Source organism: Streptomyces sp. NPDC001093 (assembly GCF_040298985.1).
Taxonomy (GTDB): domain Bacteria; phylum Actinomycetota; class Actinomycetes; order Streptomycetales; family Streptomycetaceae; genus Streptomyces.
Window position 1 is genome coordinate 1 of the sequence record NZ_JBEPBF010000058.1, and the last position, 57,671, is coordinate 57,671.

The 57,671-nt window shown below is 72.2% G+C and carries 42 protein-coding genes (1 of these 42 running past the window's edge); 10 read left to right on the plus strand and 32 right to left on the minus strand.

Features of this window, described 5'->3' with window-relative positions; all coding sequences use genetic code 11:
* From ABT288_RS26375 to ABT288_RS26395, 5 genes are all read right to left on the minus strand, one after another.
* The coding region (locus ABT288_RS26375) for a FadR/GntR family transcriptional regulator (RefSeq protein ID WP_351612391.1) at nt 1-880 on the minus strand (880 nt) is incomplete at its 3' end.
* Nucleotides 881-1,042: 162 nt separating this feature from the next.
* The gene (locus ABT288_RS26380) at nt 1,043-3,643 is read right to left on the minus strand and encodes an ATP-binding cassette domain-containing protein (RefSeq protein WP_351612394.1); all 2,601 of its coding nucleotides are present in this window, start codon (nt 3,641-3,643) and stop codon (nt 1,043-1,045) included.
* Between the two features lie 163 nt (nt 3,644-3,806).
* Nucleotides 3,807-4,565 (minus strand): NUDIX hydrolase, encoded by a 759-nt coding sequence (locus ABT288_RS26385; RefSeq protein WP_351612397.1) that lies wholly within the window; start codon nt 4,563-4,565, stop codon nt 3,807-3,809.
* Between the two features lie 130 nt (nt 4,566-4,695).
* Nucleotides 4,696-7,032, minus strand: a complete 2,337-nt coding sequence (locus tag ABT288_RS26390; protein WP_351612400.1) for a glycogen debranching N-terminal domain-containing protein — start codon at nt 7,030-7,032, stop codon at nt 4,696-4,698.
* A gap of 386 nt (nt 7,033-7,418) precedes the next feature.
* Complete coding sequence (locus tag ABT288_RS26395) at nt 7,419-9,005, minus strand: DUF4192 domain-containing protein (RefSeq protein ID WP_351612403.1); 1,587 nt, start codon at nt 9,003-9,005, stop codon at nt 7,419-7,421.
* Between the two features lie 143 nt (nt 9,006-9,148).
* Here ABT288_RS26395 and ABT288_RS26400 point away from each other — a divergent pair, with 143 nt between their 5' ends.
* Nucleotides 9,149-11,314 (plus strand): RecQ family ATP-dependent DNA helicase, encoded by a 2,166-nt coding sequence (locus ABT288_RS26400; protein ID WP_351612406.1) that lies wholly within the window; start codon nt 9,149-9,151, stop codon nt 11,312-11,314.
* A 265-nt stretch (nt 11,315-11,579) separates the two neighbouring features.
* Nucleotides 11,580-12,200: a hypothetical protein gene (locus ABT288_RS26405; RefSeq protein WP_351612409.1), complete on the plus strand. Its 621-nt coding sequence runs from the start codon at nt 11,580-11,582 to the stop codon at nt 12,198-12,200.
* A 604-nt stretch (nt 12,201-12,804) separates the two neighbouring features.
* Here the strand turns inward: ABT288_RS26405 and ABT288_RS26410 are convergent.
* From ABT288_RS26410 to ABT288_RS26425, 4 genes are all read right to left on the minus strand, one after another.
* On the minus strand, nt 12,805-13,437 hold the full coding sequence (locus tag ABT288_RS26410; protein ID WP_351612412.1) for a hypothetical protein: 633 nt from the start codon (nt 13,435-13,437) through the stop codon (nt 12,805-12,807).
* Nucleotides 13,438-13,505: 68 nt separating this feature from the next.
* Nucleotides 13,506-14,207, minus strand: a complete 702-nt coding sequence (gene rnhB / locus ABT288_RS26415; RefSeq protein ID WP_351612415.1) for a ribonuclease HII — start codon at nt 14,205-14,207, stop codon at nt 13,506-13,508.
* An 81-nt stretch (nt 14,208-14,288) separates the two neighbouring features.
* Entirely contained in the window at nt 14,289-14,912 is a 624-nt protein-coding gene (locus ABT288_RS26420; protein ID WP_351612417.1) for a TetR/AcrR family transcriptional regulator, read from the minus strand.
* Nucleotides 14,913-15,035: 123 nt separating this feature from the next.
* A complete protein-coding gene (locus tag ABT288_RS26425) occupies nt 15,036-15,584 on the minus strand; it encodes a hypothetical protein (RefSeq protein WP_351612420.1) in 549 nt (182 codons plus the stop codon).
* 194 nt (nt 15,585-15,778) lie between these two features.
* Here ABT288_RS26425 and ABT288_RS26430 point away from each other — a divergent pair, with 194 nt between their 5' ends.
* The 3 genes from ABT288_RS26430 to ABT288_RS26440 all read left to right on the plus strand — a co-directional run bounded on the left by ABT288_RS26430 (nt 15,779) and on the right by ABT288_RS26440 (nt 21,031).
* A complete protein-coding gene (locus ABT288_RS26430) occupies nt 15,779-17,251 on the plus strand; it encodes an MFS transporter (protein ID WP_351612423.1) in 1,473 nt (490 codons plus the stop codon).
* Nucleotides 17,252-17,589: 338 nt separating this feature from the next.
* Nucleotides 17,590-18,375 (plus strand): DUF8017 domain-containing protein, encoded by a 786-nt coding sequence (locus ABT288_RS26435; RefSeq protein WP_351612426.1) that lies wholly within the window; start codon nt 17,590-17,592, stop codon nt 18,373-18,375.
* A gap of 67 nt (nt 18,376-18,442) precedes the next feature.
* Nucleotides 18,443-21,031, plus strand: a complete 2,589-nt coding sequence (locus ABT288_RS26440; protein ID WP_351612429.1) for an NACHT domain-containing protein — start codon at nt 18,443-18,445, stop codon at nt 21,029-21,031.
* A gap of 22 nt (nt 21,032-21,053) precedes the next feature.
* Here the strand turns inward: ABT288_RS26440 and ABT288_RS26445 are convergent, their stop codons facing one another.
* The 10 genes from ABT288_RS26445 to ABT288_RS26490 all read right to left on the minus strand — a co-directional run bounded on the left by ABT288_RS26445 (nt 21,054) and on the right by ABT288_RS26490 (nt 33,847).
* On the minus strand, nt 21,054-23,297 hold the full coding sequence (locus tag ABT288_RS26445; RefSeq protein WP_351612432.1) for a discoidin domain-containing protein: 2,244 nt from the start codon (nt 23,295-23,297) through the stop codon (nt 21,054-21,056).
* A gap of 3 nt (nt 23,298-23,300) precedes the next feature.
* Nucleotides 23,301-24,764, minus strand: a complete 1,464-nt coding sequence (locus ABT288_RS26450; RefSeq protein WP_351612435.1) for a GAP1-N2 domain-containing protein — start codon at nt 24,762-24,764, stop codon at nt 23,301-23,303.
* Between the two features lie 5 nt (nt 24,765-24,769).
* Entirely contained in the window at nt 24,770-25,861 is a 1,092-nt protein-coding gene (locus ABT288_RS26455) for a TRAFAC clade GTPase domain-containing protein (RefSeq protein WP_351612438.1), read from the minus strand.
* 11 nt (nt 25,862-25,872) lie between these two features.
* Complete coding sequence (locus tag ABT288_RS26460) at nt 25,873-28,500, minus strand: hypothetical protein (RefSeq protein WP_351612440.1); 2,628 nt, start codon at nt 28,498-28,500, stop codon at nt 25,873-25,875.
* Between the two features lie 28 nt (nt 28,501-28,528).
* Nucleotides 28,529-30,103 carry an Hsp70 family protein gene (locus tag ABT288_RS26465; RefSeq protein WP_351612442.1) on the minus strand — a complete coding sequence of 525 codons (1,575 nt, stop codon included), beginning with the start codon at nt 30,101-30,103 and terminating at the stop codon, nt 28,529-28,531.
* A gap of 105 nt (nt 30,104-30,208) precedes the next feature.
* Nucleotides 30,209-30,703, minus strand: a complete 495-nt coding sequence (locus ABT288_RS26470; protein WP_351612445.1) for a nucleotide exchange factor GrpE — start codon at nt 30,701-30,703, stop codon at nt 30,209-30,211.
* 64 nt (nt 30,704-30,767) lie between these two features.
* On the minus strand, nt 30,768-31,151 hold the full coding sequence (locus ABT288_RS26475; protein ID WP_351612448.1) for a hypothetical protein: 384 nt from the start codon (nt 31,149-31,151) through the stop codon (nt 30,768-30,770).
* A gap of 359 nt (nt 31,152-31,510) precedes the next feature.
* A complete protein-coding gene (locus tag ABT288_RS26480) occupies nt 31,511-32,416 on the minus strand; it encodes an ADP-ribosylglycohydrolase family protein (RefSeq protein ID WP_351612450.1) in 906 nt (301 codons plus the stop codon).
* 12 nt (nt 32,417-32,428) lie between these two features.
* A complete protein-coding gene (locus tag ABT288_RS26485) occupies nt 32,429-33,088 on the minus strand; it encodes a histidine phosphatase family protein (protein WP_351612451.1) in 660 nt (219 codons plus the stop codon).
* A gap of 153 nt (nt 33,089-33,241) precedes the next feature.
* Nucleotides 33,242-33,847 carry a YdbC family protein gene (locus tag ABT288_RS26490; RefSeq protein WP_351612454.1) on the minus strand — a complete coding sequence of 202 codons (606 nt, stop codon included), beginning with the start codon at nt 33,845-33,847 and terminating at the stop codon, nt 33,242-33,244.
* A gap of 153 nt (nt 33,848-34,000) precedes the next feature.
* Here ABT288_RS26490 and ABT288_RS26495 point away from each other — a divergent pair, with 153 nt between their 5' ends.
* Nucleotides 34,001-34,531 carry a TerD family protein gene (locus tag ABT288_RS26495; RefSeq protein WP_351612456.1) on the plus strand — a complete coding sequence of 177 codons (531 nt, stop codon included), beginning with the start codon at nt 34,001-34,003 and terminating at the stop codon, nt 34,529-34,531.
* 60 nt (nt 34,532-34,591) lie between these two features.
* Here ABT288_RS26495 and ABT288_RS26500 read toward each other — a convergent pair whose 3' ends face one another.
* Both ABT288_RS26500 and nrdR read right to left on the minus strand, forming a co-directional pair.
* Nucleotides 34,592-37,492 carry a vitamin B12-dependent ribonucleotide reductase gene (locus ABT288_RS26500; RefSeq protein WP_351612458.1) on the minus strand — a complete coding sequence of 967 codons (2,901 nt, stop codon included), beginning with the start codon at nt 37,490-37,492 and terminating at the stop codon, nt 34,592-34,594.
* A gap of 164 nt (nt 37,493-37,656) precedes the next feature.
* Entirely contained in the window at nt 37,657-38,208 is a 552-nt protein-coding gene (gene nrdR / locus ABT288_RS26505; RefSeq protein WP_351612461.1) for a transcriptional regulator NrdR, read from the minus strand.
* A 565-nt stretch (nt 38,209-38,773) separates the two neighbouring features.
* On the opposite strand from nrdR, the gene lexA reads away from it, so the two are divergent.
* Nucleotides 38,774-39,553, plus strand: a complete 780-nt coding sequence (gene lexA / locus ABT288_RS26510) for a transcriptional repressor LexA (RefSeq protein ID WP_055710152.1) — start codon at nt 38,774-38,776, stop codon at nt 39,551-39,553.
* Nucleotides 39,554-39,707: 154 nt separating this feature from the next.
* Here the strand turns inward: lexA and ABT288_RS26515 are convergent, their stop codons facing one another.
* The 4 genes from ABT288_RS26515 to ABT288_RS26530 form a co-directional block, all read right to left on the minus strand.
* The gene (locus tag ABT288_RS26515; RefSeq protein ID WP_351612464.1) at nt 39,708-41,699 is read right to left on the minus strand and encodes an ATP-dependent DNA helicase; all 1,992 of its coding nucleotides are present in this window, start codon (nt 41,697-41,699) and stop codon (nt 39,708-39,710) included.
* Between the two features lie 169 nt (nt 41,700-41,868).
* A complete protein-coding gene (locus ABT288_RS26520) occupies nt 41,869-42,711 on the minus strand; it encodes a GNAT family N-acetyltransferase (RefSeq protein ID WP_451335634.1) in 843 nt (280 codons plus the stop codon).
* Nucleotides 42,712-42,779: 68 nt separating this feature from the next.
* Entirely contained in the window at nt 42,780-44,735 is a 1,956-nt protein-coding gene (locus tag ABT288_RS26525; protein WP_351612467.1) for an IucA/IucC family protein, read from the minus strand.
* Nucleotides 44,736-45,016: 281 nt separating this feature from the next.
* A complete protein-coding gene (locus tag ABT288_RS26530; protein WP_351612470.1) occupies nt 45,017-46,453 on the minus strand; it encodes a diaminobutyrate--2-oxoglutarate transaminase family protein in 1,437 nt (478 codons plus the stop codon).
* Nucleotides 46,454-46,859: 406 nt separating this feature from the next.
* Here ABT288_RS26530 and ABT288_RS26535 point away from each other — a divergent pair, with 406 nt between their 5' ends.
* Entirely contained in the window at nt 46,860-48,083 is a 1,224-nt protein-coding gene (locus tag ABT288_RS26535) for a trypsin-like serine peptidase (protein WP_351612472.1), read from the plus strand.
* 92 nt (nt 48,084-48,175) lie between these two features.
* Here the strand turns inward: ABT288_RS26535 and hflX are convergent, their stop codons facing one another.
* The 6 genes from hflX to miaA form a co-directional block, all read right to left on the minus strand.
* On the minus strand, nt 48,176-49,666 hold the full coding sequence (gene hflX, locus ABT288_RS26540; RefSeq protein WP_351612475.1) for a GTPase HflX: 1,491 nt from the start codon (nt 49,664-49,666) through the stop codon (nt 48,176-48,178).
* A gap of 160 nt (nt 49,667-49,826) precedes the next feature.
* The gene (locus tag ABT288_RS26545; protein ID WP_351612477.1) at nt 49,827-51,392 is read right to left on the minus strand and encodes a M1 family metallopeptidase; all 1,566 of its coding nucleotides are present in this window, start codon (nt 51,390-51,392) and stop codon (nt 49,827-49,829) included.
* Between the two features lie 177 nt (nt 51,393-51,569).
* The gene (locus tag ABT288_RS26550) at nt 51,570-53,810 is read right to left on the minus strand and encodes a RelA/SpoT family protein (protein ID WP_351612480.1); all 2,241 of its coding nucleotides are present in this window, start codon (nt 53,808-53,810) and stop codon (nt 51,570-51,572) included.
* Between the two features lie 281 nt (nt 53,811-54,091).
* The gene (dapF, locus tag ABT288_RS26555; RefSeq protein ID WP_351612482.1) at nt 54,092-54,967 is read right to left on the minus strand and encodes a diaminopimelate epimerase; all 876 of its coding nucleotides are present in this window, start codon (nt 54,965-54,967) and stop codon (nt 54,092-54,094) included.
* A gap of 46 nt (nt 54,968-55,013) precedes the next feature.
* The gene (locus ABT288_RS26560) at nt 55,014-55,604 is read right to left on the minus strand and encodes a hypothetical protein (protein WP_351612499.1); all 591 of its coding nucleotides are present in this window, start codon (nt 55,602-55,604) and stop codon (nt 55,014-55,016) included.
* 107 nt (nt 55,605-55,711) lie between these two features.
* Nucleotides 55,712-56,650 (minus strand): tRNA (adenosine(37)-N6)-dimethylallyltransferase MiaA, encoded by a 939-nt coding sequence (miaA, locus tag ABT288_RS26565; protein WP_351612485.1) that lies wholly within the window; start codon nt 56,648-56,650, stop codon nt 55,712-55,714.
* Nucleotides 56,651-56,832: 182 nt separating this feature from the next.
* Here miaA and ABT288_RS26570 point away from each other — a divergent pair, with 182 nt between their 5' ends.
* Both ABT288_RS26570 and ABT288_RS26575 read left to right on the plus strand, forming a co-directional pair.
* Entirely contained in the window at nt 56,833-57,126 is a 294-nt protein-coding gene (locus tag ABT288_RS26570) for a hypothetical protein (protein WP_351612488.1), read from the plus strand.
* Nucleotides 57,127-57,150: 24 nt separating this feature from the next.
* The gene (locus ABT288_RS26575; RefSeq protein ID WP_351612491.1) at nt 57,151-57,435 is read left to right on the plus strand and encodes an antitoxin; all 285 of its coding nucleotides are present in this window, start codon (nt 57,151-57,153) and stop codon (nt 57,433-57,435) included.
* 114 nt (nt 57,436-57,549) lie between these two features.
* On the opposite strand, the gene ABT288_RS26580 is transcribed toward ABT288_RS26575, so the two are convergent.
* On the minus strand, nt 57,550-57,671 hold the 3' end of the coding sequence (locus tag ABT288_RS26580) for a class III extradiol dioxygenase subunit B-like domain-containing protein (RefSeq protein WP_351612493.1). It continues 592 nt past the right edge of the window; the window shows 122 of its 714 coding nt (coding positions 593-714); its start codon lies off the right edge, out of view; it ends in the stop codon at nt 57,550-57,552.

Sequence of the window (57,671 nt, forward strand, 5' to 3'; positions counted from 1 at the left end):
CGTCCTCGCCGACGCCCTCTTCCGCCACGACACCGGGCTCGCCCTGCTCCTCGCCCCCGGCGAGGGCGAACGCGGCGAGGAGGTCACCGACCGCGTCGTCGACGATCCGCGCGTGCTGCCCGAGCGACGCCTCGTTCGGCCGGTCGCAGCCCGTGACCGGACCGCCCGACACCTGGAGGGCCGCCGAGACGATCCCGGAGAGGTGCTCCAGCATGCGGTTGCCGGCGATCTGGATGAGCAGTCCGTGGAACTCGTTGTCGGCGCGCGAGTACGTCAGCGCGTCGCCCTGCGCCATGGCGTGACTCATGATCTCGACCATGTCACAGAGGCGCTGCTGCACGTCCTCCCGCCCGTGCCCGGCGGCGAGGCGGGCGGCGAGCGGCTCGATCGTCCAGCGCAGCTCGCTCAGCTCGCGGCGCTGGTCGTCGCGCTGGGGCCCGAAGGCCCGCCACTCGATGATGTCCGGGTCGAGCAGGTTCCAGTCGCTGACGGGACGCACGCGCGTGCCGACGTTCGGGCGGGCGCTGACCAGGCCCTTGGCCTCGAGGACACGGAGGGACTCGCGGACGACGGTGCGGGAGACCTCGAAGCGCTGGCCGATCTCCTCGGGCACCAGCGGGCGGTCCGCGCCCAGGTCGCCGGAGACGATCATCTGTCCCAGCTGCTGAACGAGTTGGCCGTGCAGTCCGCGTCCGCGGCTGCCCGCGGCGCGCCGGCCGACGCGGCCCAGGTCGGGGTCCGCGCCCTCCCAGGAGGGTGCTCCGACGCGGTCGGCCACCTGGGGCTCTGCGTAGGGGTAGCGGTCGAGTTCGCCCGGGCCGGCCAGACCGGAGTCGGTGGAGCGGGCGGCGGTCATCATGGTGTGCGCAAGGGTACTCACGGATCCTTTGTCGGCGCCGCCTCCAACTCCCTTGAGGTCTTTGGTGAAAAGCACACGAAAGGGTGATCGCTCACCCCGTCGCAATTGACGCCTTATCGGAAAGAAATGGGCTTTCCTCGGGGAGTTGTGTACACGGCGAGATCGGAAGTGGACGCACGTCCATCACCGGAGCCGGGTGCGCAGTGTCGTGTACAGATACGCGCACAGCAGCGCCGACAGCGACAACGCCAGTGCGCTGCCCACGGGTTGGGCGAGCACCCGCGCCATCCCGAGCAGGTAGCGCTCCCCGCCGAAGGGCCACTGCAGCAGGAGGACCTCCCGCATCCGCACCGGGAAACCGGCGGCCACGCGCGGGGCGGGCCCCCGCAGTGCCTTGTGCACGACGGGGACGACGACAACGGGTACGGCGAGAACGGCGGCCATCCCGCCCGCGGTGGACCGGAACACGCCGGCCGCCAGCACACCGGCCCAGGCGCAGCCGACGACCAGACCGAACCAACTCGCGCCCAGCGAGAGCCAGTCCGCGGGAACTTGCGTCAGCTCCCGTCCGTAGAGAACGTAGAGCGCTTCGGCATCGCAGCCCACGGTGAGGAAGGCCAGCATGGCCGCGGTGGCCCCGGAGACGAGCAGTTTCGCGGTGAGCAGCCCCAGCCGGCGGGGCACGGTGCCGCGGTCCGCCGCGAGGGCGGGGTGGCGGAACTCGTCTCCGAAGGCCAGTGCACCGAGCAGCCCCGCCGCGAGCGCCGCGGGCGGCAGCGGCAGCTCCCGCGGCCACGCGGCGAACAGCCGCGCCTGCGGGGTGTGCCCGGTCCTGGCCAGCAGTACGGCCGTGAGCGCGGACACCACGAGCACGGCACCGCAGGTCAGGAATCCGACGCCGATGCCGGCGGCGCGCCGGATCTCGTAGCGAAGAGGGCGCAGGGGGCTGGGGGCGGGGCGGGGGGAGATGGGGGGCGGGAGAGAGGAAAGGGAATCAAGGAAACCTACACCGTCGGGGCGGCCGGCGCTCGTGGCCTGCGCCTGGCGGGTGCCGGGGTTCCTGGCGCCGGGGAGGCGGGTGCGCAGGATGGAGATGACCGCTGCCGCAGTGCTCGCGCCGCCGGTCTGCGGTTGCCGGGCAGCCGAGGCCGCATCGCGCCCGGCCTCCGTGTCGGCCGCAGCCTCGGTGATCCGGCCGCCGGCTTCCGCGAGGACTTCGGCGGGCACGAGTCCAGCGCTTCCGTCGCGCGTGTCCTCGCCCGCGGGCCCGGCATCGCCGTCTGCCGTGCGGCCGGTTCCCGGGGCCGCGTCGTCCGGCGCCTCTCTCTCGGCCGGTACGCCCCGGGCGGGTTCCGTGTGCTCCGTCCCTGGCCGGGCCTCGGACGTCTCCCCGAGCGACGGCTGCTCGCCGCTTGGGGCCTGCGCCCGCCCGTCCGCCAGTGGTTCCTCGCACGAGGAGACACCGGACACATCCCGCTGCGGCGCCGGAGTGTCCGCCGGGCGGTCCTCCCGCTGCGGCGCCGGAGTGTCCGCCGGGCAGTCCTCCCGCTCCCCCACCGAGAAGCCGAACGGCATGACGCCCCGGTCTCTCCCCGAGGCACCCGACGCCGTGACGCCCGGCTCCCCCGACGAAAGTCCGGACGCCACAGGGACCTGCTCCGAGACGGACGCGTCCAACACCGACCCGCCGCACTCGGCCGCCGGCGAACCGGGCACCGGGACGCCTGACACGGACGCGGCCAGGCCGACCTCCGAGGCACACGTCTCCACCGTCGCCAAGCCGTGGACCGTCGGCTCGGGCTCCACGGGCGAAGAACCGGGCCCGGCGTCTTCCCGCTCCGCAAGCGGCTCGTTCGCCGCCTCCGTGACCGCCTCCCCGGACGAGACTGCGGCCCCGCCGCCGGATCCCGGCCCCATGTCACCGACCTCGTCGGCGAGTTGGTGCACGAGGATGCCGTGGCGGAACGCCGTCTCGCCCACATCGGCGGTCGTGGAGCCGTACACCGAGAGGCGATTGCCTCCCTCCCGTACGACCTCGACGGACCGGCGCCCGGTGCGGGCCTCCTTGGCGAGCAGGGCCGCGAGGCGTGGTGCGTGCGGGCTGCGGACGGCCACGCGCGGACGCAGCCGGGTGCGGGCGAACTCCCTGGCCTCCTGATCGGCCACGAGCCTGCCGCCGTCGAGGGTCACGACCCTGTCGGCCGTGCGGGCGGCCTCCTTGGGGTCGGCCGTGGTGAAGAGCACCGTGCCCCCCTGGCCGGCGTGCGCTCGCAGCATGCCGTGCAGCCATTGCGCCTCACGGACGGAGAGGCCGTCGGTGGGCTCGTCCAGGACGAGTGTGTGCGGATCGGGCAGCAGAGCGCACGCCAGGCCGAGCCTGCGGTCCATCCCGCGCGAGAGCGTGCCGAGGCGTTCCTCGCGGAAACTGACGAGGCCGACCACTTCGAGGACCTCGTCGGCCCGTCGCGCCGGAACGCCCGAGGCCGCGCACAGCATGCGCAGATGTCCGCGGACCGAGCGGGCCGGATGCCCCGGCACATCGCCGAGGAGCACGCCGACCTCCCACGAGGGATGGGCGATCCGGTGCAGGGGCCGCCCCCTGAAGTAGGTGACACCGCGCCCATGCTGAAGCTCGAGCATCAGTCTGAGCGCCGTCGTCTTACCCGCGCCGATGCCTCCGAGGAGCACGGTGACATGTCCCGCGCGCGCTTCGAAGGAGAGGTCGTCGACGACGGGCGGGTACGCCTTGCGGGGATTGCTGGTCAGTCCGAAGGCCTGGATCACCTGCAGCAAGATAGCGCGTGATGTCGGTTTTTTCGGGTATCAGTCGATCTGCTACCACACATACTGCCGATAGACCCGGTTCACGTCCGCCGTTCGGATGAATCGACGCCCCGCCCGAGTGGTCGGCCCACCTGATCGCCGGGCGGGCACTCCCGAGTGCGCCTCAGACCTCGGGGCGCAGCATCGGCGGATTGAGCAGGGTGGCGCCGCCCGCCCGGAAGAGCTGTGCCGGCCGACCGCCCTGGCGCGTGGTCGTTCCTCCGGTGGGGACGAGGAATCCGGGGGTTCCGGTGACCTTGCGGTGGAAGTTGCGCGGGTCCAGGGCCACTCCCCACACGGCCTCGTACACCCGGCGCAACTCGCCGACGGTGAACTCGCTCGGGCAGAACGCGGTGGCCAGCGACGAGTACTCGATCTTGGAGCGGGCCCGCTCCACCCCGTCGGCGAGGATCTGGGCGTGATCGAAGGCGAGCGGTGCCACGGGCTCGCCGTCACGGCCGTAACCGCCCTGCTGGAGCAGTTCCTCGACCGGCGCCCAGCGCGCGTTGCTGGCGTCGCCTCCCGCACGCGGGGCGGGCAGGTCGGGCGCCAGCGCGAGATGCGCGACGCTCACCACGCGCATGCGCGGGTCCCGCTCGGGGTCCCCGTAGGTGGCGAGCTGCTCGAGATGAGCCCCGTTGTCCTGGGCCGGGGCCGAGGGGTCGTGTGCACACAGCCCGGTCTCCTCGGCGAGCTCGCGCGCCGCCGCCTGGGAGAGGTCCTCGTCGGCCCGTACGAAACCTCCGGGCAGTGCCCAGCGCCCTTGGAACGGTGGCTCGCCCCTGCGGACCGCCAGCGCGCACAGGGCATGGCGGCGCACGGTCAGCACGACCAGGTCCACGGTGACGGCGAAGGGCGGAAAGGCTGACGGGTCGTAGGGCATGCCGCGATCATAGTCGTCTGCCTGACGATAAACACTCCCTTCCCCGGCCGCATCGGTCGTGGTTCCGCTTCGTTCTGGTATGGGGCGCAGAACCGGCTCCTGTTGTTCGTCTCGGTGGCGTCGTACGAGGTCACACTCCCAGTTGCAGGCCGTCCGCCGCCTCCTCGACCATGGCGAGCCCCAGCCGGCTGATGCGCACGGCGAACGGGGCGCCGGCGACGCGCAGCCCGGTGAGGCCGAGTTCACCGAGCGGCGCGCTGCGCACGGGGCAGAGGGTGACCGTCCGGGCGGGGGTGTCGGGGCGGATGCCCGCGAGCGTGGTGAGAACCATGATCGCGGACGCCGCCGCGGTGGCCGCCGGCCGGCAGGCCGCGGGATGCGGGAGGGGAGCGCTCGCGGCGGAGCGCTGTTCTCCGGCGAACATCTCGGGCAGCCGGTGGCCGAAGTGTTCCGCTGCGTCCAGCAGTCCCTTCAGCAGGCCGCCGGCTTCCTTCTCGTAGCCGGCGGCGGCCAGTCCGGCGATGGCGACTGCGGTGTCGTGGACCCGGACGGCTCCGGTCCGGTGGCCGAACGGGTTGTGTCCCGCCTCCTTGGCACCGAGACCCCGCAGTCCCCAGCCCGCGTCCATGGCGGGGGCCCCGAGCAGCCGGGCGAGGTGTTGGGTCTGTGCGGGGTCGAGCAGGCCCGGTGCGAGCCGGCCGGAACCGAGCAGGCCGGTGTCGAGGAGGTGGACTGCGGCGGAGCCCAGGTGCGGTACGGGTCGGCCGTCCGGTGCCAGGGCCGCGGCCGGATGTCCGCCGCCGAGGTCCTCGATCCAGAAATCGGCCCGGAATGCCGCCTGGAGGGCCTGGGCCCACTGGCGTAACTCGGTGGCGCCGGGCCGGTCGTAGGTGTCGAGGAGATCGGCGCCGAGCAGGGCCGCCCGATGCGCGTGGGCCTGTGTCTCGCAGCGGGCCGGACCCCCGGGCTGGGGGTCGCGGAGGTAGGTGCCCTCGCCGATGGTCGTCCGCAGCCAGGTGAGGCAGCGTTCTGCCGCGGGCAACAGCTCCCTTGTCTCCTGCTCGGGCAGTCCCCAGCGGCGGGCCTCGGCGAGCAGTGCGGGAAAGAGCAGTGTGGCCTCCGTGCCCGTGCAGCCGGGTGGTAGGAGCGGGCCGGCATCGCGTCGTGGCCCGGGAATCAGGCCGGCCTGTGGGCTCCGGTCCGCCAGCTGGGTGCGGGCCAGGGTACGCAGTGTGCCCGCGGCGAGCCGGGTGCCGAGCGGCAGGGCCATCCGGGCCGCGGCCAGGGCCTCGGCGGGAGACATTCCGCAGCGCCAGGGCGCGCCTGCCGCGAGATGGGTGTCGGCGGGGTGGGCGGGGTCTCGCAGGAGCAGCGCCTGGAGATCGACGACCGCCCAGTCCAGCAGCGGGGCCACCCGGGAGTCGTCGCCTGTCGCCCGTGCGGGGGCGAGCGGGCTGGTCGTGGCCTGTGCCGCCGCCCGCAGGGGGCCCGCGCCGTCGAGCCGCACCCTCAGTTCCACGGCTGCCGTACCGCCCGGCGGGAGTTCCAGCTCCCAGCGCAGCAGCCCGGCGGACGCGAGGGCGTCGGAGGGCGGCGGGTCGGCGGTGACGGAGGCGGCGACACCGGCCGTGGCCCAGCGCAGGCCGGAGTCGTGGACAGTGGCCGGGAGTTCGGGGCCTGCCTTGCCGGAGGCGATGGCGCCGAGGTCGGCGAGGTCCGTGCCGAGGGCGAGCTCGACGGGCAGCCTCAGCGGTCGTGCGGCGGCATTGCGGAGCGTGATCCGCTCGGTTCCGTCGGCACGACGGGTCCGCTCGACCACGACATCGGGATCGGGACCGGCGGTCGGGGAGGCACGCAGAGTCCCCACGAAGCGGGCGCTGTCGGCGCCGGTCATCCTGGCAAGCACGGCGAGCGGTTCGCGCCCGGCCACGCGCATCTGGCACCGCGAGAGCAGGCGCCTGCCGGCACGGTAGAACCCGTCCAGTCCCCGGCCGGTCAGTTGTCCGCCACCGGAGATGGCGAGACCGGGCAGGGCGACACAGATCAAGGCGGTGTGCGTGGGCGGCAGCTCGGGTGCCGGCCGACTGCCCTGCGGTGTGCGCACCGACGGGGCGGCGGACCGGCGGCGGCTTGGGGCAGGGGTGGGCGCGGGTGAGTCGCCCCGGCCCCGGACCGGAGCCGACACCGGTGACGTGCCCTGGCCTGGGACGGGGGTCGACGCCAGTGGCCTGCCATGACCGGGGGCGGGGGTCGACGCCAGTGGCCCGCCATGACCGGGGACGGGGGTCGACGCCAGTGGCATGTCCTGGCCTGTCGAGGAGTTCGCCCGAAACTCCTTGGGCAATGACAGGGGGCCGATGGTCTGCCGTTCGGTGACGCCGGCGCCGTCCGTCGGCGACCACTCGCCCCTGTCCCAGGGCAGGCGTTCGTCGTCGGCGGCGGAGGTCGGAGTCGGCGGTTGGTGCATGGGGTGGCTTCCTCTGCGCTCGCGGCGCCTCGAACATGCCGGGCGACCCGTGGGACGCCCCGGCGGACCAGGGTCGTACGGCGGCAGGGCCCGTCCAGGCGTTCCGCCACTCAGGTGAACGGAGAGGGACTCGTCCGGGTCACGGCTCGCCTCGGGAGAGCCGGCCGAACGGCAGCGCAAGGGACGAGTGGTGCCGCTCGAGCCGGCCAGGCGGCCCAGAAGTGTGCCGCCGCCACGGCAGCCGCACCGGCTCGTGCGGGATCGGTTCCGGAACAGGCTCCCGGGGGGGGCGCAGCGCCCCGTGGATACGGTTGACGCGCCACGCGTCCTCGCTGGGCAGACCTGCTGCTCGGCCAGGCACCCGCCCGTACTCCCCCGCATGGCGATCAACCCTCCTCTTCAGGCTTGCGGTGGTCGTTGTTCGACCGGACTGCTCCGGTCGTGGTGGCGTCCGGTTCCGTCGCACGCGTGCGCGCGCTGCCGAGGCTGCGACTGCGACCGCCGGAGCTCGGGGATTCGGCAGCCGACGGGCCGGGGTGGGAACCGGCCGGCCTCCGCCGTCCGGCCATGGGCCTGGCCGCGCGAGGGGCGTCGCCCCCGTCGGCCGATCGCACACGGCGCCGTCGGCGCGTGCCCGTCCCCCTGCCCGCTTCGGCGCCCCGGTCGTCCGCGCCGGCGCTCGGTCCGTGCGTCGGGTCTTCCGTTGCCGGGAGCTCGGCCCGAGCCGTGGGCTTCCCCGCTGTCTTCTCCGCGTGCGGTTGTGAGCCCGTCTCCGCCGGCGTGCGCCTCGCGCGATCCGCAGGGTCCGCGCGCAGGCAGCGGCGGATCGCTTCCGGGTCGAGGCCTTCGTTGCAGGCCTGGTGCAGGAGCCGGGCGAACAGATAGTCGGGGTCCGCGCCCAGCGCCATGGCCAGCGCTTCACGGGCCTCCAACTCGTCACCTGTCGACCAGGCGACCCAGCCGGCCAGGGTCAGCGGGGCCGCGGCGTGTTCGCCGTAGGGTCCGACGCAGCGGCGGGCCAGGGCGCGCCAGAGCCGGAGGGCCGGGCCCGCCTCGTCGCCCTCCATCCACGCGGCCGCCCGGTCGCGGGTCGTGCGGTCCTGGAGCCCGAGGATCAGAGTCGCCGCCTCGTCGTGGGCGAGCAGGCGGTCGTCGCGCAGGTCCGCCGGATGCGTGCCGGACACCGGTGCCGCGGCGGCGAAGCGGTGGATGATCCGCTCAGCGAGGTCCAGGGTCTCCCCCGCCACGTCCGCGCGGGACGCCTCGTCGAGAATTCGGGGCACCAGAGTCATACCGGCCGCGTCCAGGGCGGTCTCCTGCTCCAGAGCCGCGGTCGTCTCCCAGGGCTGCAGCCTGGCACGCAACTCCCTGAGCGTGCCGCGCACTTGGATGCCTGCGTAGGTGGCCGCGGCGGCCAGCACGGAGGTGCCGGGAAGTCCCATGGGCGAGCCGTCCTCGGGGCAGCAGCTCTCGATCGGGCAGCAGTACGACCAGAATCGGCCGTCGGAGATGCACAGTGCCTCGATGACCGGCACGTCGAGGTCGCCGCACTGGGTACGCAGCAGGTGGGCCAGCCGCTCGAGCCGCCGTTTTACATCGCGGCCGGACTCGCCCGGGGCCGGTTCCTGGCAGACGTAGGCCACCATCTGTTCGGGCCGGGCGCCCCGCCGTTCGCTGCCGGTGACCAGCCCGTGGGCCAGCTGGCGTACGGCCGCCTCCCAGTCCTCCTCGTTCGCCGGGATGCCGAGCCGGGCCCGGCCGCCGAACCTGCCCCGGCCTTCACGGTCGTGCAGGGCCACCAGCACCATGCTGTCCTCCGGCCGGTAGCCGAGGAGATAGGGGAGGGCGTCGGCCAGCTCGGCCGGGGTGCGCAGGGTGACCTGCGTGTCGTGCGCGGACGGGCCGCTGAACGGCTCCTGTCCCGAGATGTCGCTGTTTTCGAAAGGTCCGGTGGTTTCGCTGTGATTCGCCATGCGCAGACGATCTCGCGGATCCTGCGATTCCGGTTGAGCCTGTGGACAAGTTGGATCAGGGACACGACAACGCTGGCCTGGCTGTCCACAGCCCGGGACAGTGGCCCGCCCGCTTGTCGGTCCCGTCCTGTTGTATGGGACGCATGGAGCACACGAGCAACGCGGATCTCCGGGCGCAGGCTGACGCCGTCCTCGCCCGGCTCGTCGGGGATGCCACGGGCGCGGCCCGGCTGCGCGAGGACCAGTGGCGGGCGATCGAGGCGCTGGTCGCCGAGCGGCGTCGGGCTCTGGTCGTGCAGCGCACGGGGTGGGGCAAGTCCGCGGTGTATTTCGTGGCGACCTCGTTGCTGCGGGCCAGAGGCAGCGGGCCCACGGTGATCGTCTCGCCCCTGCTCGCCCTCATGCGCAACCAGGTGGAGGCCGCGGCCCGGGCCGGCATCCACGCCCGCACCATCAATTCCTCCAACACCGAGGAGTGGGACGCCGTCCAGGCCGAGATCGCGGCCGGCCAGGTCGATGTCCTGCTCGTCAGCCCGGAGCGGCTGAACAACCCGGACTTCCGCGACCGGGTTCTGCCCAAGCTGTCCGCCGCGACCGGCCTGCTGGTCGTGGACGAGGCCCACTGCATCTCCGACTGGGGTCACGACTTCCGTCCGGACTACCGGCGGCTGCGCACCATGCTCGGCGACCTGCCGCCCGGTGTCCCCGTCCTGGCCACCACCGCCACGGCCAATGCCCGGGTGACCGCGGACGTCGCCGAGCAGCTGGGAACCGGCGGCACCTCGGACGCCCTGGTGCTGCGCGGGCCGCTGGACCGGGAGAGCCTCAGCCTCGGCGTACTGCGGCTGCCGGACGCCGCGCACCGGATGGCCTGGCTCGCCGACCACCTCGACGACCTGCCGGGCTCCGGCATCGTCTACACGCTCACCGTCGCCGCCGCCGAGGAGGTCACCGCGTTCCTGCGGCAGCGCGGGCACACCGTCGCCTCGTACACGGGAAAGACCGAGAACGCCGACCGTCAGCAGGCCGAGGACGATCTGCTCGCCAACCGGGTCAAGGCGCTGGTCGCCACCTCCGCGCTCGGTATGGGCTTCGACAAGCCGGATCTCGGTTTCGTGGTACACCTCGGTTCCCCTTCCTCCCCCATCGCCTACTACCAGCAGGTCGGCCGGGCGGGCCGCGGTGTCGAACACGCCGAGGTACTGCTGCTGCCGGGGAAGGAGGACGAGGCGATCTGGCAGTACTTCGCGTCGCTCGCCTTCCCCTCCGAGGAGCTTGTCCGGCGCACACTGGACGTCCTCGCCCGGGCGGACGGCCCCCTGTCGCTTCCCGCGCTGGAGCCCCTGGTCGAACTGCGCCGCTCCCGGCTGGAGACCATGCTGAAGGTCCTCGACGTGGACGGAGCGGTCCACCGCGTCAAGGGCGGCTGGATCGCCACCGGGCACCCCTGGTCGTACGACACCGAGCGCTACGCCTGGGTGGCCCGGCAGCGGGCGGCCGAGCAGGAGGCGATGCGCGCCTACGCGTCCACCACCGAGTGCCGGATGGAGTTCCTGCAGCGCCAGCTGGACGACGAGGGTGCCAAACCCTGCGGCCGCTGCGACAACTGCGCCGGCCCGCGCTTCACCGCCGACACGTCCACGGCGGCGGTGGACGCCGCGCGCAGCGACCTGGGCCGGGCCGGCGTCGAGGTGGAGCCCCGCCGCATGTGGCCGACGGGCCTGCCGGCCATCGGCATCGATCTCAAGGGGCGCATTCCGGCCGGTGAACAGGCCTCGTCGGGGCGGGCTCTGGGTCGACTGTCGGACATCGGCTGGGGCAACCGGCTGCGTCCGCTCCTCGCGCCGCAGGCACCGGACACCGCTGTGCCGGACGATGTGGCGCGGGCCGTGGTCGGCGTCCTGGCCGACTGGGCGAAGGGCCCCGGCGGCTGGACCTCCGGTGTGTCCGACGCCCAGGCGCGGCCGGTGGGCGTCGTCACCGTCGCCTCGCGCACACGGCCCTTGCTGATCCACTCCCTGGGCGCCCGGATCGCCGAGGTCGGCCGGCTGCCGCTGCTCGGGTCCGTGGAGTACGCCGAGGACGTACCGTGGGTGTCGCGCAGCAACAGCGCGCAGCGGCTCAAGGCCCTCGACGGTGCGCTGACGGTACCGCCCGCCCTCGCCTCGGCGCTGACCGCGGCCGACGGCCCGGTGCTGCTGGTCGACGACTTCACGGAGACGGGCTGGACGCTCGCGGTCGCGGCACGTCTGCTCAGAAAGTCCGGCGCGCGGACGGTGTTGCCGCTGGTCCTGGCCGTCCAGGGCTGAGCGCGCACCCGCGGCGGCAGCCGTACGGGACACGGCCGGGCACCTCAGGCGTCATCGGGCTGAGCTTTGGGTAGGGATATAAGCCACGCACCAGCAGATAACAGTCGGTGGCCCCAATTGCTCGTTGCCGCATCCAAGTTCGGCAGGAAGAATTGAGGTCCGCTCCCCGCGCGGCTCGTCCGTGATCGGTCGGGCTCTGCTGCGGTGCGCGGTCCCTCGAATCCGACCTCGCCCGCAGTGTGGGCGCGTAGCCGAAGGGAGGAACGTGACCTTCGGATTCGCCTCGTCCTCGGCGGCCTCGTTGTCGACCTCCGCGTCCGCCGCTTCCGCCAGTCGCCTGCTCGAGCCGGCCGAATGGGCCGCCGCCGGAATCCCTCTGCTGCGCAACCCCCGTGAGGTCATCAGCGGGCTGCACGCCCGCCATCGGCCGAGGCCCTCCACGGCGATCGTGGCAGTGCTCGATCCGGACGAGCGGCTGTGCGCCAGCGCGTCGTTCACACGTCGGCCGGCCCCGGCCGACGGCTGGATGTTCCGTAACGCGCTGCTCGCGCAGTTGCGCCGGGTGATTCCGCACGACCTGAGACGCCGGACGCCGGTGCGCACCGCCATCCTCGTCTACTGCCGTGAGGGGGACGCGCATTGGACGGAGGAGGACGGCGCCTGGATGTGGGGCCTGCGTGACGCCTGCACCCTGCACGGGCTGAGGTGCGGGGCGTACATCACGCTGACCCACGACGGCTGGCAGGTGCTCGGCGAAGGACGCAGCGGCCGCCACCCCAACGCGGACTCCGTACCCGAACCCTTCGCCACGTCCGAGACACCGCCGCTCGCGCCGCGCACCGGCGGCCCGGTCTCCGAGGTCCTGCGCCGCGTGGCGGCTCGCTGAAGGGCATGGCAGGAGGCCGGGGCTGCGCCCGACCGTCTTCCGGCCACCGCCCTGCCCGCACGGACGGACGGCGGGCCGGCCGGCCGCCCACCGCTCGGCCGCCCACCGCTCGGCCGCCCACCGCTCGGCCACCAGGACACCCACACCGCACCGTGCCGGGCCGGCCCGTGTTCCGAGGAACGCGAGGGCCGCCCGTCTGCGAAGCGAGGTGAGGGCCATGCGACGTGAGGCCGTACCGTGCCGGGGGCACACCGTGGTGCCGCACCGGGCAAGCCGGCGCCCGCCCCACATCCGGATCCGGCAGCCGTGCGAGCCGTACTCGTGGTACGAGAAATACGAGAGCCTCGCCCCGAGTGCCCGCGGCCATGGCTCTGCGGACGGCGGCGTCACGGTCCGGCCATGGCAGGGCAGGCAAGCCGCGCGAGCCAGGGTCCCGCCTCCGCGCTGCAACCACTGCTCCGCGTCTGGCGTCTCGGCATACTGCCGGGAAGCCGTCCACGAGCGGTGGTCCGCCGGTCATGCGGGCATGCCACAGGCCACGCCGTGCGGATTCCACCGGGACGGTTCTTTTGTCACTCCGGTGCCCCGAGGTGCCGGACGAGGCTCAGACGCCTGCGCCCAGCACCGAGTTGATCTGCTGCGGGTCGCCGCAGACGATCAGCAGGGCACCGGCCCGGGTGTGGGCCAGCGGAAGAGCCGAGGCAGCGGCGGAGGCGGGGCCTCCGTTGACGGCCACGACGACCACGGGACGGGTCGCGGCGCGGGAGGCCACGGCGGCGTCCGCATAGAAGACGTCGTCACCGGCGTCGTGCTGCGCCCAGTAGGAAGCTTCACCGAAGGACAGCTCGTGCTCCGCCCACGGATGCTGGGACCCGGTGGTGATCACGAGCACGTCGCCCGGGGCACGACCCGAGTCCAGCAGCAGGTCCACCGCCTCCTCGGCGGCGTCGAGCGCACCCTCGGCCGAGGCCGGGATCAGCTGGATCTGCGGGGTGGCCGCCGAGGCGGCGGGAGCGGCCGGGCCGGACGGGCCCGGCTTGGCCGGAGCCCCGTCACGCGGCGTGCGCTGCACCGGCGGCACCGGCCGCGGAGGACCGGGACGACCGGGGCGGGACGGAGCCGCGGGGCGGGGGCCGGGTACGGGACGGGGGGTCGGCGCGGTACGGCCGCTGGCCGGAGTGGCGCGGGGACCCTGGGCACTCTCGTGAATCTGAGGCTCCTCGGGAATGAGAGGCATGAGCTGATATTTATCAAACGTTGGTGCGGCGCGGGTGACCGGGTGGCACATCAGTGCGGGCGGAACCGTCAGAAATCGAATCCGAGCTGACCCTCGATTTCCGGAACACTTCCGTCCGCCCAGCTGCGGACCTTCTTGAGGTGCCGCCACTGAGGCAACGCATCAAGATACGCCCACGACAAGCGGTGGAGCGGGGTGGGCCCCCACTCCTCCAGTGCGGCCTTGTGCACGGGCGACGGATACCCGACGTTGTCCGCAAATCCGAAGTCTGCATGGTCGACACCCAGTTCGGCCATCATTTTGTCGCGCTGAACCTTGGCGATCACCGACGCCGCCGCGACGGCCACACACGACTGATCGCCCTTGATCACCGTGCGCACCCTCCAGGGGGTGCCGAGGTAGTCGTGCTTCCCGTCGAGGATCACGGCGTCGGGGCGGACCGGCAGGGCGTCCAGGGCGCGGACCGCGGCGAGCCGCAGCGCGGCCGTCATCCCCAGGTCGTCGATCTCCTCGGGGGAAGCATGCCCCAGCGCATAGGCCGTCACCCACGCCTGCAGGACCTCCGCCAGTACCGTGCGCCGCTTGATCGTCAGCAGCTTGGAGTCGGTCAGCCCCTCGGGCGGGCGGCGGAGTCCGGTGATCGCGGCACAGACGGTGACAGGCCCGGCCCAGGCGCCGCGCCCCACCTCGTCGACACCGGCAATGACCTTCGCTCCGGTCGTGGCGCGCAGGGAGCGCTCGACGGTGTGAGTAGGCGGTTCGTACGGCATGGCGCCCCTAGCGTACGCCGCCGGGGTCATCAGCCGACACCCCGGTCGCCCGACCGTCACACGGTTCCCGGGGGTGCGGGATCAGCTTCCGTGGGGCCGCAGCAGCGGGAGCATCAGCTGGTCGATCATCTCTTCGAGATCTCGATCGCACCATTCGCTGGCGCACATTTTCGAGCGGTACATCATCATGGCCGGGATGGCGTCGAAGACATAGCTGTTGGCCGCGTCCGGACGCACCTCACCCCGCTCAATCCCTCGGGTGATGACCTCGGCCAGGAGCTTGACGGTCGGCTCCACCACTCCCCCGACGATCACCTCCTGGAAACGCTCCGCCTGGATCTGGTCGCATTCGTGAATCACCGAGCGCAGCGCCACACCGGGGGGTGAGTACATGATCTGCCGCACCTGCCGGCACAGGGCGAGGAGGTCCTCGCGCACGCCGCCGAGGTCCGGGGCCGTCTCGACGCGGGGCAGTCCGGCCACCAGGGCGTCCGCGACAAGGTCCTCCTTGGAGGGCCAGCGGCGATACACCGCCGCCTTGCCGGTCTGGGCGCCGGCGGCGACTCCTTCCATGGTCAGGCCCTTCCAGCCGACCTCACCGAGTTGCTCCAGCGCGGCTTCGAGGATCGCGCGTTCCAGCACCACGCCGCGCCGACGAGGGGAAGCCGCCCGAGCGGGAGCGGCCGTCCAGCGCGAGGTAACCATCTGTTTCTCTCCAACTGCAAGGGAAGCGGGAATTCCGGGGAAGGGTGGGCCGCGCCGCAGCAACAGGGGGGACGCGAGGCGGCACCTTTACACAGGATCCATAGTTACGGCCTCTCAGCTCCTTCAGGAACCAAAACCGGGCACGGCCCGCCGGGAGGGGCATCCCGGCATCGCACTCACCGTCATCGCGGCCCGCCAACTCATGGTGGTCCTGGACGCGACCGTTCCATCGCGCGTTTCACCGTCCCTGTCTTCGTCGTCGTCCGTGAGGAACAAGTGGGGTTCGACCACGCCCTCGACCAGCATGTCAGGCAGCGGCGGCTCTTTCGATGGTTCGGGCACCGGAAGGACCGGAATCGCCCGGAACCCCGCCAGCACCTCGGCCGGCCCCCGACTCACTCCCCGGTGCCCGATGACGGGCAGGACGGTGGTGGGCAAGGGCGGCGTGCTGAACGTCACCGCCGTTGACATCGGCTCGGGCATCTCGTGGACCGTGCGGACGCCCGGGGCCTCTTCGGCGAGGGTCGCGATCAGGGCAGCCAGGTCGATGTCCGCTGATGACCGGCGCACAACGCCCACCCGCGGCACGTGCCGGGCGGCGTCCTGGGCCGTGGCCACCGCGGCGGTTGCCTGGGCGACCCGGCCGCCGATCTCGCCACCCCACGGCGCCACTTCAAGGTCAACCCCTTTAGAGAACGCTTGTGTTCACAAAGGTCGACTCGCTATCGTCCCGAGTAGTGAACGCATACGTTCACTAATTCGCCTCTGGGGGACATTCTGTGACGCACGATCAGATACAGACGCAGTCACCCGTACCCGCGCCACCGGGTCCGGCCTCACGCCCGTCACACCCAGGCATCGCGCTCATGGTCATCGCCGCGTGCCAGCTGATGGTGGTGCTCGATTCCACGATCGTCAACATTGCCCTGCCCCACATCCAGACCGCGCTGAACTTCTCCACGACCGACCTGACCTGGGTGGTCAGCGCCTACACCCTCACCTTCGGCGGCCTGCTGCTGCTCGGCGGGCGAGTCGGGGACATCCTCGGGCGCCGCAGGGTCTTCATCGCCGGCATCCTGCTCTTCACCTTCGCCTCCCTGCTCGGCGGACTCGCCCAGGAGCCCTGGCAGCTGCTGGCCGCACGAGTCCTGCAGGGAATGGGCGGAGCCATCGCATCACCCACCTCGCTCGCGCTCATCACCACCACGTTTCCCGAAGGCCCCGAGCGCAATAGGGCATTCGGCATCTTCGCCGCCGTCTCCGCGGGAGGCGGCGCCATCGGACTCCTGGCCGGCGGACTGCTCACCGACTGGCTCGACTGGCGCTGGGTGCTCTTCGTCAACGTACCCATCGGCATCCTCATCGCGGCACTCGCACCGCGCTACATCAACGAGTCCGAGCGCCACCCCGGCCGCTTCGACGTGACCGGCGCGCTCACCTCGACGCTCGGCATGGTCGCACTGGTCTACGGGTTCATCAGGGCCGCATCCGACGGCTGGCGGGACTCGCTGACGCTCGGCGCGTTCGGCGCGGCCGTGGTACTCCTCGCCGCCTTCATGTTCGTCGAAAGCCGCGCCAGGGAACCGATCACCCCCCTGCGGATGTTCGCCGACCGCAACCGCTCGGGCACATACGTGATCATGATCAGCCTCGCGGCAGCGATGTTCGGCATGTTCTTCTACATCGTGCTGTTCGTGCAGAACGTGCTGGGCTACTCCCCCACCCGCGCCGGCCTGGCCTTCCTGCCCGTCACCGTGGTCATCGCGGCGGGCGCGGGGGTATCACAGCGGCTGCTGCCGGTGCTCGGCCCCAAGCCGTTCCTGATGACCGGAACCATCCTCGTCGCCGTCGGCCTGGCCTGGCAGTCCATGGTCGACTCGGGCAGCTCGTACGTCGGCGGGGTGCTCGGCCCGATGCTGGTCTTCGGCTTCGGCATGGGACTCAACTTCGTCACCGTCACCGTCACCGCCGTATCCGGCGTCGCCCCCCACGAGGCGGGCGCTGCATCCGCGCTTCTCAACGCGACACAGCAGGTGGGTGGTTCGCTCGGGCTGTCCATCCTCACCACCGTCTTCGGCTCGGCCAGCCGCGACGAGGCGACCAGGCAAGCCGCGTCGTTCCTGGCCCGGGCCACGCCGGAGCAGAAGGCCGCGTTCGCCAAGTCCCATCAGCTTCCCGCCCCGTGGAGCCACGAAGTCCTCGCCCACGGGATCTCCACTGCCTTCGTCCCGGCCGCCGCCATGGCCGTCCTCGCGTTCGTCGTCGCCGCAGTCGTCATACGCGTCCGCAAGAGCGACTTGCAAGCCCTCAGCGGCGCGGGCGGCGGCCCGGCCGTGTGACCCCGCGCGTCCCCCGATCTCGGCGTCCGTAACCGATCGAACCGCCCGCCACGGGTACGTCGGCCTACGGACGCCGTGCGCCGCGCCCCTGACCGGCTCCCGCCGTCACATTGCGATCCCAATTGGCGCCCTGGCAAGGCCCGTTGGAACGCCACCGGTGACCTGGAGCCAGGGAAAGCCCGGGGCTATGGTTACTGGGCATGGGGTCAGGAGAGCCGCCCGAGGGCGAGAACCCTCACAGCCACAACCCCCGCCGGCAGCCGAGGTGGCCGCGGCCGTCGAGCGGCGGGGACGGTGGGAACCGGGCAAAGGCCGTTGCGATCGCTGCGGTCACGACCGTGGTCGTAGCCGCCTGCGTCACCGGCTCGCTGATCGTGGGCGGCTTCAAGGGCGACAACGCCGACGGCGGCAGCAGGAACACGAAGGCGCCCGCGAGTGCCCCGCGGAGCCCGACGGCCTCGGCTCCGACGTCCAAGAACCCACGCGGCAGCACGACCCAGAGACCCACCGTCCCGGGCTGGAAGGTCGTCATCAACCCCGAGTGGGGCACGGCCTTCGACGTGCCGCCGGACTGGGACGTCAAACCGTCGAACCTGTTGTTCGGCTTCGAGAACAGCAAGCTCGACTACAACGACCCGAAGAACGCGGGCGAGTTCGTCATCATGATGGGCGCACCGGCGGTCCTCCAGGAGGACTGGTGCCTGTCCGACGCCGACAAGGACGGACGCGTGGACGGCACAGCGCTGGCGGTGGCGGGCACCAAGGGCGCCGAGGGTGCCCGGAGCACCGCTGACGCCGCCCTGAGCCAGTCGGTCCAGTGGGTGTACGGCGGTTACACGCAGCCCGACAGGAAGAGCATCGTCTCCGACAGGACGGCGAGGCCTTACACGACCACGTCCGGTCTCAAGGGCAGCATCGCCTGGGCCCGGTCCAAGAACGCGCCCAGGAATGACAAGTGCACGAGCGACGGGAAGGCCATCACCTTCAGCTTCAAGGACTCCGCGGGTGGCCTCGTCGCATGGAGCCTCCTCGGCGCCACGGGCGTGCGGGGCGAGCTGCCGGACCGGACGATCATGAAGATCCTCAGCACGGTCCGCCTCCACGGGAAGCCGACGGAATCCTGAACCGTCACCGGCGACGGCCGGTCCCCGGTGAGTACAGTGGGAACGGCGACGACGGGGGCGGACGCACATGGAGAGGCAGACGGGGTCGGGCGGTGGGCCGCAGATCACCAACACCGCGGTCGACTGCACCGCCGATTACCTGATCCAGATCGGGATCCTGCACGGCGACATCATCGTCCACTCGCCGGTGGACACGCCCGTTGACGACACCCCGCTGGCCGCGGCCGAGCAGGAACTCGCGCGCAGCCTCCTGCGCCGCTGGCGGGCCGAGGCCGACGCCTGGGACATGACCGACCCGCAGCCGCTGCCCGTGCGCTGGACGCCCAGCCGCCGGGTGGTGTCCGCCGGAGAGTACATCCCGGCGGGTTCCGGGACGGACACCATCGCCGGGACGTTCCTGAGACTCAGCCCCCGGCGGCGGCTGGTCGTGCTCGGCACCGCGGGGTCCGGCAAGACCGTCCTGTCCGTCCTGCTCACCCTCGAACTGCTCGCCCGCCGGCTCACCCAGGGCGAGCACGAGGTACCGATCCCGCTCGTGCTGTCGCTGGAGTCCTGGGACACCCGGCGGCAGTCGCTGACCGAGTGGCTCGTGGACCGGCTGCACCGGGACCACCCGGGTCTGCCGCCCGTGGACGGCGTCCACCCGGGCCGCCGGCTGGTCCTTGACCGGCGGGTGCTGCCCGTCCTCGACGGCCTCGACGAACTCCCCGCGCACCGCCGCGCCGAGGTCCTCGACGCTCTCAACACGGGCCTCGGCGGCGACGGGGACGCCGTACTCGTCTCCCGCTCGGCCGAGTACGCCGACCTGGACGGGAAGGGCAAGGGCCTGCGGCACGCCACCGTCATCGAGTCGCTGCCGCTGCGCCCGGAGGAGGTGGCGGACTACCTCCGCAGAGCCCGGCCGCCGGCCCGCGCCGCCGCCTGGGCCGGCCTGCTGAGCACCCTGCGCAACCAACCCTCCGCACCGGTCTCGTGGGCCCTGACCAGTCCCCTGATGGTGTGGCTGGTGCGCCGCTCGTACGAGCAACCGACGGCCGATCCGGACGAGTTGACGGAGCGGGAGCGCTTCCCCACCCGGGAGGCCGTCGAGGCGCACCTGCTCGACCGGATCGTGCCCGCCGCTTTCCCGGCGCGGCCGCCGGACCCCGGCCGGCTGCACCCGCCCCGCGCCTGGGACGCCGAACGGGCCGGCGCCTGGCTGTCGTACCTGGCGCTGCTGCTCAGCCGCCGGGGGGAGTCCGAGCTCGCCTGGTGGCGGTTGTACGCGGCGCCGCTGCCCCGGCTGCTCGCGGTGCCCGCGCTGCTGTCGGCCGGCATCCTGCTGTCCTTGGTCATCAGGGCGGGCATGTCCGGCTATGCGGCGGACTCCCCGGTGGGCCAAGTCGGCGTGACGATGGACGTGTCGTTCGGGGCCATTCTGGCGGCGCTCGCGCGGTCCGTCACCGCGGGCTGGTTCGGCCAGCGGCTCGCCGAGCCGCGCCGCAGCGCCAACCCGCTGCTGTTCATCCACGCCCTGCGCTCCGTCGACCGGCACGCGCGGGTCGGCCCACGAGTCCGTCTCGCGGCGCTCACGGGCGGTCCCGCTCTCGTCGTCCTCCTCCTCGCGCTGTACCTGTCCGGGGCGCGGGACCCGGGCCTGGTCGCGCTGGCGATCGGAACCGTGCTGCCGATCCTGCTGATGATCGTGTACGCGGCACCCGCCGACACCGTGGACGCCGCCACCCCCGGGGAACTCCTGCGCGGCGAACAGACCGCGCTCGTCACGACGCTGACGCTGGTGGCTCCCCTCATCGGGGTCGGTGCCGGTTCGTTCTTCTGGCTCGACTCGCAGGGTTCGGGCAACTGGTGGCCCGCGTTTGCGGCCTGGGCCGGTGCCTCCGCGATGTTCGTGCTGCTCAGCCCGTGGAGCCGCTGGTTCCTCGCCAAGTGCTCCCTGGCGGCGACCGGGCGGGTGCCCTGGACGTTCATGACCTTCCTCGGGGACGCGCGGACGGCGGGCCTGCTGCAACTGTCGGGCGGCACGTACCGGTTCCGCAACCACAGGCTCCAGGAGCACTTGGCGGCGCGGCTCGCTCGGGAGCGGGGCTCGGCGGCCGCCCCCGAGCCGCCGCGCGTCCCCGCGCTCGCGGACCCCCGGCACTTCACGGTGGAGAGCACCACGGACCATTACCGCCTCCGCGGCCGCTCCCGCAGGGTGCCGCTGGCCCACTGGGCGGCGCTGGGCTCCATCATGGCCGTCTTCCTCGTGCGCTTCTCCGTGTCCGGCCAGTGGCGGCAGGCCATCTACTGGTTGCCGCTGCTGTTCTTTCCCTTCCTCGGCGTCCTGATCACGGTGATCGGCCTCCTCATGCCGCGTCAGCGGATCGAGCTGGAGCTGACCCGGGACGGCGTCACCTCGGTCACCGGACGCAGGCGGCGCTCCTACGCCTGGCGACACGTGGAGGAGATCACGGTGCGCCGGGCGGTCTCCCGGGGCCGGGACGCGGGCTTCTACGCGCTCCAGGTCCGGCTGGCCCCCGACGCCCCGCGCCCACCGCGTCGCTCCCGCATGGGCGACGGCTGGTACTTCGTGCTGTCGCTCGGTCTGACCGGGCACGTCGACGACCGGCTGGGTGCGGCCCTGGCCGACTTCGCCGGGCCGCGCTGGACGCACTGAGGCCCTCAGCAGGCTGACGCCCTCAGCAGAGCGACTCGGTGCCTCCGGCGGCCGTGAGCAGGGCCAGGCAGCGGGACGTCACCGTGGTCCCGTCCTCGGTTGCGTCGACGGCGTAGGCGACCGGGGCGCGGCCCTCGGCGCCGCTCGGCGCCGTGATCCGCCAGCCCGCCTCGTAGGTGTCCTCTGCCCGCAGCACCCGGGGCGGGCGTCCCACGAGCGCGGCGTGCCAGCCCGCGGGCAGCAGGGGCGGCCGTACGACGATGGCGAGGTCGCGGGCGGTGGCGTTCTCGATGCGGAGCCGGCCACCGTCCGCCGGGTGCAGGCGCAGGGCGTCGGAGCTGGTCCAGCGGATGTTGAACTCGCGCAGGCGCAGCTTCTTCTCCCGACTCTCGTCACGCAGGGAGTCGAGACCGATGCGGACGGAGTCGACGGTGTGCCGGTAGGGGAAGTCGTAGCCGTACGTCTTGCCGTCGTTTCCCGTCCTGGCGTCGCGCCACTCGTAGGAGTCGTCGGCCGAGACGGTACTGGCGCCGACCTGCCCCTCCACGCTGACCCCCGGCGACGAGTACGCCCCGATGGTGTCCGGGTCGAAGTCCACCGAGACCCTGCTCAGCGGCAGCGGCATCCCGAAGTCGACGCGCAGCCAGTTGTCCGGGTGCGGGGAGCCGCTGACCGACCAGTACCCGTCGTGCCCGGGCAGCGCCGCCGAGGGCGGATGCCCCGGGGCCGCGTAACTGACGCTGAGCCTCGGCCAGTCCCGGGTCGCGAAGGCCATGAGGTCGACCTGGTGGACCGAATCCCGCAGCGGATGCCGCCACTTGTCGTAGACGGAGGGCAGACCGAGGAACGCCCTCGGTGGCAGGGCGCCCGCCTGCAGGAGGACCAGGACGATCGGCACGGCGAGGAAACCGGCGAGGTGGGTGGCCAGGAGGCTGTGCCGGGCCACACGGTGGCGTGGCAGCCGGGCGGCGGCACCTGTGGGGCGGCGCGCGGGCGGTGGGGTGATGCTCCCGCCCGGGGCCGGGGTGCCGTCCGTCCCGGCCAGCCACTGCGAGATCCCGGCGAGAGCGGAGGCCGGGACGCAGCGCACCGGGATGCCGGTGGCGTCGAGGGCGCGCAGCAGATGGCCGCCGTCGGCCGCTTCCAGCTCGGCGCGTACGGCCGTGTCGTCGCCCTGTCGGGCCCGGGTGTACAGCAGCGCGAGACGGCGTGGGCGTCGGCGCGCGGGCAGGGCGCTCACGACGTGCAGGACACGGGTGACGGCGTGCACGGCGACGCTGTGCGCGGCCGGGTCGTCCACCACCAGCAGCAGTCCGTCGGCCCGGCCCAGCACCTCCAGCCGGGCGACCGACTCCTGACTGCGGTACGCGTCACCGGCCGGGTCGTACCAGAGCAGGGGCGTCCGGCCCGAGCGCACCAGCGGCGGTTCGCTCCCGGGCGAGGCGCCCAGCTCGGTCAGGCCCTGCCGGTGGACACCGGTGCGCTGCTCGCGCGGGCCGCCGACGAGCACCACGACCCGGGCCCGCTCGTATCCGGCGGGCAGTGGGTTCTCGCAGTGCGGGCAGCGCGCGTCCAGGCGGCGGGCGCCGAGAACGGCCGGCAGGCGGGTGCCGCAGCGGCAGCGGTGGTACAGCGCGCCGTACCGGTTCGGGGTCAGCGCACCGTGCCCGGCGCCGCAGCGGGGGCACAGGCGTACGGGCCGCACGACGGTGCGTCCACAGTGCGTGTACGGGCACGGCGCCGGCCCGCGGCGCAGTGCGCGTCCCGTCCGTTCGACCGCGGCCCACATCACCCACCACAGCGTCCACAGCGCGCAGCACAGGGCCCAGAACAGGAGCGAGAACAGCAGCGGGAGGATGCTCAGCGCGGTCGCGGTCAGGATGACGGCGGTCATCGTGGCCACGAGGACCGGGGCCACGACGACCACCAGGAAGCGCTGTCCGCGGGTCACGCTCTGCGGCGAGGGCTCGAGTCCTCTCACACAGCGGTCCAGGAACCGCTCGGCATCGCTCACCAGCCGTGTGTGTTCGTCGAGACCGTCCCACCAGGCCGCGCGCAGGTCGCGCAGCGCGGTGACGCGGAAGTAGGCGGGGGCGGCCGGTTCGCCGTCCGGGGCGGCTGCGGCGCCGGCGGCCGGGCCGAACGTCCGCCAGACGATGCCCAGTTGGGACAGGACGAGACGTGGCAGGGTCACGCACACGCCATGGCCGACGATCAGGGCGACCAGCAGGGTGACCATCAGGAGGAGAACGACGGGGTTGGCCACGGCTCACTCCTTCTCCCGCGCGGATCCGCGCCGCCACGGCAGCCGTGGCCCCCGTTCCCGCTCGGGTTCCTCCTCCTCGGCCCGCACGAGGTCGCGCAGGGCCTCGTAGGTCTCCGTCTCCTCCCACAGCCCCCGCCGGTACAGCCGCAGGATCCTCAGGCCGGCCCGGCGCGGCTCTTCGGGCGCCCGGCGCAGCACGTGCAGCGCGGTGCCGGGAGCCTCGGCGAGCACGTCCGGTACCCCGCCCGGTGCTCCGTCGGCGAGGGAGGCGAGGAAGGCACACGCCTGGGCGTCCAGTACCTCGGCCCGCGACTCGGCGGCGGCCTCGAGCGCGGTGAGCAGCCCCGCCAGGACGGCGCCCCGGTAGGGCTCGGGCAGCGGCGCGAGCGCGGCCCGTAGGTCGCCGAGTGGTGCCGTCAGGGTGGCGAGGTGGCGTTCGGCCGCGTTCCGAACACGCTCGGGCGGGACACCCGCCGCCTGTGGCCGCAGCTCCGCCAGCGCCCGTACGAAACCCACGAGCCCCGAGGGGGCGGACGTCGCCTGGACCAGGTCCCCGGCGGTGCCGTCCGGCGCGAGCAGTGCGCACGCGGACCGCAGCCGCCGCACTCCCGCCCCGGCGCCCTCGTCCGGAGCCGCGTCCCACAGCTCGGCCACCGTGTCCACCACGTCCAGCCGCCCGCTGCCCCACGCGCCCGCGAGGAAGCGCGCCGTCGCGCACGGCTCCGGGTCTCCGTCCTCCCTCAGCCCGTCGAGATCGAACACCGGGGCCGGCGCCCGCTCCCCCGTCTCCGGCCGTGTTCCCGTCAGATGACGGTGGTCGTCCTCCGGACGTGCCGTGTACGTCGTGAACGTCAGTCGGGCGGCCAGGCCCGCCGGGAGGGTGTAGGAGACCGCGGCGATCCAGTCGACGACACGTTCCGGGTCCGCGGACACCAGGGTCGCGCCCGTGCCCTCGCCGGCGAGCGCCCGCAGGGCCACGGCGAGCAGCCGCTCCAGGAGGCGGACTCCCGCTTCACCGGTGGCGTCCAGCAGCCGTCGGACCCGGTCGGGCCCGACGGCACTGCCGGGCACGAGTTCGGCCAGGTCGGGCAGGACGTGGCCGTCGTCGGGCGCGGGGGACGGTGCCCACTGCGGGGTGTCCCACAGCTCGACGGGGCGCAGGCCCGCCAGTTCGCCGGGGCCGGCGCAGAGGGCGTGGCAGAAGTGGTTGCCCAGGCGCCCGGTGTAGTCCCGGCCGGTGAAGCGGGTACGGGTCAGGACGGCCGTGTCGTCGTCGGGGCGGTCGTAGGCGAACGCCATGGGATATCCGGCAGATGGGACGGCGCCCGGCGGGGGCGTGTACCCCGTCAGGGGGCGCAGGAGGCCGAGCGCGGGGCGGGCCGCCGGGGAGACGGCGGTGAAGCGGAACCCGCCGTGGCGGTCGGCGGCCGACGGCGGGGCGGAGGTGTAGTGAGCCTGCCCGGCCATGCCGGTCACCCCCGTCCCCGGTCGAGGGCGCCGAAGCGGTGCAGCAGCCACATCAGGGGGTCCTCCACGCGGTGCGGCCGTACGACGCCGCCGTGGCCGAGGCCGCCGCCGCGCTGTGGCGCGGTGCCGAGTGTGGAGAGGGCGAACAGTTGGTAGTCCGTGCAGAACCGGCGCAGCCGCGCGTCGAGTTGGTGTTCCTGCCAGCGGTTCAGCAGGGCCTGGAGTTCGGCGTGGACGGCGGCGCGGTCGTCGGCATCGAAGACGGGCCCGGGGCGGCGGGTGCGGTGCAGGGCGGAGTTGTCCGGCAGGTGGGGCCACAGCAGGTCGGCCTTGGTGAGGGCGACGGCGACCGGCACGGTCACCTTCCCGCCGCCGCCCAGGTGGCCGAGCACCCGCGCCAGTACCTCGCCGGACCGGCCCGGCACCCCGTCCCCGTCCTTCAGGGGGGCGCCGGGCAGGTCCTGCGGGTCGACGAGGACGACGACGGCGTCGGCCGAGGTGAGGTAGCGCAGTTGGGTGTCCATGCGGTCCCGTGAGGTGAAGTGCTCGCCCGCGGTGTCGAGGAACACCAGGGTCAGCACCTGCTCGCGGGCGCGCCCGAAGCGGCCCCGCCGGGTGCGGCCGAGGCGGTGCACCAGGGGTCGGCCCCCGTCGTGCTCGGCGGTCTTGGGGACGGTGTGCTGCTCCTCGTACAGGTGCCGCTCGTACCGTTCGTGGTAGTCGGTCATGGTGTCGTCGTCGCAGGGCAGCAGGGCCGCGTCGAGTTCGGCGCCGAGGCGGTGCAGCAACTCGTGCACGAGGACGGCGATGTAGGTGCTCTTGCCCGAGCTGACGGGGCCCGCGAGCGCCACCAGTTTCCCGGGGGTGCGCAGATAGCCCTCCGGCAGCCGGCCCCCGCAGGCCGTGCAGCGCAGCCGGGTGGCGGTGCGGCCGCAGGTGCGGCACACCGCCGAACCGGTCCGGGGGTCGGCGGACATCAGGCCCTTGCCCTCGGCGCAGGCGGCGGTGCCGCTCGCGCAGACGTACGCGATCTGCGTCCGGGTGACGTTCCGGAAGCAGTGCGGGCACACCCAGGTGCGGCGGCGCGTCGGTCTCATGTCCCCTGCCCCTAGGTGATCTCGAGCGTGTGGTGCGGCGGGTCCCGCAGGACGAGCCCCTCACCGACGGCGAAGCAGCGCAGCCAGCCGCCCGGGCCGCGGGGCAGCCGCGCCGACAGCCGCACGTCCCGCCCCGGGCCGAGCTCCGCCTCGGCGAGATCCGCGAGGACGTCCCCGTCGGCGGGCTCCAGCGGCCAGACCGGGCCGTGGGAGCGCACCAGCAGCAGGCGCTCGGCCCGTACGGGGGCGGGCGCGGTGAACACGGCGGTGACCGTGCGCCGTCCGGGCATGCCGTGCCGCTGAAGCCGGTAGCCGACGTCGGTGCGCGCGCGCAGCACCGCCGTGCTCGGCGGGCCGTACGTGCGCAGCCCGCCGAGCACGGCCACCGGCCGCACCTCGACCTCCACCCCGGCGCCGTCCGCGACGGGCAGCCGTACGCCCGCCTCGTGCCGGTAGGCGGACCGGCCGACGGTGCGCCGACGCTCGTCCTGCTCGCCGGGGGTCCGCCAGGTGACCTCGACCTCGTCGCCGGCGTCGGGCGGCCAGTCGAGGACGACGGCCACGCCCGTGCCGCCGTGCCGGGTGAGGGTGAGGGCGCCGAGCGACCGCACGGCGGCGACCGCGTGCGCTCCGGTGACGGCACGTTCCCCGGCGACGGTGACCGCCAGCACCACCGTGGGCCGGTCCGGCGGCGGGAACCGCAGCCCCTCGGGGGCGGGCCGGGCCGTGATCGGCCGCCCGGGCAGTTCCGCCGTGCGCAGCCGGGTGCCGGGCGGCCACGGGGGTTCGCCGCCGAAGCCGTACAGGCGCACCTCGCCGCCGGGCGGCGGGTCGAAGGAGGCCAGGAGGCCGCCGTCCACGCGGCGGATCTCCAGGTCCGTGACGGGCTCGGGCGGCCCGAGGGGTGTGGCGGTGAGCGAGACGCCGCCCGTGCGCACGGGCCGCCCGTCGTCGGTGTGGTAGACGACCCGGATGCGGTAGCGGTACGTCGTGCCGTTGGTGAGCCCGCCGTCCGTGAAGCCGTCGGGGCGGGCCGCGACCCGCACGTCCTCGCCGTCCGGCCCGGCGCGGACGACCTCGACGGACCGGGCCTGCGCCGGACGGGTCCACGCGGCGGTGATCACGCGGTCCTCGGGGCGCAGCTGCACGCCGCTGACGTCGGGCCAGTACGTGACGGGTCCGCACACCGCGAGCGGCGAGGGCCCACTGTCGGGTTCGGCGGCCCGGCGCACGGCGACCGCGTAGTACAGCGGGACACAGGCGGGTGCCGAGCGGTCCACGAACGAGGTGGCCCGCGGCGACGGCAGCGGCAGCCCGGTTCCGTCGGCCGGGTCGTACGGCGGGCGGCGTTCGGTGCGCAGCAGCACGTACTCGGGCTCGCCCGCCGTGGACGGGCTGGGCCGCCACGTCAGGGCGACGCCCGTGCCGTCGGGCGTGGCCGTCAGGCCGGAGACCGGGCGGACCGCGAGGGCCCGGCGCACGGCGTCGGCGCCCGGCACGTCGCGGGCTACGGCCTCCGCCTGCTCCAGCAGTTCCCAGGCCAGGTCGGCCTCGCGGGCCGGCAGCCTCCGGGCGCGGTCGACCAGGGCGCGGGCCTCGGCCAGTTTCCCTCGCACGTGGGCGGCCAGGCTGCGGACGTCCTCGGGCAGGGCCTCGGCGGGCAGGCGGTCGGCGACGGCCGCCGCCTCCGCGAGCCGCCCGTCCGCGGTCAGCCTCCGCAGCCGTCCCGCCAGGGGGTTCCCGGCCTCCTCGTGAAGCACCGCGAACACCAGCCGCCGCGCGTCCGGTGCGGCGATCGACAACTCCCCGGTTGCATGGGCGAGAAGGGTGGCCGGGGTGGCGCGTGCGGCGAGCCTCTCCCGCAGCGGCACCGCCACCTCGTACAACCGCACCTGCGCGAGGCCCTCGGCGCCCTGGTCGGCCAGTACCCGGCGCACGGCGGCGCCGACGGCCTGGGCGGCCGTGTGCGCGGCACTGTGCGGCAGCCGACCCCAGCGGCGGGCCGCCTCCTCCACGGCCGCGGCCTCGACGGGCGGCGCGTCGAAGAGGCGTACGGCCTGCGGGGTGCGGCCCCCCGGGGTGCCGGTCGTGAGGAAGTCGTCGAGGTGGCGCAGGCGCAGCACCTCCAGGTGGCGGGCGCAGCGGGCGTAGGCGGGGTGCGGCACGTCCCGGGGCAGCGGGTCCGGTTCGGCGATGCGCAGCCCGAGTCCGGGCAGCAGGTCCCGTGCCTGCGCCTCGCTCACCCGGTGTGCCGCGGCGGCTTCCGCGACGGTGGCCTCCGCGAGCAGGCCGAGCCCGCCCGCGGCCTCCTGGAGGGTCGCGCCCAGGGCAGCCTGCCCGGACTCGGCGTGCCGGTCGTGCTCGGCCAGGGCCGCCCGCAGCGGGCCCAGGTCGCCGCCGGCCGCGGCGTCGAACAGCGGCCGGTGGATGAGGTGCCCGGCCTCGAGCTCCTCGATGACCGGGCGGTACTTGAGGCGGGCGCGGTTGCGGCGCCAGCAGGCGCGTGCCGCGGCGACCGTCTCGGTGACCGCGGGCCCGTCCAGGCGCCGCGGCAACTGGTAGCGGATGCGCAGGTCGTCGGTCACCGGCAGTCCGGCATCGAGCACCTCGCGCCGGTAGCGCGGCTCGTCGAACGGCACGGCGTGGTCCCCCGTCCTTCCCCCCGCGTCAGCTGAAGCGCTGCCGGCTCAGAGCGTCCCGTGCGGTGGCGACCGCGTCCGGCGTCATCCCTCCGATCTGCACGGTCAGTTCGAGCCTCTCGCCGCTCTCCTTCTCGACGGCGACGACGCCGAGGAGTCCGGAGGAGTCCAGCGTGTAGACGCACTGGATGGGCCAGTTCTCGGGTTTGCCCGGCGGAATGGCCAGGTGCCCCTCGGCGACACAGGTGTTGTGTGCCAGCTCCTCGGACTCCTCCACGCCCGCCTGCTCCATCACGCGGATGCGCACGCTGCGCTGCCCCGCGTGCGTGGTGTAGAACTCGTCGGTCACCGACACGGGCAGGGGGTCGTTGGCGTGCACCAGGTGGAAGACGTAGCGCCGGTCCGTGGTCCGCTCCACGAGCTGGATGCCGTAGCCGCGCGAGGCCACGGTGGAGATCTGGTACGGACGGTGCGGCAGCCCCGTCTCCGGCACGTCCGGCACCTGGTCCGCGGGGAGTTCACCGCTGGAGACGATGTACGCGGCCCGGTCCAGCGCGTAGATCGCGGCGCCGCGGGCCACCGCGAGGTCCGGGTTGTGCAGCCTGGGTTCGAAGCCGAACTGGGTGCGCAGGGCCTCGGCCACCGCGGGCATCTTGGTGGCGCCGCCGACCAGCAGCACCTCGTCGAAGTGCGACACCCCGCGCTCGGCGGCCAGTTCGACCGTGCGGCGGGTGATGTCGATGGTGCGGTCGAGCAGGTCGCCGGTGAGTTCCTGGAGCTTCTCCCGGGTCAGCTCCACCGCTTCGACCCTGCCCTGGTGCATGACGCGGACGGTGTAGCGCTCCCGGAAGGACAGCGCCTTCTTCGCCTCCTCGGCGTCCTTGCGCAGCTGCGTCTCGGACTGGGGGTCGGACAGCGGGTCGTCGACGTCCGGGAAGCGCTCGCGGAACCGCTCCACCAGGTGCACGACGATACGGTCGTCGAAGTCGCTGCCGCCCAGCTCCTTGGCACCGTCCGTGCACAGCACGGTCAGCTCGCGCCCGCGCAGGGTGAGCACGGTGGTGTCGAAGGTGCCGCCGCCCAGGTCGTACACGAGGATGGCCCGGTCCCCGCGCTCCTCGTCTCCGTCCAGGGCCCCGTAGTCGAGCGCGGCCGCGACGGGCTCGGCGACGACGTCGAGAACGCGCAGGCCGGCGATCTCGCCCGCCTTGCGGGTGGCGTCCCGCTCCGCGAGCCCGAAGTAGGCGGGCACGCTGATCACCACGTCGCGCGCTTCCTCACCGCCGGCGGCCTTCGCGTCCTCGACGAGTTTGCGCAGGATGCGCGCGGAGATCTCCTCGGGTGTGTAGGTGCGGCCGTGGAACTCGCGCGGCACCACATCGCCCATGTCCCGCTTGATGAGCTGTACGACGTGATCGGGGTCGAGGACGGTGGCGTCCTTCGCGCTCTGTCCCACGACGACGCTGTCGGTGCTCTCGAAGTAGACGACGGACGGCGTGGTGTCCGCCCCTTCGAGGTTGCGCAGCACGGTCGGTCTGCCGACGTCGTCGATCCGTGCGACGCAGGAGTAGGTGGTCCCCAGGTCGATGCCGTACACGGCCATACGGTCTCCCGCCACCGGGACGGCCGCGCTCGCAGCCGTCCCGTCTGCTGTTCGTCAGTTGTCCTGGTAAGTCGTGCCCTGAGAGCCCGGCGGAGAAGCCAACGTTCACGAGGCCTCCGGTTCCCACCGGGAAACCACGACGTCGGCCTTGCGTACGACCCGTTCCCCCTGGACGAATCCGGCCGCCACGACGTGTGCCACCGTCCGGTCCGCCTCGGGACCTTCGGCGGCGACGCGGCCCACCGGACGGTGCAACGCCATGTCGAATGCCTCGCCGGACCGGGGGACGTACCGCTCCACGCCGGTCCTGCCCACGGTGTCCGCCGCCTCGTCGGCCAGCGCGGTCAGCAGGGCACGCAGCTCCTCGACGCCGAGCGGCCCGGTGACGTGTTCCGCCTGGCGCAGGATCTGGTCGTGGAGCCGGATCAGGGAGTGGCGCACCAGGTCGAGCGCCATTTCCATCTCGCCCCGGCGCAGCCGCTCGACCTCGTCGTGCAGCCTGGTCACGACCTCCTCGCGGCGTTCGGCGAGCTGTTGCTGACGAGCGAGCGCAGCGGTGAACTCACTTGCGAGCGCACAGGGTTCGACTCGTTCCGACACGTCGCTCACACTAGACCACGGGGGCACGACGCGTCAGCCGAGGCTGTGACGACCGTCCACCGCGTCAGCCACCGAGATTGATGGAGCCGTGAACGTCCCGCGCCTGGACGACAGTGCTCTGAGTGCCCCCGGAGATCGTGTTGTGCACATCGCCCGCGCCGGTCCGGGTACCCTCCAGGGCTTCGGCCTCCCGCCGCCAGGCCGCGAGTGCCTGGGCGAACGCGGGGTCCTGCCGGGCGCGGCGAGCCAGTACCTCGGCCAGCTCGGCAGCACGCTCCGCGCTGTCAGGCGCCTCGGCGAGGGCGGTCAACTCGCGCTGGTCGCTCGGCTCCGCTCCCGAATGCCGTCGTCTGACCAGATCCCGCAGGGACGTCCAGATCTGCTCCCCCGCCGCACCCGCGGTTCCGCTGGCCAGGGCCATGAGCAGTTCGGGGGCAATCAGGTCCACGAGGCCCTCCACCGTTTCCCACACACAGGTCGTGGATCGAGCGTAAGGCACGGTGGGCCCGCGGAGACCCGATTCCGGGAATCCCGCCGTCGCATGCTCAACTCCGCGCAGCAGGCGGGCGGTTCGCTCGGACCGTCCATCCTGACGACGCCGTCTGGTTCGGCCGCCGAGGACGGGACGAAGAAGCAGTCGCCGAAGCTCCTCGCCCACGGCATCTCCACCCCCTCCGAACCGTCACTCTCCACCTGTCCGTCAGCCCTCCGCCGCAGGCCGCGGCGTACGGCGGACATGGGAGGAACGCGCGACGGTCACGGAGAGTTCCCGGCGGGCACGGAGTGTTTCCAAGTTCCCTACGCCCGTCAGAGCCCGGTCGGCACCCAGTCCGGCAGCGCCTCGGAGCGTTCCGCCCACTTGGCGGGCGGCGTCCCCGCCTTGCCGGAGGCGAGCACACCGCCCACGATCGCGCAGGTCGTGTCCACATCGCCGCCGACCCCGGCCGTGGTCCAGAAGGCCGCCTCGTAGTCGCCCAGACTCCGCGCGGCGGACCAGAGGGCGAAGGGAACGGTGTCGTGGGCGGTCGTACGGCGTCCGCAGCCCAGCACCGCCGCGACCGTGCCCGCGTCGTCGTAGTCGAGCATGTCCCGGGCGCGTCGGAGCCCCTGGCCGACGGCGCTCTTCGGCACCAGGGCGATGACGCCGTCGAGGAGCGCCTCGGGGCTGGGCGGGCCGTCCGGCGAGCCGGCCAGCGCCGCCGCGGCGGCCACGGCCATGGCGCCGACGACGGCCTCACGGTGCTGGTGGGTGGGGTAGGCCGAGATCTCCGCCTGGTGGGTCGCCTGCTCCGGATCGTCCGCGTACCAGGCGCCCAGCGGCGCGATCCGCATCGCCGCTCCGTTGCCCCAGGAGCCCCGTCCGTTGAACAGCGCGGCGGCCAGTTCACGCCAGTCCTCGCCCTCTCGGACGAGTCTCAGCAGCCGGTTGACGGCGGGGCCGTAACCCCGGTCGAAGTCGTGGTGCTCGGCGAAGGAGCGGGCCAGTGCGTCCTGGTCGATGCGCCCGTGGGTGGCCAGGACGGCGACCACGGAGCAGGCCATCTCGGTGTCGTCCGTCCACTGCCAGGGCCCCGCGGGCAGCTCGCGCCGCTTCAGCAGGGGGTAGTTCGCCGGGACGAAGAACTGGGATCCGAGGGCGTCCCCCACGGCCAGTCCGTGCAGGCTCGACAGGGCGCGCTCCAGGCGCCCGGAGGAAGAGGAGTCAGCGGTCATCGCTCTGCCACTCTATCCGTTCACCCAGTACGGCACCGGCTTCCGCCAGCGCTCGAAAGGCCGGTCGAGCGTGTACTTGCCGTCGTCCCCCAGAACGAGCATCCGCATCTCGGCGTTCCCGGGGTTCGACAGTGACTCGAATTCCGCGACCGTCCAGTGGAACCAGCGCATGCAGAACAGCCGCATCGCGAGTCCGTGTGTCACGAGGAGCACGTTCGGCGGGTGGTCCGGGGCCTCGAAGCTGCGGAACAGGCTCTCCAGGAAGCCGCCGACCCGGTCGTACACGTCGGCGCCGGACTCGCCCTGCGGGAACCGGAAGAAGAAGTGGCCGTACGCGTCGCGGTAGGCCTTCTGCAGGCGCACGTCGTCGCGGTCCTGCCAGTTGCCCCAGTCCTGTTCGCGCAGCCTCGGCTCCTCCCGGACCCGTATGAGGTCGGGGTCGAGGTGGAAGGCGCGGAGCGTCTCGTGCGTCCGGCGGTACGGGGAGACGTACACGCTCACGCGTTCCCGGCCGAAGACCTCCCGGAGCTCCTTGCCGGTCTCCTCCGCCTGCCGCCGGCCGCGCTCGGTCAGCGCGAGAGCGTGGTCGGGCTCGCGCTCGTACACGGAGTCGTCGACGTTGCCCGTGGACTCGCCGTGCCGGACAAGGACGATGCGCCGTGGTCGTGCCATGCCAGAACCCTAGATCGAGCGGGGGAGAGTCGAGCACTCGTACGGGCTCCATACGGCGTAGGTCACACGAATCCCGTCTCCAGGGCCGTCCCGGACGCCATGACCCGCACCTCAGGACCGGTAAGTTTGCCATTCAAACGTACGACGGTGGTCTCAGACCGTCCAGGACGGCTCCAGCTCCACGATGTCACCGGAGAGCGCCGCCACGTCGGCCTCGGTCTGGGCACGCAGCGCGAGGCGTTCCACGCGCTCGGTGCGGTACTTGCCGTGCTCGGCCGCCGCCCGCCACATCGACAGGACCAGGAACTCATGCCCGGGCGCCTCGGCGAACATCCCGCGGATCATGCCGGGCGAACCGGCCATCGCCGGGTTCCAGACCTTCTCCTGCATGAGCGTGAAGTGCTCGACACGCTCCTCGTGGACCCGGCACAGGGCCACCCGGATCAGATCGGAGTCGGTGAACCGCGGCTCGAAGCCCGTCTTCACATCGAAGCGGTACTCGAACAGCTTGACCTGCGCGTCCTTGAACGTGCCGGACTGGGTGGCCGCCAGGCGGTCGTGCGAGCGGGCCATGAAGGAGTCGTAGAAGGCACGGCTCTCCCAGAAGGCGAAGATGTGCGCCACCCCCGGCCGCTGCCGGCTCCAGCCTCCACCCTGCCCCCGGAAACCCGGCTCCCCCGGAAGCCCCGCCCATTTCCGCTGCCCCCGCTCGAAACCGCGGCGGTCCACCACGGTGCAGCGAATCCACTTGACCAGCACCGCGCCATCGTAAGGCCACGGGACGTGGCGTCGGTCACGCTCCGGCGGAGATCGCCCGCGCACGCGCCCCGCGCGCGTGGCACGATGGACAAGGAGCCCTGACTGCACCCGAGTTGGGGAGTGAGGCAACCACCCGGGGGAAGGGGAAGCCTGTTGACCGGCTTCAGCAAGGGAATCACCAAGGTCGAGGTCGGGCTCAAGTGGGACCCGAGTCCTGCGGGCCGGCCTCCCACCGATCTCGACCTCGTCGCCGCGACGTTCCTGTCGGGCGACCCGTACGGGACCCCGGCCTATCTGGTGCACTTCGACAGCCGTTCACCGGACGGCACGATCTTCCTCAACCGGGACAGCACCGACGGCAGGGGCTTCGGCTGGGACGAGGTCATGACGCTGGAGCTGGACCGGCTCGACGCCCGGTACGCGCGCGTGGTGGTCGGTGTCGTCATCCAACAGCGGTCCGGCCACAGGACCTTCGCGGGCGTGCTGAATCCGGCCATGCGCATCCGGGAGGACCGCTACACCGTGCTCGCCCAGGACGACTTCGCCTCGGTCCTCGGGGCGACGGCGGCCACCATCGCGGAATTCGTCCGTGACGCCGACGGGGAGTGGATCTTCCGTCCCGGCGTGCACGGCTTCGAGGAGGACCCGGCGACCTTCACCCGGGTCATGGGCAGAGCCCGATAGCGGTAAGGGGCGCCGGCCCATGGCCGGCGCCCCTTACCTCACTTCAGGAACCGCGCGTCGTCAGCTGCAACCGCTGGTCGAGCCGCAGCCCTCGCAGATGTAGCAGGACCCGGCCCGCTGCATCTTCGTGCCGCAGGAGAAGCACAGCGGGGCGTCGGCCTGGATGCCCAGCTGCATCTCCACCAGCTCGGCGCTGGTGTGGGCCTGCTTCGGGGCGGGCTTGGCCGCCTCGGACTCGGCCTTCGGCGTGGCGACCGCCTTCAGCTCCTGCGCCCGCGGCGCGGACTGGGCGAGGCCCTCGACGTCGACCTCGTCGTCGTCCATGGACTGCTCGTAGGAACCGGTCTCCAGGTGCCGCTGACGCTCCTCGGCGGAGTGGATGCCGAGCGCGGAGCGGGTCTCGAAGGGCAGGAAGTCCAGCGCCAGGCGGCGGAAGATGTAGTCGACGATCGACTGCGCCATCCGCACGTCCGGGTCGTCGGTCATGCCGGCCGGCTCGAAGCGCATGTTGGTGAACTTCGAGACGTACGTCTCCAGCGGCACGCCGTACTGGAGGCCGACGGAGACCGCGATGGAGAAGGCGTCCATCATGCCCGCGAGGGTCGAGCCCTGCTTGGACATCTTCAGGAACACCTCGCCGAGACCGTCGTCCGGGTAGGAGTTGGCGGTCATGTAGCCCTCGGCGCCACCGACCGTGAAGGACGTGGTGATCCCCGGGCGGCCCTTGGGGAGGCGCTTGCGGACGGGACGGTACTCGATGACCTTCTCGACCGTCTCACGGATGGTGGCCTCGGCCTTCTCCGTGACCTCGGCCTTCTCCTTCTCCTTGGTCTTGGCGGAGAGCGGCTGGCCGACCTTGCAGTTGTCGCGGTAGATCGCGAGCGCCTTGACGCCCAGCTTCCAGGCCTCGAAGTAGATCTCCTCGACCTCCTCGACGGTGGCCGTCTCCGGCATGTTGACCGTCTTGGAGATGGCGCCGGAGATCCACGGCTGGATCGCGGCCATCATGCGGACGTGGCCCATCGGGGAGATGGCGCGCTCGCCCATGGCGCAGTCGAACACCTCGTAGTGCTCGTGCTTCAGGCCGGGGGCGTCGATCACGTTGCCGTGCTCGGCGATGTGGGCGACGATCGCCTCGATCTGCTCCTCCTGGTAGCCCAGGCGGCGCAGGGCCTGCGGGACGGTGCCGTTGACGATCTGCATCGAGCCGCCGCCGACCAGCTTCTTGAACTTCACCAGAGCCAGGTCGGGCTCGACGCCGGTGGTGTCGCAGGACATCGCGAGGCCGATGGTGCCGGTCGGGGCGAGAACGGACGCCTGGGAGTTACGGAAACCGTTCTTCTCACCGAGACGGACGACGTCCTGCCAGGCCTCCGTGGCGGCGGCCCACACCGGGGTGTCCAGGTCGTCCATGCGGACGGCCGCGCCGTTGGCGTCGGCGTGCTGCTTCATGACGCGCTGGTGGGCGTCGGCGTTGCGGGCGTAGCCGTCGTACGTGCCGACGACCGCGGCCAGCTCGGCGGAGCGGCGGTAGGCGGTACCCGTCATCAGGGAGGTGATGGCACCGGCGAGGGCGCGGCCGCCGTCGGAGTCGTAGGCGTGGCCGGTGGCCATCAGCAGGGCGCCGAGGTTGGCGTAGCCGATGCCGAGCTGGCGGAACGCGCGCGTGTTCTCGCCGATCTTCTGGGTCGGGAAGTCCGCGAAGCAGATCGAGATGTCCATCGCGGTGATGACCAGCTCGACGACCTTCTGGAAGCGCTCGGTCTCGAAGGACTGGCTGCCCTTGCCGTCGTCCTTCAGGAACTTCATCAGGTTCAGCGAGGCCAGGTTGCAGGACGTGTTGTCCAGGTGCATGTACTCGCTGCACGGGTTCGACGCGGTGATCCGGCCGGACTCGGGGCAGGTGTGCCAGTTGTTGATGGTGTCGTCGTACTGGATGCCCGGGTCGGCGCAGGCCCACGCGGCCTCGGCGATCTTGCGGAACAGCGCCTTGGCGTCGACCTCCTCGATGACCTCACCGGTCATGCGGGCGCGCAGGCCGAACCTGTCGCCCTCCTCGACCGCCTTCATGAACTCGTCGTTCACACGAACCGAGTTGTTGGCGTTCTGGTACTGGACGGAGGTGATGTCCTCGCCGCCCAGGTCCATGTCGTAGCCCGCGTCGCGCAGGACGCGGATCTTCTCCTCCTCCTTGACCTTGGTCTCGATGAAGTCCTCGATGTCGGGGTGGTCGACGTCGAGCACGACCATCTTGGCGGCGCGGCGGGTGGCACCGCCGGACTTGATGGTGCCGGCGGAGGCGTCGGCGCCGCGCATGAAGGAGACCGGACCGGAGGCGTTGCCGCCGGAGGACAGCAGCTCCTTGGAGGAGCGGATGCGGGAGAGGTTCAGCCCGGCACCGGAGCCGCCCTTGAAGATCATGCCCTCTTCCTTGTACCAGTCGAGGATCGACTCCATGGAGTCGTCGACGGACAGGATGAAGCAGGCGGAGACCTGCTGGGGCTGCGGGGTGCCCACGTTGAACCAGACGGGGCTGTTGAAGCTGAAGATCTGGTGCAGGAGGGCGTAGGCCAGCTCGTGCTCGAAGATCTCGGCGTCGGCGGGCGAGGCGAAGTACCTGTGGTCCTCGCCGGCCTTCCGGTACGTCTTCACGATGCGGTCGATCAGCTGCCTGAGGCTGGTCTCGCGCTGCGGGGTGCCGACGGCACCTCGGAAGTACTTGCTGGTGACGATGTTGACCGCGTTCACCGACCAGAAGTCGGGGAACTCGACGCCACGCTGCTCGAAATTGACCGAGCCGTCGCGCCAGTTGGTCATGACGACGTCACGGCGCTCCCACGACACCTCGTCGTACGGGTGCACGCCGGGGGTGGTGTGGATGCGCTCGATACGCAGCCCCTTGGTGGCCTTGGCGCCCTTGGCTCGGGAACCTCGTGCCGGACCGCTCGCCGTCTCTGTCATGCCGCCTCCCTGTACGGGCAAAAACGCCCTGAAGTGCCCCGTTTGTTCCCGTGGCACGGTGTTCTGTCTTGTGTTGCGGGCACCCTCAGCTGCCACCCGCAACAGGTCTTCGGTCGCCGCCTTCCGGCCGGAACCCGGCTCTCCTCCGGATTCCGGCCCGCCGGTCAGTCGGCGGCGTGGGCGGGCACGGGGACCTCAGTGGTCCCGCCGGGCCCGCGTTCGTCTTCCTGGCCCCCCGCTCCCGCGTCTTCCTCGTCCGCGGCGGGGCCTCGCGTCGTCTCCCTCAGCTCCGCGATGGCGGCCTCGAAGTCCTCCAGCGAGTCGAACGCCCGGTAGACGGAGGCGAATCGCAGATAGGCGACGAGGTCGAGCTCCTGCAACGGGCCGAGTATGGCCAGCCCGACGTCGTGGGTGGTCAGCTCGGCGCTTCCGGTGGCCCGCACCGCCTCCTCGACCCGCTGGCCGAGCTGGGCGAGTGCGTCCTCGGTGACAGGCCGTCCCTGGCATGCCTTGCGCACGCCGTTGATGACCTTGGTACGACTGAAAGGCTCGGTGACCCCGGACCGCTTGATCACCATGAGTGAGCAGGTCTCCACGGTCGTGAAACGACGGGAGCAGTCGGGGCACTGGCGGCGCCTGCGGATCGACGTGCCGTCGTCGGTCGTACGACTGTCGACCACGCGGCTGTCGGGGTGCCTGCAGAAGGGGCAGTGCATGATCTCCAACCCTCCTCACAGCAGACTCAAAAACCTCATCGGGCCACAGGGGCCCCGTGAAGCAGCCCTAAGCATAGGCGATCGCAGAGCCGCCTCAGACCGGGGGGACCACAACTTCTGGGCCGGTGTAGCCATCCAACCACTAGATGTGGGGATTGGCTCATACATCAAGGCCAACTCGCGTGTCGCGAGGAACGAAAGCGGACGCCCGGGACACCGAGGGCCTGCGGAGACACGCGGGCGCAGAGGCGTATCGCTGTGCGACTTACGGAGATACCGTGGGCGCCGCACGGAGGACGCGTGGGACTCCGGCACAGAAGGGCCCCGGAACCCGGACGAGCAGGTTCCGGATGGCAGACTGGGGCGGCGGCCCACAAGGTCGGCGACCCCGGCGGGGAAGAGTACAACAATGGGCGCTTTTGCCCGCCAGGTGGCGCGTCAGCAATACACCCAGACACGTGATCGCGTCAGGTGAATCGCACTTTTTCACTCGAACGTGTGTTTGGCGCAACCTTTCGAAAGCAACTACCGTTGTCCAGCAGGGAGACCATCGAGAGGGGCCGACGTGACCACCACCGCAGACAGTGCCACCATCACCGCCCAGGACCGCTCCCAGGGACGAGTCGAGCCGGTACACGTGATGAACGAAGCCACGAATCCCGAGGGACACAAGCGCTCCCTGCCGGGCCGACCTCCAGGCATCCGGGCGGACAGCTCGGGACTGACCGACCGCCAGCGCCGAGTGATCGAAGTCATCCGGGACTCCGTGCAGCGGCGCGGTTACCCGCCGTCGATGCGGGAGATCGGCCAGGCCGTCGGCCTCTCGAGCACCTCCTCGGTCGCGCATCAGCTGATGGCGCTGGAGCGCAAGGGCTTCCTGCGCCGCGACCCGCACCGCCCGCGCGCCTACGAGGTCCGGGGCTCGGACCAGGCCGTGACCGTGCAGCCCACGGACACCGCCGGCAAGCCCGCCGCGTCGTACGTCCCGCTGGTCGGCCGCATCGCCGCCGGTGGCCCCATCCTCGCGGAGGAGTCCGTCGAGGACGTCTTCCCTCTCCCCCGCCAGCTCGTCGGCGACGGTGAACTGTTCGTCCTCAAGGTCGTCGGCGACTCCATGATCGAGGCCGCCATCTGCGACGGCGACTGGGTCACCGTCCGCCGGCAGCCCGTCGCCGAGAACGGCGACATCGTGGCGGCGATGCTCGATGGCGAAGCCACCGTCAAGCGCTTCAAGCGCGAGGACGGCCATGTCTGGCTCCTCCCGCACAACGCGGCCTACGAGCCGATCCCCGGCGACGACGCGACCATCCTGGGCAAGGTCGTCGCGGTGCTGCGGCGCGTGTGACGCCTGCGGCGAGCGGGCCGTACGGCCGGCTCGCCCCCTGACCGGGCCCCGGAACCCCTGCGCCGGTTCCGGGGTCCTGCTGTGTCCAGGGGGCTGCTCTCTGCTTTCGCATCGCGGGGTAGCCTGACCGGCGGCCGGTCAGGCTACCCCGCGATCACTTCGCCTCGGCCTGCTGCGCTTCCGCCGCCTTCGCCGCCGCGTCGATCGCCGCGAGCGACTTGCGCACCTGGTTACGGTCCGTGGTGTACCAAAAGTCGGGCAGTGACGCCTTGAGATAGCCGCCGTACCTCGCGGTGGCCAGTCGCTGGTCCAGTACGGCGACCACGCCCCGGTCTCCCGACGCGCGGACGAGCCGGCCGGCGCCCTGGGCCATGAGCAGGGCCGCATGGGTGGCGGCCACCGCCATGAAGCCGTTGCCGCCCGCGTCCTCCACCGCCTTCTGCCGGGCACTCATCAGCGGATCGTCGGGGCGAGGGAACGGGATCTTGTCCATGACGACCAGCTGACAGCTCGGGCCGGGGACGTCGACGCCCTGCCACAGGGACAGGGTGCCGAACAGGCAGGTCTTCGGGTCGGCCGCGAAGTTCTTGATCAGCTCGCCGAGCGTCTCCTCGCCCTGGAGGAGGATCGGGAACCCGGGAATCCGGGAGCGCAGCTCCTCCGCCGCGAGCTGCGCGGCCCGCATGGACGAGAACAGCCCGAGGGTGCGACCGCCGGCCGCCTGGATGAGTTCCGTCAGCTCGTCGAGCATGTCGGAACGCTCACCGTCACGCGCGGGGCGCGAGAGGTGCTTGGCGACATAGAGGATGCCCTGCCTGGGGTAGTCGAAGGGCGAACCGACATCGACGCCCTTCCACTTCGGCAGGTCCTCGCCCGCGGCACCCTCCGGGCCCAGGCCCAGGGACGCACCGACGCCGTTGAAGTCGCCGCCCAGCTTGAGGGTCGCGGAGGTGAGGACGACGGCGCGGTCGGCGAAGAGCTTCTCCCTGAGCAGGCCCGAGACCGACATGGGAGCGACCCGCAGGGACGCGCCGAAGCGGTCGTGCCGCTCGAACCAGACGACATCCCATTCCGAGCCGTTCAGGACTCGCTCCGCCACGTCGTGCACCGTCTCCACCGAGGCCAGCGCCTGTTTGCGGACCGCGTCCTCGTCCTGCACCGACTTGTCGCGTGTGGCACCGATGGCGGAGACGACCGTGCGGGCCGCGTCCCGCAGCGCCATCAGCGCGTAGCCGAGGTCTTCCGGGATCTCCTCCAGACGGCCCGGCAGGGCCAGCTCCATCAGCCGCTCGAAGCCCTCGGCGGCGGTCTGGAGCTGATCGGCGGCCTTCTCGTTCACCAGCTTGGCGGCCCGGCGCACCGCACGGTTGACCTGGCCGGGCGTGAGCTCGCCGGTCGCGACGCCGGTGACCCGGGAGACGAGCTCGTGAGCCTCGTCCACGATCAGCACCTCGTGCTGCGGCAGCACCGGCGCACCCTCGATGGCGTCGATGGCGAGCAGCGCGTGGTTCGTGACCACGACCTCGGCGAGCTTGGCACGCTCGCGGGCCGTCTCCGCGAAGCACTCCGCGCCGTACGCGCACTTCGACGCGCCCAGGCACTCCCGCGACGACACCGACACCTGCGCCCAGGCGCGGTCCGACACGCCCGGAGTGAGGTCGTCCCGGTCGCCGGTCTCCGTCTCGTCCGACCAGTCCCGCAGCCGCAGGAGGTCCTGGCCCAGCTTGCTGGTGGGCGCGGCGGCCTCGAACTGGTCGAAGAGGCCGTCTTCCTCGTCCTGCGGCATGCCCTCGTGCAGGCGGTGCAGGCAGAGATAGTTCGACCGGCCCTTGAGCATCGCGAACTCCGGGCGGCGGCGCAGCAGCGGGTGCAGGGCCTCCACCGTGCGCGGCAGGTCGCGCTCCACGAGCTGGCGCTGGAGTGCGAGCGTGGCCGTCGCGACGACCACTCTTTCCCCGTGCGCGAGCGCGGGCACGAGATAGCCGAGCGACTTTCCGGTGCCGGTGCCGGCCTGGACCAGCAGGTGGGATCCGTCGTCGATCGCCTCGGCGACCGCTTCGGCCATGGTCACCTGGCCGGGGCGCTCCGTGCCGCCGACGGCTGTGACGGCGGCATGCAGGAGTTCGGGGAGGGAGGGCTTCGTCATAGCCCGACCACCCTACGGCCCGGCACCGACAAAGGTGCGGTCAAGCGGGTGAGGGAGGGCGGGATCACGGCCTGGCTCCTGAGGGAAATGGGCTTCGGAAATTTCTCGGAACGCGGGAACTCCGGCGCCCCGCGCTTCGTACTACATGTGAACGCGCAGTCACACAGCGCTACATCACATCGCGCAGGACTCGGTCCCGGATCATGAGGGCGGCCCGCTTGCCGGGCAGGTCGACCTCGTCCGCGTACCGGAAGCCGGCGCTCAGGAACGCCGCGACGGAGGGGGTGTTGCGAAGAGCGGGTTCCGCTACGACCCGTGCGCACGCGGGGCGCCGGTCGAGGATCAGGTCGGCTACGGCTCGGAGCAGGGCGGATCCCATCCCCCGCCCTCGATCCCCCGCCGCGCCGACGAGCAGGTGGATCCCGGTGTCATGGGGACGGGCTGGGTAGTGGCGGGCCAGTGGATCCAGGTCCGCCCGGTAGATCTCCCAGTAGCTCATCGGTGTGCCGTCCAGTACGCCGAGGCACGGCATGCTGCGTCCGTCGCCGGCCAGTTGGGCGCGCAGGTGGTCCTCCGTCCGGTTCCGGGGCCCGGCCAGCTCCCAGTACTCCGCGACGCAAGGGTCGTTCATCCAGCGATGGATGAGCGGCAGGTCTTCATCGAGGCGGACAGGAGCCAGTTGGAAGGAGCCGAAACGAGTGACCAGGGGGCCCCAGGTGTGAAGTTGGTCCAGGAGGCAGGAGGTGCCTGCGGCGAAGAGCGCGAGGTACTCGGCGGGCAGATGCAGGTCCAGCGTGTCCTCGCAGTCCCCCTCGTCGTCCTCGATGGCGAACCCGGTGAACGGGGCCCCACGGGTACCCATGCCGTCCGCTCGGGGGCCAAGGGTGCTCCCCCACGCCCGGCTTCGCTCGCGCGGGGGCGCCCCCACGTGGGCGGGGGCGCCCGGATCGGCGGGGGCGCCCGGATGCGCAGGGCCGGGGCCGGGGCCGGTGTTCGCGTCGGTGGGAGGCATGGTGCGCTCCTCTCAGGAGACGGGGTGGGTCATGGTCCTCGGAAGTGCGGGGCGAAGGTGCGATGCGTTCAGGAATGAAGGGGGTTGGCGATGGTGACGTAGACAGACTGGGTGTCGACCGGGCCGACGAGTTCGTCGAGGCCGTGCAGCCGGGTCAGCAGGTTGGCCTTGCAGCGCAGCACGGATGAGTCGAGCAGGTGGCGGGGCAGGGCGGCGCGCAGGGCGTCGGGTCCTGCGGCGGCATCGGTCAGAAAGCGGCGGAAGGCCGCGAGGAGGAGTCGTTCATCGGCCAGGCCTTGCGAGCCGAACGCACCGATCAGGCCCAGTACGTTGTTGATGGCGAGGTAGTAGGCGAAGCGTTCGTCGGTGACCTCGTCGGAGACGAAGGTGTCGGTGCGCTCGCCGATACCGGGCAGCCGGGCGTCCAGTTCGGCCCGCCGGGACTCGCGGAAGTAGTAGCCCTGGTTGTCGCGGTAGTAGCCGCCGGCGGGCCAGCCATGGCCGTCGAGCAGCAGCAGGGTGTTCTGCTGGTGTGCTTCGAGGGCGATGCCGGCCTCGCTGTCCAGCCAGAGCACGGGGCGGACGACCTGCTCCAGGTAGCGCAGGAACCACTCCGCGGCAACGGCTCCGACGGGCCGACCGGTGCGTGCGGCGAGCCTCGCCACGAGCTCGGCCAGCCGGGAGCGCATGGGCCAGGCCGCCTGCTGGACCGAGGAGTCGCCGCCGGGTTCGGGAGCGGGCCGGGGCGAGACGAGTCCGGCGACACAGCCGGCGTCGTCGGCCGGACCGAACGGGTTGTGCCTGATCACCACGTCGAGTCCGGGCACGGGCCGGCCGTCCGGGTCGTCGACGGCGAGCCAGGCCGGGTCGCGGACGATGTCGAAGCAGGGGTGTACGGCCTGCCATTGCCTGGACAGCCCGGTGCGCAGCAACCGGTGCACCTCGACTCCTCGACGGAGTTCCTTGCGCAGGTTCTCCCGGCGGGAGTTGGTGATGCGCAGGCCCAGCGACAGTTTGAGCATCGCGGGGGCCCCGGATCGGTGGACCGTGCGCACGGAGGAGGTGGGATGCCAGCCGGTGCCGAGGGGACCGAGGTCCCGGAGGAGACCGGAGTCGAGCAGGGCGGCGACGGGTTCGCGATGGCCCAGTTCGCGGGCCTGCCACGGGTGCAGGGGGAGGGCGGCATGCCCGTCGGGCACGGGAAGGTCGGTTTCGGCGAGGCGTCGGGTGAGGTGGTCGGCGGGAACGGGACGACCGCGCTCGGTCCAGGCCGAGTCGGTGGCCAGGAGAGAGGGGGCGACAGCCATCCAGTGCAGGGGGAAGGAGCCGCGCAACTCCGGTGAGTAGAGGCGGGCTTCTGCCTCGGTCAGGCCTTCCCGACTCTTGGGGGTCGGGTGCAGGGGATGGCCGAGGAGGAGGGCCTGCTCGGCGGAGAGGAAGAGGTCGGGGGTGTCGGTGGGGTGCTCGCGCCGGTCGCGGATGAAGGTCGCGGTGCGGCGGAGGGAGTCGGCCACCCTGGCCACGAGATCGCCTGCGCCGTGCGGGTCGGCTGCGCTGCAGGTCTGGGCGCGGGAGGTGCTGCCGGTGTCACCGGGTGACTCCCGGGCGAGCAGCGCCGCCAAGGTGACGGCGTCGACGGCCGGGGCGGCGTCGGATGCGCTGGTCAGGCGTGGTGGACCGAAGCGGTGTGCGCCGGTCGGTGACCAGTAGCGGACGGGCACGAGCAGGGAGGTGCCGCTGGCCGGAAGCGGGAGGCGGAGGGTGCCACCGGTGGGGGCGGCGAGGTTGGTCTCGCGTGCCCAGCAGCGCAGCAGGTTCTCCACGGCGGCGGCCTGGGCCGCGATGTGCGGGTCGGGATGTTCCAGCAGGTCGGCGCCGGGCTCGGTCACCCGGGTGAGATCCGCGGTGCGCCTCTTCTGCGGGGGAACGGACTCGGCCAGCGGCACGGCAGAGGCCGGGGTGGCGGAGTCTCCCTGCTCGTCGGGAGCGCCGGAGCTGCCGTCGGGAGGGGGAGTGGCGTTCATGACGGCTCCTCGTGGCCGGCTGGGGTGGTGCTGGGCTCGTGCCGTCGCTCGGGCGCCGTTCCTTCGTGGCCGATGGTCGCCTCGGCGGCGTCGGCGGTTGGCCTGGCCGGGCCGAAGGGCCGGGGCGGCGGGGAGAGCGGGCTCGGGCGAGAGGGCTGTGGGTGTGTCATGGGAGGCCGTTTCGGCCTGACGTCCTTGGAGCGGGGTGCAGTGGGATGGCGAACGGCAGTGGTGGAAAGGCTGATTCCGGCTTCGAGGGCCGGGCGGTGGGGGTGCGGGCCTCAGCCCGTGCGGCGGCCGGGTCCGTGGTGTCTGTCGTGGTGTGCGCCGTGCTCCTCGTGACCGCGGGCGACCGCGGCCACCGCGTCCGACAGGCGGTCCAGAACGGCCGCCGCCTGCTCGTCGCTGATCGTGAGCGGGGGCAGCAGCCGGACCACGGCCGAGTGGCGGCCGCCGAGTTCGACGATCAGGCCGCGTTCGAGGCACTCCCGCTGTACGGCCACGGCGAGTTCGGGCGCGGCCGGGTGCGGGGCGGGGGTGGCCTCCGGATCCGTGGCCGCGGCGTGGTGGTCGAGGGGCTGGGGTCCCGGGCCCGCCGGGTCCACCAGCTCGACCCCGATCATCAGTCCGCGCCCCCGTACCTCGCCCACACACGCGAACTGGTCGGCAAGTTCCCCGAGTTGGCTCAGCATGCGGGCGCCGAGGTCGGCCGCTCGTTCGGCGAGGCCGTTCTCCCGGACGTGGGTGAGGGTCGCGGTGCCCGCGGCCATGGCGAGTTGGTTGCCCCGGAAGGTTCCGGCGTGGGCTCCGGGCTGCCAGACGTCGAGATCCTCGCGGTAGACGATCACGGCCAGCGGGAGGCTGCCGCCGATGGCCTTGGACAGGACCATGACGTCGGGGGTGACGCCACTGTGGTCGACGGCCCAGAAGGTGCCCGTCCTGCCCACTCCGGTCTGGATCTCGTCGGCGATCAGCGGGATGGACCGTTCCGCCGTGAGCCGGCGCATACGGCGCAGCCAGTCGTCCGGGCCGGGAATCACCCCGCCCTCGCCCTGGACGGGTTCCAGGATCATCCCGGCGGGCAGGGGCACGCCCGACTTGGGATCGTCGAGGAGGGACTCGGTCCAGCGGGCGGCGAGTTCGGCGCCACGGGGTCCGCCCACGCCGAAGGGGCAGCGGTAGTCCTGCGGATAGGGCAGGCGGGTGACCTGGACGTCATGGGCTCCGCCGGAGGCGGCCAGGGCGCCGGCGGTCATGCCGTGGTAGGCGCCGGTGAAGGCGAGGATGCCGGTGCGGCCGGTCGCGGCCCGGACCAGTTTGAGGGCGGCTTCGACGGCGTCGGTACCGGCCGGGCCGCAGAACTGGACGCGGGCGCGGTCGGCGAGTCCGGGCGGGAGGGTGCGGAACAGTTCGGTGATGAAGGCGTCCTTCACGGGGGTCGCCAGGTCGAGGACGGAGAGGGGAGCGCCGGAGTCGAGGACCCTGCGGATGGCTTCCAGGACGACCGGATGGTTGTGCCCGAGGGCGAGTGTGCCGGCGCCGGAGAGACAGTCCAGGTAGCGGCGGCCGTCGGCGCCCTCGATGGTGAGCCCTCGTGCCCGGACCGGGACGATGGGCAGGGCCCGGGCATAGGTGCGGGCGGAGGACTCACGCGCCGACTGGCGTCTGAGGATCCCCTCGTGCACCGCACGCGCTTCCCCGTGCCTGCCTCCAGCCATCGACTCCGTAACGGCCACGGCTCGCTGTCCTCCCCGCTGTCCAGAGGCGAGTTGATCCGCGGGGACCGGATACAGGCAGCTGGCCCCCCACCGCTACAACCGTGGACCGTCCGGTGGGTTACGGGTTTACGCGAGATCATTTGTGACGACGGGACGACAGCATGCGCGGCACACCGGGGAGCCGTCTCGGTGAGTGGACGTCAAATCGGGCAATCTGGGGATGACTGGCCTGGTCAGACGGCTTGTAGCCGAACCGTTGCCGTTCCGTCGGAAGTCCCCCACAGCGAGCGCATAGTGTGTGATGCCGTTCCTAGACGGTCGTGAGACCGGCGTGAACTCCTCATGAGTTCACGGCCGGTGGCACGGCCGAAGCGCCGAGTACCTTCACAGCAGGGGGAGTCACACCATGCGATCCATACGGCCGTCGTCCATCGTTCGGCGAGGGAGGGGCCCCCGCCGCACCTCCTCCGCACTGGCGGCCGTCGCCCTCGCCTCGGCCCTGGCACTGACCGCCACCGCCTGCAACGGGGGCGACAAGGCCGACGGCCAGCCGACCGCCTCCGCGACCGCGGCCGGCAGCGGCGACGGAAAGATCAGGATCCCGGACGACCTCAAGCAGAAGCTCAAGGAGCACGGGATCGACATCGACAAGTGGAAGAACGGCGCCTGGGAGAACTGGAACAAGCAGGACTGGCTGCGCGAGGCCAACGACTTCATCAACCCGATCATCAAGGGCCTGTGGGATCCGAGCCGGATGCGCCACGCCAACGACCCGAACAAGGGTGTCAACGACAACGACATCTCCGGTGACCAGGGCGTGACGGACCCGACCCCGCAGCCGGTGAAGGCCCAGGCGGTCGCGCCGCCGTACCACACCGACGCGGCCACCTCGGGCAAGGTGTTCTTCGACTCCCCCGAGGGCCACATGGTGTGCTCGGGCACGGTCGTGGAGGACCCCGCGCACCCGGGCAAGTCCAACCTGGTGTGGACGGCGGGTCACTGTGTGCACGCCGGCAAGAAGGGCGGCTGGTACCGCAACATGGCCTTCGTGCCGTCGTACAACAACTCCGGCAAGTCGGTGGCCCAGCTGCAGAACGCCAGCCGGTCCGAGATCGCCCCGTTCGGCGTCTGGTGGGCCGACGCGGCGCGGACCTCGCAGCAGTGGATCGACCAGGGCGGCGAGACCGGCGGCAACGGTGCCCCGTACGACTTCGCGGTGATCCATGTGACGCCGGAGCAGGGCAACGGCGGCAAGTCGCTGGAGGAGACCGTCGGCGGGGCGCTGCCGGTGAACTTCAACGCTCCGGCGGTGCCGAAGGTCAGCAGCATCACGGCGTCCGGCTACCCGGAGGCGGCTCCGTTCGACGGTCAGCTGCTCTACCAGTGCAAGGACAAGCCGGGTCGGCTGTCCATCGAGCAGTCGGCCCCGACGATGTACCGGATCGGCTGCACGATGACCGCGGGCTCCTCCGGCGGGGGCTGGGTGGAGACCGGTTCCGACGGCAAGCCGGCGCTGGTGTCGAACACGTCGATCGGTCCGGTGACCTCGGGCTGGCTCGCCGGGCCGCGGTTCGGTGACGTGGCCAAGGGTGTGTATCAGTCGGTGAGCAAGAAGTTCGCCGGGCAGTGAGTAAGCCGCATATTGACGCGGCCCCGCGCCCCTGAAGGGGCGCGAAAGGCCCGCTCCCCGACAAGGGAGCGGGCCTTTCGCATGGCCTTGGATCAGGCCGCGGACACCGGTGCGTACGGCGCCAGGTCCGCCGCGAGTTCCTCGTGCACCCGGACCTTGAGCAGGGTGCCCTCCGCGGTGTGCTCCTCGGAGATCACCTCGCCCTCGGTGTGGGCGCGGGCGACGAGCTTGCCGTGCGTGTACGGCACGAGGGCCTCGATCTCGACCGACGGACGCGGCAGATCGTCGTCGATCAGGGCGAGCAGCTTCTCGATGCCCCGGCCGGTGCGGGCCGAGACGGCGATGGAGCGCTTCTCGACCCTGAGCAGCCGCTGGAGGACCAGCGGGTCGGCCGCGTCCGCCTTGTTGATCACGACGATCTCGGGCACGTCGGTGGCGCCGACGTCCCGGATCACCTCGCGCACGGCGGCGAGCTGCTCCTCCGGGTTCGGGTGCGAGCCGTCCACCACGTGCAGGATCAGGTCGGAGTCGCCGACCTCCTCCATGGTGGAGCGGAACGCCTCGACCAGGTGGTGCGGCAGGTGCCGGACGAAGCCGACGGTGTCCGCCAGCGTGTACAGCCGGCCGCTCGGGGTCTCCGCCCGGCGGACGGTCGGGTCCAGGGTCGCGAACAGGGCGTTCTCGACCAGGACGCCCGCGCCGGTCAGGCGGTTGAGCAGGGAGGACTTGCCGGCGTTGGTGTAGCCCGCGATGGCGACGGACGGCACCTTGTTGCGTCGGCGCTCCTGGCGCTTGATCTCGCGGCCGGTCTTCATCTCCGCGATCTCCCGGCGCATCTTCGCCATCTTCTCGCGGATCCGTCGCCGGTCCGTCTCGATCTTGGTCTCACCGGGGCCACGCGTGGCGAGGCCGCCGCGACCGCCACCCATCTGCCGGGACAGCGACTGACCCCAGCCGCGGAGCCTCGGCAGCATGTACTGCATCTGCGCGAGCGCGACCTGCGCCTTGCCCTCTCGGGACTTGGCGTGCTGGGCGAAGATGTCCAGGATCAGGGCCGTACGGTCGATGACCTTGACCTTGACGACGTCCTCCAGCTGGATCAGCTGGCCCGGGCTCAGCTCACCGTCGCAGATGACCGTGTCGGCGCCCGTTTCGAGGACGATGTCGCGCAGCTCCTGGGCCTTGCCGGAGCCGATGTAGGTGGCCGCGTCGGGCTTGTCCCGGCGCTGGATCACGCCGTCGAGAACGAGCGCGCCCGCGGTCTCCGCGAGGGCGGCCAGCTCCGCGAGGGAGTTGTCGGCGTCCTGAGCGGTGCCGGTGGTCCACACCCCGACGAGCACGACCCGTTCCAGCCGGAGCTGCCGGTACTCGACCTCGGTGACGTCCTCCAGCTCGGTGGACAGGCCCGCCACACGGCGCAGGGCCGCGCGCTCGGAGCGGTCGAACTGGTCGCCGTCCCGTTCGCCGTCGATCTCGTGGCTCCAGGCGACGTCCTCTTCCATCAGGGCATCGGCCCGAAGACCCTCGGGATAGGCGTACGCGAGGCGCTTGGCGTCCTGGGAAGGGGAAGAAGAGGAGGTCATTGGATCCTTACGTCGATGGGATGCCGTTTGCGGCGTCGGTGGGGCGGTCCTGCCGGACCGCGCATCTGGTCAACGTCCGGGCACCTCGGGAAATTCCGTGCCCCGGCTCGCGCCGACCCGATGATGGTCGCACGAGGCGGCCCGTGTCGTCACCGCGTTATCACGCGCTCCGCTTTGCCTTGTGCCCTGCGGACGTGTCCGGTGCCAGCTGCTTCCAGTCGGGGTGGCCGGGCATCGGCGGGGTCTTCTCGCCGTACAGCCAGGCCGTGAGGAAGCCGCTCAGGTCCTGGCCGGAGACCGCCGAGGCCAGCCGGACGAAGTCGGCGGTGGAGGCGGTGGAGTCCCGGTGTTCGCGGACCCAGCTCCGCTCCAGCTGCTCGAAGGCCGGTCGGCCGATCTTCTGGCGCAGGGCGTAGAGGACGAGCGCGGCGCCGTCGTACACGTTGGGCCGGAAGATGCTGATCTTCTGCTCGGGGGCGGGGGGCTTGGGCCGGGCGGGCGGGCCGCCGGACTCGCGCCAGCGGTCGGAGGAGCCGTAGGCGGCCTTCATCCGGTCCTCCATGGACCGGTGCGCGGTCTCCTCGGCGTACAGCGCCTCGTACCAGGTGGCGTGTCCCTCGTTCAGCCAGACGTCGGACCAGCTGCGGGGGCTGACGCTGTCGCCGAACCACTGGTGGGACAGCTCGTGCACCATGATCGACTCGATGTACCACTTGGGGTAGGCGGGCTCGGTGAACAGGTTCTTCTCGAAGAGGGAGAGGGTCTGTGTCTCCAGCTCGAACCCGGTGGAGGCCTGTGCCATGAGCACGCCGTACGTCTCGAAGGGGAACTTCCCGACCTTGCTCTCCATCCAGGCGATCTGGCCGGGCGTCCTGGCGAGCCAGGGCTCGAGGGCCTTGGCGTCGGCACGGGGCACGACGTCACGCATCGGCAGGCCGTGCGGTCCCTCGCGGTGCAGCACGGCGGACCGGCCGATGGACACCTGGGCGAGTTCGGTGGCCATGGGGTGCTGGGTGCGGTAGGTCCAGGTCGTGCTGCGGCCGACCCGCTTCGTACCGGCGGGCAGACCGTTGGCGACGACGGTGTAGCCGTTCGGGGCGGTGATGTGGAAGGTGAACATCGCCTTGTCGGACGGGTGGTCGTTGCAGGGGAAGACCAGGTGGGCCGCGTCGGCCTGGTTGGCCATGGCGAGGCCGTCGGAGGTGCGCACCCAGCCGCCGTCCTGGTCCTTGGCGAAGACGGGATCGCTGGTGTGCTTCACGGTGATCCGGGTCCAGCGGCCCTGCGGGATGCCGTGTTCCGGCGTGACGACCAGGTCCTCGCCGGCGCCGGTGAAGGCCGCGGGCCGCCCGTCGACCTCGACGGACTGCACGGAGCCGTGCGCGAAGTCGAGGTTGATCCGGTCCAGGTCGGCGGTGGTCCGGGCGGCGATGGTGGTGACGGCCTGGAGCGGCTTGTCGTTGGTGCCGGGGTAGGTGAAGTACACGTCGTACGACGCCACGTCGTAGCCCGGGTTGCCCAGGTACGGGTAGAGCCGGTCGCCCACGCCGAGGGGCTCGGCCGGGGCCGCGGCGGCGAGGAGGCAGACGGAGACGGCGGAGGCGAACAGGGCCGCCTTCCGGTGCCGGGAGACCCGGGGCTGGGTCCGGGACGTCCTGGACTCGGTCCTTGACCGGGTCCGGGACTCGGAGGAGGCGCGGAGGCCGACGCGGGGGGTGAGCAGCATGCACCACCGCTACCAGTGCGTTCCCTTGCTCCGACGGCGACTCGCGCCCGGCCCACCCGAACGGGTTCGGTTCGGACGGCCTTCTGATCCAAGCCACCCCGTCGAACGCCCGGCGCTCCCGGTTGTGTCCACGCTCCCCGGTCGTGTCCTACGCTCCCCGGTCGCTCCCCGCGCCCCTCAGGAGCCCGGGGCCTGGTGCTGGGCGCGGGCCACGTCGTACACGCCCGGGACGTCCCGCATGGCGCGCATCAGGGCGGGGAGGCCGGCCGCGTCGGGGAGCAGCAGGGTGTATGTGTGCCGTACCCGCTGCTGGCTGGGCGGTTCCACGGTCGCCGAGACGATGTCGACGCCCGCCGAGGAGATCGCCTCGGTGAGGTCGGCGAGCAGATGAGGGCGGCCGAACGATTCAGCGACCAGTGTGACCCGGCACTCGGTGGTGTCCCCCCAGCGCACGCCGATCTCGGCGCGGCCTCTGCTCTTCATGTGCGCCACCGCGGCGCATTCCACCCGGTGCACCGTCACCACTCCCCCGCGTACCGCGAAGCCGGTGATCTCGTCGGGCGGCACGGGCGTACAGCACCGGGCGAGCCGTACGGAGGCCCCCGGCCGGTCCGTGAGGACGTCGGCGCCGCGAGAACGGGCCGCGGAACCGCTCTCGGCGGGTGCCGCGTCCGCCGGGCGGGACGCGGCCGTGCCCGGGGCCGCGTCGGGGCGCCGCGCGGGGACGGCGCCCTCCGCGGTTTCGGCGCGGCCGCCGGTCATGTCCTCCGTGCCGGTGCCGCCGCCGGGATGCGTCGCCAGCCAGCGCTGGATGGCGATACGGGCGGCCGGGGTGTGGGCGTGCTCCAGCCATTCGCGGGAGGGCTCGGAGGCCGGGTCCTGGCCCATGAGGAGCTGGACGGTGTCGCCGTCCTTCAGGACGGTGCTGAGGGTGGCCAGGCGGCCGTTGACGCGGGCGCCGATGCAGGCGTGCGCGTCCTCGCCGTACTGGGCGTACGCGGCGTCCACGCAGCTGGCGCCCTCGGGCAGGCCGAGCGTGCCGCCGTCGGGACGGAAGACGGTGATCTCGCGGTCCTGGGCCAGGTCCTCGCGCAGGGTGGACCAGAAGGTGTCGGGGTCGGGGGCGGCCTGCTGCCAGTCGAGGAGCCGGGAGAGCCAGCCGGGACGGGTGGGGTCGGCGCGCTCGCCGTCGGCGGGGGCGTCGGAGGAGGAGGTGTCGGACGCGGGGGCGTAGGGGTTGCCGAGGGCGACGACGCCGGCCTCGGCGACCTTGTGCATCTGGTGGGTGCGGATGAGGACTTCGACGACCTGGCCGTCGGAGCGGGCGACGGCGGTGTGCAGCGACTGGTAGAGGTTGAACTTCGGTACGGCGATGAAGTCCTTGAACTCCGAGACGACCGGCGTCATACAGGTGTGCAGTTCGCCGAGGACGCCGTAACAGTCGGCGTCCTCGCTCACCAGCACGAGCAGGCGGCCGAAGTCGGTGCCGCGCAGCCGTCCGCGTTTGCGGGCCACGCGGTGCACGGAGACGAAGTGCCGGGGCCGGATGAGGACTTCGGCCTGGATGCCGGCCTCGCGCAGTACCCCGCGCGTCTCGTCGGCGACCTCGGCGAGGGGGTCGTCGGAACGGGCGGCGTTCCGGGCGATGAGATCGCGTGTGTGCTCGTACTCCTCGGGGTGCAGGATGGCGAAGACCAGGTCCTCCATCTCGGTCTTCAGGGCCTGCACGCCGAGGCGTTCGGCGAGCGGGATGAGGACGTCGCGGGTGACCTTGGCGATCCGCGCCTGTTTCTCCGGGCGCATCACGCCGAGCGTGCGCATGTTGTGCAGGCGGTCGGCGAGTTTGATCGACATCACGCGCACGTCGCTGCCGGTGGCGACGAGCATCTTGCGGAAGGTCTCCGGTTCGGCGGCGGCTCCGTAGTCGACCTTCTCCAGTTTCGTGACGCCGTCGACCAGATAACGCACCTCCTCGCCGAACTGTTCCCGCACCTGGTCGAGCGTCACATCGGTGTCCTCGACGGTGTCGTGGAGCAGAGAGGCCGTCAAGGTCGTGGTCTCGGCGCCGAGTTCGGCGAGAATCAGGGTCACGGCGAGCGGGTGGGTGATGTACGGTTCACCGCTCTTGCGCATCTGGCCGCGGTGCGAGGACTCCGCGAGGACGTAGGCGCGGCGCAGCGGATCGAGGTCCGCGTCGGGGTGATGGGCGCGGTGCGCCTCCACGACATGGCCGATGGCGTCGGGCAGTTTGCCGCGCACGGCAGGGCCGAGCAGCGCGGCCCGGCCGAGCCTGCGCAGGTCGATCCGGGCCCGGGACTTCCTGCGGTCCGACCTGGGCACCGCGGGGGCGGTCGCCGCCGCGGACGCCGTGGGCGCTACCGGGCCAGGGGTCGCAGGGTTCGTGGCCTCCGCACTCATGGGCACCTCCGGCTCGTGGACCGGCGGACGGGGCCCCAGGGCGTACGCGGCTCAGGGATGGCGACGTTCCCCCGTCCGTGCCGGTGCTTGATGCTATCGAGCCCACCACGTGCGACCGACCGCCTCTCGCCGAGCGTGAAACGGATCACCCATTCGAGCGACGAAAAGGAGGTTTAGGGTTTGCGCCAACTGCCCTGGATTCGTCCGGGGCTTCGAACGCCCCGGGCACCGGAAACAGCTGCTCCGGGAGCCGTGGGCGTCCCCCTCGTGGTGACGCCGGGTCAGCGGACGGCGTTTTCCAGCCATTCGCCGTCGATCTCGCCCTCGGCGACGATCACGGCGGGTCCGGTCATCTCGATCTCCCCGTCGGGCCGCTCGGTGATGACCAGACGGCCGCCGGGCAGGTCGACGGTGTACGTGGCCGGGGTTCCGGTGACGGCCGGGTCGGCCCCGTCGCGCCGGGCGGCGGCCACGGCGACGGCGCACGCGCCCGTGCCGCAGGAGCGGGTCTCGCCGGAGCCGCGCTCGTGCACGCGCATGGCGACGTGGCCGGGGCCTCGGTCGACGACGAACTCGACGTTGACCCCGTCGGGGTAGGCGGCGGCCGGGCTGAACGGCGGCGGGTCGTACAGGTTGCCGGCCTGCGTGAGGTCGTCGACGAAGGCGACCGCGTGCGGGTTGCCCATGTTCACGTTGCGGGCGGGCCAGCTGTGCTCGCCGACACTCACCGTGACCTCGCCCTCCGGCAGGCGGGCGCGGCCCATGCCGACCGTGATGTCACCGTCCTTCGCGATGTGGACGGTCTTCACGCCCGCGCGCGTGGCGATGGCGAGGTCACCCTCCCCCACATGTCCGGCGTGCTGGAGGTAGCGCGCGAACACACGGACGCCGTTGCCGCACATCTCGGCGACCGAGCCGTCGCCGTTGCGGTAGTCCATGAACCACTCGGCGTCGGCCGCCATCGACGTGGCCTCGGGGTGCGCGGCGGAGCGCACGACGTGCAGCACCCCGTCGCCGCCGATGCCGGCCCGGCGGTCGCACAGGGCGGCGACGGCGGCCGGGCTCAGGTCGAGGGCGTTCTCCGGGTCCGGGACGATCACGAAGTCGTTCTCGGTGCCGTGACCCTTGAGGAAGGGGATCCGCGTGCGCGTGCTCATTCCTCGATCGTAAGGGACGGCAGCGCTCACGCTGCGGGCCGGCTGTTCAGCGGAGCCTTGCCACGCGCCAGACCGCGAGGACCGCGACCACGGCCACGAGGAGTACGTATCCGAGTACGACCCGCCAGTCCGGGCGGCGGCCCGAGCCGCGGGCCGGCAGGCCCGGCCAGGTGTAGCCCACGCGGCGGGCGGCCATCATGCCCCAGCCGGCGGCGCAGGAGCAGATCAGCAGGCCGAGCATGGCGATGACGGCGCCGCTGTCGCCGAAGTCGAAGGCGAGCGGGAAGGCGAACATCAGGGAGCCGACGGCGGACAGTCCCACGATGGGGGCGAGCTGCCAGAGGCGCAGCCGGCGCTGCGGGCGCAGCTCGACCTCGACCTCCGGACCGCCCGGGTACATCTCCTCGGGCTCCGGCCCGTCGTCGGTCACGCCGTCCGGCGTCTCGTCGAAGCCGTCGTCGGTCAGCCGGTCGCCGGTGAGGTGGTCGACGACGAGGTGGTCCGCGGTCAGCCGGTCCTCACCCAGGCAGTCGTCCAGGCGGTCGTCGGCCGGACGGCCGCCGGCCGGGTCCGGTTCGTCACCGGCGGTGGTGACGTGTTCGGCACTTTGTGCGGTGTCGCGAGGGCCGGCCTCCATCGCCACGCGCCCTCCCAACTAGGCTCCACTTGGTCGATCGAAGCTCGATGATGGCACGGCGTCGGAGGCCTCGATGACCGGCGGCGCATCCCGATGCCATGACGTGATCAGGCTGTAACCGGTCGTTCGACCAACGCCAGGGCCTGGTGCGGAAGTTCCCCGCGATCGGCCACGGCCCCACTCAACCAGTGCACCCGGGGATCGCGCCTGAACCACGAATCCTGACGGCGCGCGAAGCGCTTGGTCGCACGGACGGTCTCGGCCCGCGCTTCCTCTTCGGTGCACTCACCGGCGAGCGCCGCGAGCACCTGCTGGTAACCCAGCGCACGCGACGCCGTGCGCCCCTCGCGCAACCCCTCCGCCTCCAGTGCGCGCACCTCGTCCACGAGGCCCGCCTCCCACATCCGGTCGACACGGCGTGCGATGCGGTCGTCCAGTTCCGGTCGTGCCACGTCGACGCCGATCTGGACGGTGTCGTACACGGAGTCGTGACCCGGCAGATTGGCGGTGAAGGGCCGGCCGGTGATCTCGATCACTTCGAGCGCCCGGACGATACGGCGGCCGTTGCTCGGCAGGATCGCGCGGGCGGCCTCCGGGTCGGCGGCGGCCAGCCGGGCGTGCAGCGCGCCGGAGCCGCGCAGCGCCAGCTCCTCCTCCAGGCGGGCCCGGACCTCGGGGTCGGTGCCGGGGAACTCCAGGTTGTCGACGGCCCCGCGAACGTACAGGCCGGAGCCGCCGACCAGGATCGGCCAGCGGCTCTCGGCGAGCAGTGCGTCGATCCGGTCGCGGGCCAGCTTCTGGTACTCGGCGACGGAGGCGGTGACCGTCACGTCCCAGATGTCCAGCAGGTGGTGCGGGATGCCGCCGCGCTCCTCGGGCGTCAGCTTGGCGGTGCCGATGTCCATCCCTCGGTACAGCTGCATGGAGTCCGCGTTGACGACCTCCCCGCCGAGTTGCTGGGCCAGGAAGACGCCGAGATCGGACTTTCCGGCCGCGGTGGGGCCGACGACGGCGATGACGCGGGGGGAGGAGGGTGCACTGCTCACCGCACCAGTCTCGCAAACCTCCTGGGGGCGCCTCGAACGAGTTACGTGACGGGTGGGGTTCCGGGTCGTTGCCCGTGGCGGATACCGCCATCCGGATCACGGGAGGCGGTGACCCGGGCGGCGCAACCGTACGCACCGGGTAACGCGGGAATTCGCCCGCACGAGTACCGTATGGAGTGGATATGGGCGTTTTTGCACGGCTCCTCGGCAGGTCGAAGGCGACTCCGGAGGCGTCGGCCGCCGAGGCGCAGACCGGCGCGGAGCCGGAGGAGGCCGAGGCGGCGGAAGCAGAGTCGGCGGAGGCGGAGGCGGCCGGGACTGCGGAGGCGAAGGGTACGGCCGGGGACGGGAGCGAGGACGTGGCGGCGGAGTCCGACGCCGCCGCGGACGACGCGTCCGAGGGCTCCGGCATCCCCAAGCAGCAGTCCGCCGAAGAGGCCGCCGACAGCGAGACCGGCGAGGGCGCCCGCAGGTAACTGGCCCGCGAGGGAAGGTGGACCATGGGGCTGTTGGACAACATGAAGGCCAAGCTCGGCCCGGCCAGGGACAAGGTGTCGGACCTCGCGCGGCAGCACGGGGACAAGGTGCAGCACGGTCTGGACAAGGCCGCCAAGGCCGTGGACGAGCGGACCAAGCACAAGTACAGCGACAGGATCCAGGCGGGCACGGGCAAGGCCAAGGAGGCGATGGACCGCCTCGCCCACAAGGAGGGTCCCGGCCCGGCCAGGACCACCGGAGATCCGACGCCCCCCACCCGTCCGGAGGGCCCGCCACCGGCATCCTGAGCCTCTTGGACGGCATGCGGATCGGCGGACGGTCGCGGAGCACACCGGCTCCCGGCCGTCCGCCGTTTCCGCCTGCGCGGGCGTGGGCTCGCGCGGGCCGGAGTCCCCGCCGTGCTAGGACCAGGTGGCCACCACGTACCCCACGCCGTACGGCGCGTCCTCGTACAGCAGCGCGCCGCTGAGGTTCGCGCCCTCCGCGGCGCCGGCCAGGACCTGCCAGGGGGCCCGGCCGGAGG

Excerpts from the sequence above, each read along its gene's own strand:
- ABT288_RS26500 (WP_351612458.1), bottom strand. The coding sequence starts at position 37,492 with ATGACAGAGACGGCGAGCGGTCCGGCACGAGGTTCCCGAGCCAAGGGC.
- ABT288_RS26570 (WP_351612488.1), top strand. The coding sequence starts at position 56,833 with ATGGGCGTTTTTGCACGGCTCCTCGGCAGGTCGAAGGCGACTCCGGAG.
- ABT288_RS26465 (WP_351612442.1), bottom strand. The coding sequence starts at position 30,103 with ATGGCCGTGTACGGCATCGACCTGGGGACCACCTACTCCTGCGTCGCA.
- ABT288_RS26385 (WP_351612397.1), bottom strand. The coding sequence starts at position 4,565 with ATGCCCTACGACCCGTCAGCCTTTCCGCCCTTCGCCGTCACCGTGGAC.
- ABT288_RS26515 (WP_351612464.1), bottom strand. The coding sequence starts at position 41,699 with ATGACGAAGCCCTCCCTCCCCGAACTCCTGCATGCCGCCGTCACAGCC.
- ABT288_RS26420 (WP_351612417.1), bottom strand. The coding sequence starts at position 14,912 with ATGGTTACCTCGCGCTGGACGGCCGCTCCCGCTCGGGCGGCTTCCCCT.
- ABT288_RS26545 (WP_351612477.1), bottom strand. The coding sequence starts at position 51,392 with ATGCTGCTCACCCCCCGCGTCGGCCTCCGCGCCTCCTCCGAGTCCCGG.
- ABT288_RS26395 (WP_351612403.1), bottom strand. The coding sequence starts at position 9,005 with ATGGCGAATCACAGCGAAACCACCGGACCTTTCGAAAACAGCGACATC.
- ABT288_RS26410 (WP_351612412.1), bottom strand. The coding sequence starts at position 13,437 with ATGCCTCTCATTCCCGAGGAGCCTCAGATTCACGAGAGTGCCCAGGGT.
- ABT288_RS26575 (WP_351612491.1), top strand. The coding sequence starts at position 57,151 with ATGGGGCTGTTGGACAACATGAAGGCCAAGCTCGGCCCGGCCAGGGAC.
- ABT288_RS26535 (WP_351612472.1), top strand. The coding sequence starts at position 46,860 with ATGCGATCCATACGGCCGTCGTCCATCGTTCGGCGAGGGAGGGGCCCC.
- ABT288_RS26525 (WP_351612467.1), bottom strand. The coding sequence starts at position 44,735 with ATGAACGCCACTCCCCCTCCCGACGGCAGCTCCGGCGCTCCCGACGAG.
- ABT288_RS26390 (WP_351612400.1), bottom strand. The coding sequence starts at position 7,032 with ATGCACCAACCGCCGACTCCGACCTCCGCCGCCGACGACGAACGCCTG.
- ABT288_RS26530 (WP_351612470.1), bottom strand. The coding sequence starts at position 46,453 with ATGGCTGGAGGCAGGCACGGGGAAGCGCGTGCGGTGCACGAGGGGATC.
- ABT288_RS26450 (WP_351612435.1), bottom strand. The coding sequence starts at position 24,764 with ATGGCCGGGCAGGCTCACTACACCTCCGCCCCGCCGTCGGCCGCCGAC.
- ABT288_RS26400 (WP_351612406.1), top strand. The coding sequence starts at position 9,149 with ATGGAGCACACGAGCAACGCGGATCTCCGGGCGCAGGCTGACGCCGTC.
- ABT288_RS26440 (WP_351612429.1), top strand. The coding sequence starts at position 18,443 with ATGGAGAGGCAGACGGGGTCGGGCGGTGGGCCGCAGATCACCAACACC.
- rnhB (WP_351612415.1), bottom strand. The coding sequence starts at position 14,207 with ATGCCGTACGAACCGCCTACTCACACCGTCGAGCGCTCCCTGCGCGCC.
- dapF (WP_351612482.1), bottom strand. The coding sequence starts at position 54,967 with ATGAGCACGCGCACGCGGATCCCCTTCCTCAAGGGTCACGGCACCGAG.
- ABT288_RS26550 (WP_351612480.1), bottom strand. The coding sequence starts at position 53,810 with ATGAGTGCGGAGGCCACGAACCCTGCGACCCCTGGCCCGGTAGCGCCC.
- ABT288_RS26560 (WP_351612499.1), bottom strand. The coding sequence starts at position 55,604 with ATGGAGGCCGGCCCTCGCGACACCGCACAAAGTGCCGAACACGTCACC.
- nrdR (WP_351612461.1), bottom strand. The coding sequence starts at position 38,208 with ATGCACTGCCCCTTCTGCAGGCACCCCGACAGCCGCGTGGTCGACAGT.
- ABT288_RS26455 (WP_351612438.1), bottom strand. The coding sequence starts at position 25,861 with ATGAGACCGACGCGCCGCCGCACCTGGGTGTGCCCGCACTGCTTCCGG.
- hflX (WP_351612475.1), bottom strand. The coding sequence starts at position 49,666 with ATGACCTCCTCTTCTTCCCCTTCCCAGGACGCCAAGCGCCTCGCGTAC.
- ABT288_RS26520 (WP_451335634.1), bottom strand. The coding sequence starts at position 42,711 with ATGCCTCCCACCGACGCGAACACCGGCCCCGGCCCCGGCCCTGCGCAT.
- ABT288_RS26480 (WP_351612450.1), bottom strand. The coding sequence starts at position 32,416 with ATGACCGCTGACTCCTCTTCCTCCGGGCGCCTGGAGCGCGCCCTGTCG.
- ABT288_RS26430 (WP_351612423.1), top strand. The coding sequence starts at position 15,779 with ATGGTCATCGCCGCGTGCCAGCTGATGGTGGTGCTCGATTCCACGATC.
- ABT288_RS26485 (WP_351612451.1), bottom strand. The coding sequence starts at position 33,088 with ATGGCACGACCACGGCGCATCGTCCTTGTCCGGCACGGCGAGTCCACG.